This is a genomic window from Vogesella oryzae (assembly GCF_902829295.1).
GTDB lineage: Bacteria > Pseudomonadota > Gammaproteobacteria > Burkholderiales > Chromobacteriaceae > Vogesella > Vogesella oryzae.
The window spans coordinates 112214-166986 of record NZ_CADEPL010000055.1; the positions used below are offsets into that span (position 1 = coordinate 112214).

Annotated in this window: 56 protein-coding genes and 4 tRNA genes (1 of these 60 cut by a window edge); 33 read left to right on the forward strand and 27 right to left on the reverse strand. The window is 62.8% G+C overall.

Translation table 11 applies throughout. The annotated features are described in order from the left end of the window. The first annotated feature begins 31 nt into the window (after positions 1–31). The 3 genes from fur to HU218_RS15500 are packed head-to-tail and all read left to right on the forward strand — an operon-like array spanning position 32 to position 1891. The gene (fur, locus tag HU218_RS15490; RefSeq protein WP_174875840.1) at positions 32–469 is read left to right on the forward strand and encodes a ferric iron uptake transcriptional regulator; all 438 of its coding nucleotides are present in this window, start codon (positions 32–34) and stop codon (positions 467–469) included. After that, on the forward strand, positions 466–1167 hold the full coding sequence (aat, locus tag HU218_RS15495; RefSeq protein WP_174875841.1) for a leucyl/phenylalanyl-tRNA--protein transferase: 702 nt from the start codon (positions 466–468) through the stop codon (positions 1165–1167). The genes fur and aat overlap by 4 nt, the downstream gene beginning before the upstream one ends. Next, the gene (locus tag HU218_RS15500) at positions 1154–1891 is read left to right on the forward strand and encodes an arginyltransferase (RefSeq protein ID WP_174875842.1); all 738 of its coding nucleotides are present in this window, start codon (positions 1154–1156) and stop codon (positions 1889–1891) included. The genes aat and HU218_RS15500 overlap by 14 nt, the downstream gene beginning before the upstream one ends. Positions 1892–1952: 61 nt before the next feature. On the opposite strand, the gene HU218_RS15505 is transcribed toward HU218_RS15500, so the two are convergent. Genes HU218_RS15505 through HU218_RS15535 form a run of 7 tightly spaced genes read right to left on the reverse strand, consistent with a single transcriptional unit; the run spans position 1953 to position 7366 of the window. Then, the gene (locus HU218_RS15505) at positions 1953–2972 is read right to left on the reverse strand and encodes a quinone-dependent dihydroorotate dehydrogenase (RefSeq protein ID WP_174875843.1); all 1020 of its coding nucleotides are present in this window, start codon (positions 2970–2972) and stop codon (positions 1953–1955) included. A gap of 58 nt (positions 2973–3030) precedes the next feature. Continuing rightward, a complete protein-coding gene (locus HU218_RS15510; protein WP_174875844.1) occupies positions 3031–3624 on the reverse strand; it encodes a malonic semialdehyde reductase in 594 nt (197 codons plus the stop codon). 22 nt (positions 3625–3646) lie between these two features. Further along, positions 3647–4441: a flagellar motor protein MotD gene (motD, locus tag HU218_RS15515; RefSeq protein ID WP_174875845.1), complete on the reverse strand. Its 795-nt coding sequence runs from the start codon at positions 4439–4441 to the stop codon at positions 3647–3649. Between the two features lie 59 nt (positions 4442–4500). Beyond that, positions 4501–5430, reverse strand: coding sequence for a S49 family peptidase (locus HU218_RS15520; RefSeq protein WP_174875846.1), 930 nt, complete (start codon positions 5428–5430; stop codon positions 4501–4503). 13 nt (positions 5431–5443) lie between these two features. After that, positions 5444–5800, reverse strand: a complete 357-nt coding sequence (locus HU218_RS15525) for a Rieske (2Fe-2S) protein (protein ID WP_174875847.1) — start codon at positions 5798–5800, stop codon at positions 5444–5446. After that, positions 5779–6435, reverse strand: coding sequence for an HAD-IA family hydrolase (locus HU218_RS15530; protein ID WP_174875848.1), 657 nt, complete (start codon positions 6433–6435; stop codon positions 5779–5781). The genes HU218_RS15525 and HU218_RS15530 overlap by 22 nt, the downstream gene beginning before the upstream one ends. Beyond that, positions 6425–7366 (reverse strand): RluA family pseudouridine synthase, encoded by a 942-nt coding sequence (locus HU218_RS15535; RefSeq protein WP_174875849.1) that lies wholly within the window; start codon positions 7364–7366, stop codon positions 6425–6427. Before HU218_RS15535 ends, HU218_RS15530 begins: the two co-directional genes overlap by 11 nt. 516 nt (positions 7367–7882) lie before the next feature. Between HU218_RS15535 and HU218_RS15540 the strand changes: the two genes are divergently transcribed. The 6 genes from HU218_RS15540 to HU218_RS15565 all read left to right on the forward strand — a co-directional run bounded on the left by HU218_RS15540 (position 7883) and on the right by HU218_RS15565 (position 12262). Then, positions 7883–10762 carry an Rne/Rng family ribonuclease gene (locus HU218_RS15540; RefSeq protein WP_174875850.1) on the forward strand — a complete coding sequence of 960 codons (2880 nt, stop codon included), beginning with the start codon at positions 7883–7885 and terminating at the stop codon, positions 10760–10762. Positions 10763–10854: 92 nt separating this feature from the next. Next, a tRNA-Asn gene (locus HU218_RS15545) sits at positions 10855–10930 on the forward strand. A 26-nt stretch (positions 10931–10956) separates the two neighbouring features. Continuing rightward, positions 10957–11032, forward strand: a tRNA-Asn gene (locus HU218_RS15550). Between the two features lie 47 nt (positions 11033–11079). Next, positions 11080–11155, forward strand: a tRNA-Asn gene (locus HU218_RS15555). Between the two features lie 47 nt (positions 11156–11202). Next, positions 11203–11278, forward strand: a tRNA-Asn gene (locus tag HU218_RS15560). Positions 11279–11386: 108 nt separating this feature from the next. After that, entirely contained in the window at positions 11387–12262 is an 876-nt protein-coding gene (locus HU218_RS15565) for a substrate-binding periplasmic protein (protein ID WP_174875900.1), read from the forward strand. Positions 12263–12267: 5 nt separating this feature from the next. Here HU218_RS15565 and HU218_RS15570 read toward each other — a convergent pair whose 3' ends face one another. The 4 genes from HU218_RS15570 to recA form a co-directional block, all read right to left on the reverse strand. Next, on the reverse strand, positions 12268–13014 hold the full coding sequence (locus HU218_RS15570) for a substrate-binding periplasmic protein (protein ID WP_174875851.1): 747 nt from the start codon (positions 13012–13014) through the stop codon (positions 12268–12270). Positions 13015–13133: 119 nt separating this feature from the next. After that, positions 13134–15764, reverse strand: a complete 2631-nt coding sequence (gene alaS, locus HU218_RS15575; RefSeq protein WP_174875852.1) for an alanine--tRNA ligase — start codon at positions 15762–15764, stop codon at positions 13134–13136. A 148-nt stretch (positions 15765–15912) separates the two neighbouring features. Continuing rightward, the gene (gene recX / locus HU218_RS15580) at positions 15913–16368 is read right to left on the reverse strand and encodes a recombination regulator RecX (RefSeq protein ID WP_174875853.1); all 456 of its coding nucleotides are present in this window, start codon (positions 16366–16368) and stop codon (positions 15913–15915) included. Beyond that, on the reverse strand, positions 16368–17426 hold the full coding sequence (gene recA / locus HU218_RS15585; protein ID WP_174875854.1) for a recombinase RecA: 1059 nt from the start codon (positions 17424–17426) through the stop codon (positions 16368–16370). Before recA ends, recX begins: the two co-directional genes overlap by 1 nt. 246 nt (positions 17427–17672) lie before the next feature. Here recA and hrcA point away from each other — a divergent pair, with 246 nt between their 5' ends. The 5 genes from hrcA (at position 17673) to recR (ending at position 22931) form a co-directional block, all read left to right on the forward strand. Next, entirely contained in the window at positions 17673–18698 is a 1026-nt protein-coding gene (gene hrcA / locus HU218_RS15590; RefSeq protein ID WP_174875855.1) for a heat-inducible transcriptional repressor HrcA, read from the forward strand. Between the two features lie 37 nt (positions 18699–18735). After that, on the forward strand, positions 18736–19779 hold the full coding sequence (gene mltB / locus HU218_RS15595) for a lytic murein transglycosylase B (RefSeq protein WP_174875856.1): 1044 nt from the start codon (positions 18736–18738) through the stop codon (positions 19777–19779). 67 nt (positions 19780–19846) lie between these two features. Next, positions 19847–21817 (forward strand): DNA polymerase III subunit gamma/tau, encoded by a 1971-nt coding sequence (gene dnaX, locus HU218_RS15600; RefSeq protein ID WP_174875857.1) that lies wholly within the window; start codon positions 19847–19849, stop codon positions 21815–21817. Between the two features lie 6 nt (positions 21818–21823). Continuing rightward, positions 21824–22162: a YbaB/EbfC family nucleoid-associated protein gene (locus HU218_RS15605; RefSeq protein WP_174875858.1), complete on the forward strand. Its 339-nt coding sequence runs from the start codon at positions 21824–21826 to the stop codon at positions 22160–22162. 169 nt (positions 22163–22331) lie between these two features. Next, positions 22332–22931, forward strand: a complete 600-nt coding sequence (recR, locus tag HU218_RS15610; RefSeq protein ID WP_174875859.1) for a recombination mediator RecR — start codon at positions 22332–22334, stop codon at positions 22929–22931. A gap of 70 nt (positions 22932–23001) precedes the next feature. On the opposite strand, the gene dapE is transcribed toward recR, so the two are convergent. The 4 genes from dapE to HU218_RS15630 form a co-directional block, all read right to left on the reverse strand. Then, positions 23002–24129, reverse strand: a complete 1128-nt coding sequence (dapE, locus tag HU218_RS15615) for a succinyl-diaminopimelate desuccinylase (RefSeq protein WP_174875860.1) — start codon at positions 24127–24129, stop codon at positions 23002–23004. Continuing rightward, positions 24126–24476 (reverse strand): ArsC family reductase, encoded by a 351-nt coding sequence (locus tag HU218_RS15620; RefSeq protein ID WP_174875861.1) that lies wholly within the window; start codon positions 24474–24476, stop codon positions 24126–24128. Before HU218_RS15620 ends, dapE begins: the two co-directional genes overlap by 4 nt. A gap of 129 nt (positions 24477–24605) precedes the next feature. Continuing rightward, a complete protein-coding gene (locus tag HU218_RS15625) occupies positions 24606–25721 on the reverse strand; it encodes a PilT/PilU family type 4a pilus ATPase (RefSeq protein ID WP_174875862.1) in 1116 nt (371 codons plus the stop codon). A gap of 132 nt (positions 25722–25853) precedes the next feature. Next, positions 25854–26585 carry a peptidylprolyl isomerase gene (locus tag HU218_RS15630; protein WP_174875863.1) on the reverse strand — a complete coding sequence of 244 codons (732 nt, stop codon included), beginning with the start codon at positions 26583–26585 and terminating at the stop codon, positions 25854–25856. A 299-nt stretch (positions 26586–26884) separates the two neighbouring features. On the opposite strand from HU218_RS15630, the gene HU218_RS15635 reads away from it, so the two are divergent. The 3 genes from HU218_RS15635 to HU218_RS15645 all read left to right on the forward strand — a co-directional run bounded on the left by HU218_RS15635 (position 26885) and on the right by HU218_RS15645 (position 29599). After that, positions 26885–27385: a GNAT family N-acetyltransferase gene (locus HU218_RS15635; RefSeq protein WP_217450846.1), complete on the forward strand. Its 501-nt coding sequence runs from the start codon at positions 26885–26887 to the stop codon at positions 27383–27385. Between the two features lie 110 nt (positions 27386–27495). Next, entirely contained in the window at positions 27496–28749 is a 1254-nt protein-coding gene (locus tag HU218_RS15640) for a nitronate monooxygenase (RefSeq protein WP_174875864.1), read from the forward strand. Positions 28750–28912: 163 nt separating this feature from the next. After that, on the forward strand, positions 28913–29599 hold the full coding sequence (locus HU218_RS15645; RefSeq protein WP_246211286.1) for a MarC family protein: 687 nt from the start codon (positions 28913–28915) through the stop codon (positions 29597–29599). Positions 29600–29653: 54 nt separating this feature from the next. Here HU218_RS15645 and HU218_RS15650 read toward each other — a convergent pair whose 3' ends face one another. Then, complete coding sequence (locus HU218_RS15650) at positions 29654–29920, reverse strand: SemiSWEET transporter (protein ID WP_174875865.1); 267 nt, start codon at positions 29918–29920, stop codon at positions 29654–29656. A gap of 171 nt (positions 29921–30091) precedes the next feature. On the opposite strand from HU218_RS15650, the gene HU218_RS15655 reads away from it, so the two are divergent. Beyond that, on the forward strand, positions 30092–30850 hold the full coding sequence (locus HU218_RS15655; protein ID WP_174875866.1) for a sulfite exporter TauE/SafE family protein: 759 nt from the start codon (positions 30092–30094) through the stop codon (positions 30848–30850). 65 nt (positions 30851–30915) lie between these two features. Next, positions 30916–31605: a TerC family protein gene (locus HU218_RS15660; protein ID WP_281357202.1), complete on the forward strand. Its 690-nt coding sequence runs from the start codon at positions 30916–30918 to the stop codon at positions 31603–31605. A 52-nt stretch (positions 31606–31657) separates the two neighbouring features. Here the strand turns inward: HU218_RS15660 and HU218_RS15665 are convergent, their stop codons facing one another. Both HU218_RS15665 and HU218_RS15670 read right to left on the reverse strand, forming a co-directional pair. Continuing rightward, the gene (locus HU218_RS15665; RefSeq protein ID WP_174875868.1) at positions 31658–31993 is read right to left on the reverse strand and encodes a cysteine-rich CWC family protein; all 336 of its coding nucleotides are present in this window, start codon (positions 31991–31993) and stop codon (positions 31658–31660) included. Beyond that, the gene (locus tag HU218_RS15670) at positions 31990–32565 is read right to left on the reverse strand and encodes a HutD/Ves family protein (RefSeq protein WP_174875869.1); all 576 of its coding nucleotides are present in this window, start codon (positions 32563–32565) and stop codon (positions 31990–31992) included. Before HU218_RS15670 ends, HU218_RS15665 begins: the two co-directional genes overlap by 4 nt. Before the next feature lie 64 nt (positions 32566–32629). On the opposite strand from HU218_RS15670, the gene HU218_RS15675 reads away from it, so the two are divergent. Both HU218_RS15675 and HU218_RS15680 read left to right on the forward strand, forming a co-directional pair. Beyond that, entirely contained in the window at positions 32630–33172 is a 543-nt protein-coding gene (locus tag HU218_RS15675; RefSeq protein WP_174875870.1) for a GNAT family N-acetyltransferase, read from the forward strand. Between the two features lie 128 nt (positions 33173–33300). Then, the gene (locus tag HU218_RS15680) at positions 33301–34509 is read left to right on the forward strand and encodes an amino acid aminotransferase (RefSeq protein WP_174875871.1); all 1209 of its coding nucleotides are present in this window, start codon (positions 33301–33303) and stop codon (positions 34507–34509) included. A gap of 88 nt (positions 34510–34597) precedes the next feature. Here HU218_RS15680 and HU218_RS15685 read toward each other — a convergent pair whose 3' ends face one another. Beyond that, positions 34598–34981 carry a glycine zipper domain-containing protein gene (locus HU218_RS15685; protein WP_174875872.1) on the reverse strand — a complete coding sequence of 128 codons (384 nt, stop codon included), beginning with the start codon at positions 34979–34981 and terminating at the stop codon, positions 34598–34600. A 175-nt stretch (positions 34982–35156) separates the two neighbouring features. On the opposite strand from HU218_RS15685, the gene HU218_RS15690 reads away from it, so the two are divergent. Beyond that, the gene (locus HU218_RS15690; protein ID WP_174875873.1) at positions 35157–35495 is read left to right on the forward strand and encodes a YkgJ family cysteine cluster protein; all 339 of its coding nucleotides are present in this window, start codon (positions 35157–35159) and stop codon (positions 35493–35495) included. A 51-nt stretch (positions 35496–35546) separates the two neighbouring features. Here the strand turns inward: HU218_RS15690 and HU218_RS15695 are convergent, their stop codons facing one another. Further along, positions 35547–36650, reverse strand: coding sequence for a methyl-accepting chemotaxis protein (locus tag HU218_RS15695; protein WP_217450847.1), 1104 nt, complete (start codon positions 36648–36650; stop codon positions 35547–35549). Between the two features lie 490 nt (positions 36651–37140). On the opposite strand from HU218_RS15695, the gene HU218_RS15700 reads away from it, so the two are divergent. The 3 genes from HU218_RS15700 (at position 37141) to HU218_RS15710 (ending at position 41107) form a co-directional block, all read left to right on the forward strand. Continuing rightward, positions 37141–39021: a sensor histidine kinase gene (locus HU218_RS15700; protein WP_174875875.1), complete on the forward strand. Its 1881-nt coding sequence runs from the start codon at positions 37141–37143 to the stop codon at positions 39019–39021. Then, positions 39014–40342: a two-component response regulator AauR gene (aauR, locus tag HU218_RS15705; RefSeq protein ID WP_174875876.1), complete on the forward strand. Its 1329-nt coding sequence runs from the start codon at positions 39014–39016 to the stop codon at positions 40340–40342. The genes HU218_RS15700 and aauR overlap by 8 nt, the downstream gene beginning before the upstream one ends. 189 nt (positions 40343–40531) lie before the next feature. Beyond that, complete coding sequence (locus tag HU218_RS15710) at positions 40532–41107, forward strand: RBBP9/YdeN family alpha/beta hydrolase (RefSeq protein WP_174875877.1); 576 nt, start codon at positions 40532–40534, stop codon at positions 41105–41107. Between the two features lie 73 nt (positions 41108–41180). On the opposite strand, the gene HU218_RS17100 is transcribed toward HU218_RS15710, so the two are convergent. Beyond that, complete coding sequence (locus HU218_RS17100; RefSeq protein WP_174875878.1) at positions 41181–41699, reverse strand: methylated-DNA--[protein]-cysteine S-methyltransferase; 519 nt, start codon at positions 41697–41699, stop codon at positions 41181–41183. Positions 41700–41877: 178 nt separating this feature from the next. Here HU218_RS17100 and atpD point away from each other — a divergent pair, with 178 nt between their 5' ends. Genes atpD through HU218_RS15755 form a run of 8 tightly spaced genes read left to right on the forward strand, consistent with a single transcriptional unit; the run spans position 41878 to position 47968 of the window. Continuing rightward, the gene (atpD, locus tag HU218_RS15720) at positions 41878–43311 is read left to right on the forward strand and encodes a F0F1 ATP synthase subunit beta (protein ID WP_246211305.1); all 1434 of its coding nucleotides are present in this window, start codon (positions 41878–41880) and stop codon (positions 43309–43311) included. Then, the gene (locus HU218_RS15725) at positions 43308–43709 is read left to right on the forward strand and encodes a F0F1 ATP synthase subunit delta/epsilon (protein ID WP_174875879.1); all 402 of its coding nucleotides are present in this window, start codon (positions 43308–43310) and stop codon (positions 43707–43709) included. Before atpD ends, HU218_RS15725 begins: the two co-directional genes overlap by 4 nt. Next, a complete protein-coding gene (locus HU218_RS15730) occupies positions 43706–43978 on the forward strand; it encodes an AtpZ/AtpI family protein (protein ID WP_174875880.1) in 273 nt (90 codons plus the stop codon). Before HU218_RS15725 ends, HU218_RS15730 begins: the two co-directional genes overlap by 4 nt. Continuing rightward, a complete protein-coding gene (locus HU218_RS15735; RefSeq protein WP_174875881.1) occupies positions 43978–44688 on the forward strand; it encodes a F0F1 ATP synthase subunit A in 711 nt (236 codons plus the stop codon). Before HU218_RS15730 ends, HU218_RS15735 begins: the two co-directional genes overlap by 1 nt. Next, the gene (gene atpE / locus HU218_RS15740; protein WP_174875882.1) at positions 44685–44951 is read left to right on the forward strand and encodes an ATP synthase F0 subunit C; all 267 of its coding nucleotides are present in this window, start codon (positions 44685–44687) and stop codon (positions 44949–44951) included. The genes HU218_RS15735 and atpE overlap by 4 nt, the downstream gene beginning before the upstream one ends. A 9-nt stretch (positions 44952–44960) precedes the next feature. Beyond that, a complete protein-coding gene (locus HU218_RS15745) occupies positions 44961–45719 on the forward strand; it encodes a F0F1 ATP synthase subunit delta (protein ID WP_174875883.1) in 759 nt (252 codons plus the stop codon). Beyond that, complete coding sequence (locus HU218_RS15750) at positions 45697–47166, forward strand: F0F1 ATP synthase subunit alpha (RefSeq protein ID WP_217450848.1); 1470 nt, start codon at positions 45697–45699, stop codon at positions 47164–47166. Before HU218_RS15745 ends, HU218_RS15750 begins: the two co-directional genes overlap by 23 nt. Beyond that, entirely contained in the window at positions 47150–47968 is an 819-nt protein-coding gene (locus HU218_RS15755; RefSeq protein WP_174875885.1) for a F0F1 ATP synthase subunit gamma, read from the forward strand. The genes HU218_RS15750 and HU218_RS15755 overlap by 17 nt, the downstream gene beginning before the upstream one ends. Positions 47969–48087: 119 nt before the next feature. Here the strand turns inward: HU218_RS15755 and HU218_RS15760 are convergent, their stop codons facing one another. The 6 genes from HU218_RS15760 to HU218_RS15785 form a co-directional block, all read right to left on the reverse strand. Next, positions 48088–48372 (reverse strand): BON domain-containing protein, encoded by a 285-nt coding sequence (locus HU218_RS15760; RefSeq protein WP_174875886.1) that lies wholly within the window; start codon positions 48370–48372, stop codon positions 48088–48090. Positions 48373–48598: 226 nt separating this feature from the next. Beyond that, a complete protein-coding gene (locus HU218_RS15765) occupies positions 48599–48922 on the reverse strand; it encodes a YdbL family probable chaperone protein (RefSeq protein ID WP_174875887.1) in 324 nt (107 codons plus the stop codon). Positions 48923–48931: 9 nt separating this feature from the next. Next, complete coding sequence (locus HU218_RS15770) at positions 48932–49108, reverse strand: YnbE family lipoprotein (RefSeq protein ID WP_174875888.1); 177 nt, start codon at positions 49106–49108, stop codon at positions 48932–48934. After that, the gene (locus tag HU218_RS15775) at positions 49105–51783 is read right to left on the reverse strand and encodes an intermembrane phospholipid transport protein YdbH family protein (protein WP_174875889.1); all 2679 of its coding nucleotides are present in this window, start codon (positions 51781–51783) and stop codon (positions 49105–49107) included. Before HU218_RS15775 ends, HU218_RS15770 begins: the two co-directional genes overlap by 4 nt. A 3-nt stretch (positions 51784–51786) precedes the next feature. Then, on the reverse strand, positions 51787–54120 hold the full coding sequence (locus HU218_RS15780) for a putative bifunctional diguanylate cyclase/phosphodiesterase (RefSeq protein WP_174875890.1): 2334 nt from the start codon (positions 54118–54120) through the stop codon (positions 51787–51789). Positions 54121–54229: 109 nt separating this feature from the next. Continuing rightward, positions 54230–54773 carry part of the coding region annotated (locus HU218_RS15785; RefSeq protein WP_174875891.1) for a patatin-like phospholipase family protein on the reverse strand (this coding region is incomplete at its 5' end). Its footprint extends 1408 nt past the window's final position, so 544 of the 1952 annotated nt are shown.

A 54773-nucleotide genomic window follows, 5' to 3' on the forward strand; every position in this document is an offset into this window, starting at 1 on the left:
ACCGCCAACCACGATATACACCGCAAAACACATGAACAAAGCCAGCCACCTGAAGGGCATCGGCCTGAAAGCCACCGGTCCTCGCCTGCGTATTCTCGATCTGTTCGAAACCAGCAGCGACCGCCATATGTCGGCAGAAGATGTCTATAAAAAGCTGCTGGCCGAGGATGCCGACATCGGCTTGGCCACTATCTATCGTGTGCTGACACAGTTCGAACAGGCGGGCATTCTGGTGCGCCACCATTTCGAGTCCGGCAAGGCCGTGTACGAGCTGAACGAAGGTGGTCACCACGATCACATGGTGTGCTACCGCTGCGGCAAGGTGACCGAATTCTTCGATCCGCAGATCGAGGAATTGCAGAACCGGATTGCCGCCGAGCATGGCTTCACCATTCAGGAGCACTCGCTGTACCTGTATGGCGAATGTAGCGACTGCGCCAGCGCCGAGCCCAAAACCTACCGTCGATGATCCCCATCCTGGGGGAGGCTTATGCTTTCCCCCCGCTGACGCGCGCACTTGCCGAGCCTGACGGGTTGCTGGCTGCCGGTGGTGACCTTGCCTGCGGCCGCCTGCTGGCAGGCTACCGGCGCGGTATCTTTCCCTGGTTTTCTCCCGGCGACCCAATTCTGTGGTGGGCACCGTCGCAACGCATGGTGCTGGAGCCCGGCGGTGTGCGGGTAACCCGCTCGCTGGCCAAGGCGCTGCGCAACAAGCCGTATACCTTCCGTTTCGATACCGCGTTCGAGCAGGTGGTGCGTGAATGTGCCGCACCGCGCGACGGCCAGTCCGGTACCTGGATCACCGATGACATGATTGCCGCCTATTGCGCATTGCATGCCGCAGGTCACGCGCATTCCGCCGAAGTCTGGCAACAGGGCCGGCTGGTGGGCGGCCTGTACGGCGTGGCGGTTGGCCGCATGTTTTATGGCGAGTCGATGTTCCACCGGGTGAGCGATGCCTCCAAGATCGCGCTGGTGCGTACGGCCGAATGCCTGTTTGCCAACGGCTTCGGCATGATCGATTGCCAGATGTTTACGCCGCATCTGGAAAGCCTGGGCGCGCATCTTGTCCATCGCGACGAATTTGTTGCTAGACTCGAAACGTACATCTTGCAACCGGCTCCAGCGGCCATGTGGGACACCGAGTTTTGCAATGAGCCATCGTGACGACGCCGTAGCGATCATTCACTTTTATGCCCCCGCGCCCTATGCCTGCAGCTATCTGGATGCCCGGCAGGCGCGCTCGCAAGTGGCAATTCCCGCCGATGCGATAGATAGCAGCGTGTATTCCAAGCTGGTCGGACTGGGCTTCCGCCGTAGTGGCCACTTTACCTATCGGCCCTATTGCGACGATTGCCATGCCTGCATTCCGGTGCGCATTCCGGTCGCAAAATTTGTGCCGGATCGCAGCCAGCGGCGGGCATACCGCAGACATGGCAATCTTTCCTGTGCCATCTTGCCGTTGACGTTTGTCGAAGAGCACTACCAGTTGTACTGCCGCTACCAGAAGGCACGCCATGATGGTGGCGGCATGTCGGAAGATGATCCGGCGCAGTACGCCGAATTCATTTTGAAGAGCCGGGTGGAGAGCTGGCTGGTGGAGTTCCGCGAGAATGGCGTATTGCGGATGGTCAGCCTGATCGACCGGCTGGATGACGGTCTGTCGGCGGTGTATACCTTTTTCGACCCGGATGTGGTCGGGGCGGCATACGGGGTCTATGGCGTGCTGTGGCAGGTAGAGCTGGCCCGCAGCCTGGGCTTGCCGCATGTGTATCTGGGCTACTGGATCGGCGAGTCGCCCAAGATGGTATACAAGCAGCGCTATCAGCCACTGGAAAAGCTGGAGGATGGCCGCTGGGTCGCATTTCCGCCGCCGTCCTCGGTGTCATGAGCCTTTTCCGGATACAAAAAGCCCGCTTCGGCGGGCTTTTGCTTGGGCAGGTTGGCCGCACTCAGCGCGATTGCAGCGCCTTGGCACACTCGGCAATCAGACCCGGGCCTCGGTAGATCAGGCCGGAATACAACTGTACCAGCGTGGCGCCAGCGTCGATTTTTTCCTTGGCATCCTCGCCGCACAGAATGCCACCGACGCCGATGATGGGCAGGGCGCCATCCAGTGTACGGGCCAGCTTGCGGATCAGCGCGGTAGAGCGATCGCGTACCGGTGCACCGGACAGGCCGCCGGCCTCGTTTTCCAGTGGATGGCCGGCAATTTCGCTGCGCGATAGCGTGGTATTGGTGGCAATGACCGCATCAAACTGGTGTTGGGTCAGCAGGCGGCCAATAGCCTCGATCTGCTCGTCGTCGAGATCCGGCGCGATTTTGACTGCCAGCGGCACGTAACGGCCATACTGGTCGGCCAGTCGTGACTGGCGGTTTTTCAGCGCCAGCAGCAGGTCGGACAGCTCGTCTGCCTGTTGCAGCTGGCGCAGGTTTTTGGTGTTGGGCGACGAAATGTTCACCGTGACATAGCTGGCACACTCGTACACCTTGTCCAGACAGATCAGGTAATCGTCCTTGGCCTGTTCGATCGGGGTGCTGGCATTCTTGCCGATGTTGATGCCGAGGATGCCCTTGAAGCGGCTCTGGCGTACATTCTGCAGCAACGCATCCACACCCTTGTTGTTGAAGCCCATGCGGTTGATGATGCCCTGATGCTCGGGAACGCGGAACAGGCGCGGCTTGGGGTTGCCATCCTGCGGGCGCGGGGTGACGGTGCCGATTTCGATGAAGCCGAAGCCCAGTGCCGCCAGCGCATCGATATGGTCGCCATTCTTGTCCAGACCGGCCGCCAGGCCGATCGGGTTGGGGAAGGTGAGTCCCATCGCCTTTACCGGGTTGCGGCCAACCTTGCCGGCTACCAGACCCGACAGCTGCAGCTGGTGCGAGATATCCAGCATTTTCAGTGTCAATTCATGCGCTTTTTCCGCATCGGTCTTGAATAGCAAGGGGCGTATCAGAGGGTAAAGCATGGTGACTCCGGGTAATGAAAACGCCCGGTATTATAACCGGGCGTGATGTCTGGTGGGGTTAGGCGATCTGGCAGGCGTCTTCGAAGGCAAATCGCGGCGAGCGTTCGTGCAGTCTGCTGGCCTCGCCGTAGCCCAGGTTGATCAGGAAGTTGGCCTTGATATTGCCCTGCGGGAAGAAGGCGGCCTCTACCTTGGCAGCGTCAAAACCGGACATCGGGCCGCAATCCAGACCCAGTGCCCGGGCGGCCATGATCAGGTAGGCGCCTTGCAGCGAGCTGTTGCGGAAGGCGGTGCCCTGGATCACGGCGTCGTTGCCGGCGAACCAGCTGCGGGCATCCGGGCTGTGCGGGAACAGTTTGCCCAGTTGCTCGTAGAACTGCATGTCCATGCCGACGATGACGGTTACCGGTGCCTGCATGGTTTTATCGACGTTGCCTTCGGACAGGCAGGGCTTGAGCTTGGCCTTGGCTTCCGGCGATTGCACGAACACAAAGCGGGCCGGCGAGCAGTTGGCACTGGTCGGTCCCATCTTCAGCAGATCGAACAGTTCGCGCAGGGTGCTCTCGCTGACCTTGCGATCCTGCCAGTGGGTATGGGTGCGGGCGTCGGTAAACAGTTGTGCCAGCGCGGCCGGTGTGATGTGTGTGGTCATGGTGGTTTCCTTGGCTGGGCGTTTATGGAGTAGGGGTGCCGGCGCCTTCGGCCGGTAGCGAATCCGCTTGCGTCGCGGCATTGGAAATGATGGTGATGGCCACGCGGCGATTCTTGGCGCGGCCTTCAGGGGAGTCGTTGTTGGCCGCCGGTTTGGTTTCCGCGCGGCCAACGGCAACGAGGCGTTCCGGCGCAATGCCGTTCTCCATGAACAGGCGCACGATGCTGCCGGCGCGTGCGGCGGACAGCTCCCAGTTCGACGGGTACATCGCATTGCGGATCGGGGTATTGTCGGTAAAGCCTTCTACCCTGATCTGGTTGTCTACTGCGGCCAGCTGCTGTGCCACGCTGGCCAGCAGTTGCGGCGAGTTGCCAAGCGGTGTGGCCTGGCCGGCCGGGAACAGCGCCGTGTCGCGGATTTCAATGTGAATGCCCTCGTCGTCCTGGCGCATGGAAAGCTGGCCGCCCTGGATCAGTGGCGATAGCGTTTTGGCCAGGCCGCTGGTGAGGGTTTCCAGCTTGCGCCGTTCGCGCAGCCGGACTTCCCCCTTGACGGCGGTGGCAATCGGCTTGGTGTTGGGCAGCTCGATCATGGTGTTGGCACTGCCGGATGGCGGTGTGGCCTGAATCGCCAGACTGCCCTCGCGGAATGCATCGAACATGGCGCTGGACAGCACCCGATACTTGCCTTCATTGACTTGCGAGATCGAGTACATCACCACGAAGAAAGCAAACAGCAGGGTGATGAAGTCGGCGTAGGAAACCAGCCAGCGCTCGTGGTTTTCGTGTTCTTCTTCCTGCTTGCGGCGTCGCGCCATGTGCGGTCCCCTCGGGTAGAGAATACGGCCTGCGGCCAACCTTGATCCAGGGTGGCGGTTTATAGCCAGTGGCTGTCAAACAGCGTCTGGAGGCTGCCATGGAATACAACGCCAATCTGGCGCGCCATGCGGCTGGCAAAGTCGTCGTCCGGTGTGTAATCCACCACGGTGTCGGCCTTGATGATGTCACGGGCAACCGAGTTCACCGAACCCAGTCCGTCGGCCAGTCCCAGCGGGATGGCGCTGCTGCCCAGCCAGACGCGGCCGCTGAACAGCTCCGGATCATTTTTCAGACGTTGGCCGCGCCCCTGTTTGACGACGGCAATGAATTGCTGATGGATTTCATCCAGCAGCGACTGGCGGATGGCTTCCTGGCGCGGGTTCTGCGGCGAGAACGGGTCGCCCATGCCCTTGTTGCTGCCGGCGGTCGCCAGGCGGCGTTCGATGCCGATCTTGCCCATCGCCTTGTCAAAACCGAAGCCTTCGGAGATCACGCCGATGGAGCCGACCAGGCTGGCCTTGTCCACGTATATGCGGTCGGCGGCGGCGGCAATGTAATAGCAGCCGGAGGCGCAGACTTCTTCTACCACGACATAAAGCGGAATCGACGGGTGGCGCTTTTTCAGCAGCCGGATTTCGTCGTTGGCAATGCCGGACAGCGCCGGGCTGCCGCCGGGGCTGTTGGCGCGGATAATGATGCCGCGGGTATCCGGATCGGCGTACGCCTGCTTTAACCCTTCAAGCAGTTTGGCACCGGCTTGGCCCTGGCTATCGATTACCCCTTCGAGGGCCACCGTGGCAGTGTGTTTGCCGGCATGTTCGCGCTCGAAGCCGGAGCTGCTGAACAGCAGGAACAGCAGTGCAATGGCGACGCCTAGCCACATCAGGCGGAAGAAAGTTTTCCAGCGTCGCGTACGGCGTTGCTCGATCAGGCCGGCGCTGGCCAGCTTTTCGATCAGCTGGCGCTCCCAGTGCGGTTCGTGCTCCACGGTGCTCCTTATGTCAGATGTCGGTTTCGGGCAGATAGTATATCTGGCCGTCACATTCTGCTACGCGCAGCTTGAACAGGCCAAGACCATGACAGGGACCGGCAATGCAGAGGCCGTTGTCCGGCTGGTACAGGGCGCCGTGCAGGCTGCAGATCAGTAGTTGGCCGCTGCTGTCAAAGAAGCGGCCATCCTGCCAATCCAGTTCGGTGGGGACGTGACGGCAGCGGTTGAGATAGGCGTGCACGGTGCCATGGCTGCGAATGGCAAAGGCGGCGGCGGTCTCGCCGTGCCATTGCACTTCGAAGCGGACACCGCGGCCGCCATCCTGCAGCTCCTCGCTGCGGGCAATCAGTTGCCGCTGAGCAGCCATGCCTGCAATTCGGCAAAGCTGTGGAAGATGGCGCGCGGTTCGCAGTCTTCCAGGTCTTCCAGCGGGTGGGCGCCGTAGCTGACGCCGGCCGCCATGGTGCCGGCATTGCGGGCCATCAGCAGGTCGTGCGTGGTGTCGCCGACCATCAGCGTGCGTGCCGGCAGCATGCCCAGCTGATCGGTGATCTGCAGCAGCATCTCCGGATGCGGCTTGGACTGGCATTCGTCTACGGTGCGGGTGGTGAGGAAGTGCTTGCCGATGCCGGTGGCCGCCAGTACGCGGTCGAGACCGACGCGGCTTTTGCCGGTGGCAACCGCCAGCAGGTAGCCGGCATCTTCCAGTGCGGCCAACCCTTCCACGACACCTTCGAACAGTTCGATGGTCTCGTCGCCGGACAGGTAGTGATGGCGATAGGCCTGCACCATGTCCTGGTAACCACTTTCCGGCAGGCCGGGGCAGACATGGCGCATGGCATCCACCAGGCCAAGACCGATGACGTGGCTGGCGCGTTCGCGCGGTGGGGTTGGCAGGCCAAGGTCGCGGCAGGCTGCCTGGATGGAATGCACGATGTGGGCGGTGGAGTCCATCAGGGTACCGTCCCAGTCGAACACGATCAGATCAAGTTCATGCTTCATGTGTCAGCGTATCCAGAAAACGGGTCAGTTCCGCCGGTAGCGGTGCGACAAGGTTCAGCGGCTCACCAGTCAGCGGGTGGGGGAGTACCAGGTTGGCCGCATGCAGGAACATGCGCTTGAGGCCGCGTTTTTGCAATTCGCGGTTGGCGGCAAAGTCGCCGTATTTCTCGTCACCGGCGATCGGGCAGCCGCTTGCCTGCATGTGGACGCGTATCTGGTGTGTCCGTCCGGTGCGCAACAGCGCTTCTACCAGCGTAAGTCCCTGGAAGCGTTGCTGCACGGTAAAGATGGTGTGCGCGTAAATGCCCTGGTCGGCATCGACGCGTACCATGCGCTCGCCTGTGGGGGTGTGAAAACGGTGTAGTGGCAACTTGACGTGCTTGAGGTTGGTCGGCCAGCTGCCCAGCCCCAGCGCGAAGTAGCGTTTCTGGGGTACGTCGTTGCGAATCATCTCGTGCAGCTTTACCAGCGCCGAACGCTTCTTGGCGATCATCAGCAGGCCGGATGTCTCGCGATCGAGACGATGCACCAGTTCCAGATAGCGTGCTTCTGGCCGCGCGCGGCGCAACTGTTCGATCACGCCAAACGATACGCCGCTGCCACCATGCACGGCGACACCGGCGGGCTTGTTGATCACCAGCAGGGCGTCATCTTCGTACACGATGGGAAACTCGCAGCCGGGTACGCTTTCTTGCGACGGCCGCTCGGCAATGCGGATCGGCGGGATGCGCAGCTCATCACCGATTGCCAGCTTGGTTTCGGCCTTGGCACGGCCTTTGTTGACCCGGATTTCACCGGAACGGATGATGCGGTAGATGTGGCTCTTGGGAACGCCGCGCAACAGCCGGACCAGATAGTTGTCCAGTCGCTGTTCGGCGCCGTTTTCGTCCACACGGTGCAGGGTTACAGAATCTTTGCGAATGTCAGTCATAATGCTTATACTTCGTGGGCTTTTCGCCATGTTTTCGTGCGACAAGCTCACCGGAAAAGGGTCGCAGACAGGATGTTTGCGGCGCTGCTGCGCAACACCGACTGGCCGGCTGGCTTATTGCCAGACCTGACGCCGGTTTCCCGGGCGCAGCCAAGGTTGTCTCGCTCACCCCAAAGTAGCGATGTTAATGCATTTGTATGCATGACGCACTCACGCCAGTTTTCACTCTGAAACGCCAAGCCAGTTTCGGGGTTTGCAGCAAAGTTTGCCCCGGCGTGGCCTGCCGCACCCAATTCGTTCCCGCCAGTGTTTAAAGCTGTCTGGAGGGAACAATCCAGAAGCCGGAAGCCGTACATGGTTACCGGGGGCCACGTGATACTAGACAGGAAGTCGGCTTAGTACATCGTTGTATTGCGCTCTTTACTCTACGCTTCTTTCGGAATGCGCCCATCCCACACATTGGGCCGTCAAATACTTGCTGTAACCCTTGCGTGAGTGTGCGCATAGGGACTTTTAATGAAACGCATGCTTTTCAATGCGACGCAGGCAGAAGAACTGCGCGTCGCTATTGTTGATGGGCAAAAGCTCATCGACCTTGATATCGAAACCGTCGGCAAGGAGCAGCGCAAGGGCAACATCTACAAGGGGACGATCACCCGTATCGAACCTTCGCTGGAAGCCTGCTTTGTCGATTACGGCACCGAACGTCACGGTTTTCTGCCGTTCAAGGAAGTTGCCCGCTCTTATTTCCAGAACTACGACGGTGGTCGTCCGCGCATTCAGGACGTGCTGCGCGAGGGTATGGAAGTTGTCGTGCAGGTCGAAAAGGACGAGCGCGGCAATAAAGGCGCGGCACTGACCACCTATATCAGCCTTGCCGGCCGTTATGTCGTCCTGATGCCGAACAATCCACGAGGTGGTGGTGTTTCCCGCCGCATCGAGGGTGAAGAGCGTCAGGAGCTGAAGGATCTGCTGGCACAGCTTGAAGTGCCGGGCGGCATGAGCCTGATCGCCCGTACCGCAGGCATTGGCCGCAACCTGGAAGAACTGCAGTGGGATCTCAACTACCTGCTGCAACTGTGGCGTGCGGTTGATGGCGCGGCTGGCGCCCAGTCCGCGCCGTTCCTGATTCTGCAGGAAGGCAGCCTGGTTATCCGTGCCATTCGCGACTACTTCCAGCCGGATATCGGTGAGATCCTCATCGATACCGAGGAAATCTACGAGCAGGCCCGCCAGTTCATGAGTCACGTGATGCCCAACAACGTTGGCCGCGTGAAACTGTATAAAGACCCGGTGCCGTTGTTTTCCCGTTTCCAGATCGAACACCAGATCGAAACCGCCTTCTCGCGCAGCGTGACGCTGCCGTCCGGTGGTGCCATCGTGATCGACCACACCGAAGCACTGGTTTCCGTTGACGTGAACTCGGCGCGTGCCACCAAGGGCGCGGATATCGAGGACACCGCCTTCCGCACCAACCTGGAAGCGGCAGAAGAAATTGCCCGTCAACTCCGTCTGCGCGACCTGGGCGGGTTGATCGTTATCGATTTCATCGATATGGAAAACCCGAAGAACCAGCGCGACGTGGAAAACCGCCTGCGCGACGTACTCAAGCACGACCGTGCCCGCGTGCAGATGGGCAAACTGTCACGTTTCGGTCTGCTGGAACTGTCGCGTCAGCGCCTGCAGCCGTCGCTGGGTGAAACCAGCCACGTGCCGTGTCCGCGTTGCCACGGTATCGGTTTTATTCGCGGTATCGAATCCTCCGCCCTGCATATCCTTCGCATCATTCAGGAAGAGGCGATGAAGGAAAATACCGGTGCGGTGCATGCACAGGTGCCGGTGGATGTGGCGACATTCCTGCTGAACGAGAAACGTGCCGAGATCTACTCGATTGAGGCGCGTCTTGATGTGGCTGTGGTGCTGATCCCCAATCTGCATCTGGAAACGCCGCATTACCAGATTGTTCGTGTCCGTCATGATGACTTGGCAGAAGTTGGCGATGCGCCGAGCTACCGCCGTGTGGAAATGCCGGAGCAGACCGATGTGCTGCCATTTGGTCAGGAAAAGGCCAAGCCGGTACGTCTGGAAGCTGCAGTGAAGGGGATTACGCCTGCCCAGCCGGCGCCGGTAGCGGCAGAGCCGCAAGTGGTTGCGGCTCCTGCGGTTGCGGCTACTGGTGAAAGCTTGCTGGGCAAGATTGTCGGCTGGTTCAAGGGTTTGCTGGGAGAGGCTCCGACTCCGGTTGCCGCACCAAAGGCAGAAGTTAAGAAGCCCGCCGGTCGTGAACAGCGTGGTCCGCGTCAGCGCAACGAGCGTCGCGGCAATGGCAATGGTCAGCGCCGTGAGCGCGACGAGCAGCGTGGTAATCGTGATGCTGGTCGCGATGGTAATCGTGAAGAGCGCCAGCCACGTCAGGATGAGCGCCGCCGTGGTGGCGCGCAGGATGCCGTGGCACGTGATGAGCAGGCGCCGCGCCAGGAGCGTGCCCCGCGTCGCGAGCGCGAGCCGCGTGAAGTACGCGAACCGCGTGACAACAGCTCGCGTAACGATGCCGTAGAGGGTGAGGTGGTGCGCGAAGGTCGCGACCAGGGGCAGCGTAACGAGCGCCGCCGTGAGCGCAATCGCGATGCCAATAAAGAAACGCAAGTTGCGGCCAACGTCGAGGCTGGTCTGGTGGCTGCGGAGGCAGTTGCCGAGCAGGTGGCCGACGCGGTAACCAACGAGCAGGTGCCGGCAGTTGAAGCGGGCGAGCAACAGCGTGAGCCGCGTGAGCGTCGGCGCCGTCGTTCGCGTCGCGATCGTCGCGATGATGTTGCCAATACCGAAGTTGTGGCAGAAGCCAACGTGGTGTCTGACGCAGCGGAGGGGGCAGAAGTGCCGTTGGAAGTTGCCGCCATTCAGGAGCCGGAAACGGTTGCTGATGTAGCCGTGACAGTAGCTGACGAGCAAGTTGTTACTGTCGCTGCAGATGAAGCCGTCTCGGCGGTAGTCGAGTCCGTTGTGTCGCAACCGGAAGCTGTCGAGGACGTTGCCCCGGCGGCAGCTGTCGAGCCGGTTGTGGTTGCTGCAGAGGCCGTAGTCGAGATCGCCGAGGTTGTTGAGGCTGTGCATGTCGTTTCCGACGAGCAGCCGGCAGTGGTTGCTGAGCCGGAGGTTGCTGTTGCCGAAGTGAAGGTTGCAGAGCCTGTGGTGGCGATCAATGTCGCTCCGGTGGTGGCGCAGCCGGCGGACTTGGGCGGGTTGGTGATGGTGACAACCCGTGCCGCCAGCGAACAGCCGCAAGCTATTGAAGTGGCTGAAGAACCCAAGGGCAAGCGCCGCCGCGAGGTGGTGCGTGAGGTTGCCGAAGTTGCTTCGGTTGAACTGGTGCAGGTGCAGACCCGCAACGATGGCTAAGCGCTGAAAGTGCCGTCAGGCCTGAAAAGTTTCCGTTTTCAGGCTTGACGAAACACGAAGTGCTGCCTAAAATGCGCAGCTCTTGAAACGAATCCCTGATAGCTCAGTTGGTAGAGCGACGGACTGTTAATCCGCAGGTCGCTGGTTCGAGCCCAGCTCGGGGAGCCAGTTTCGAGTGAGCAGTAAATTTGTGTTCCCTGATAGCTCAGTTGGTAGAGCGACGGACTGTTAATCCGCAGGTCGCTGGTTCGAGCCCAGCTCGGGGAGCCAAACAATTTGGAAGCACCGGTTGTGCCGGTGGTTCATGCAAGATGTGTTCCCTGATAGCTCAGTTGGTAGAGCGACGGACTGTTAATCCGCAGGTCGCTGGTTCGAGCCCAGCTCGGGGAGCCAAACAATTTGGAAGCGCCGGTTTTGCCGGTGGTTCATGCAAGATGTGTTCCCTGATAGCTCAGTTGGTAGAGCGACGGACTGTTAATCCGCAGGTCGCTGGTTCGAGCCCAGCTCGGGGAGCCAAAATTGAAGCCCACGGTTTTTGCCGTGGGCTTTTTTCATTTCCGGGAGCTTGCCCCATGTCATCCGATAATTGGTTATGCTGTGAGTACGCAACCATTGGGATAAATGATGCAATTCACTGTTAAGCCTTGGCGGGTAGGGCGACTGTGCCATGTGTTGCTGCGGTTGATGCTGTTGCTGATGTCGACAGAGGCTATGGCCGTACAGGCGTTGCACTACTTTCCAGCCGGCCCCATTTATGAATACCGCTGGAAAGTGCTGGAGCTTGCCTTGGCACATGCCAGTCTGGCCGATACGCCAACATTGCTGCCGTTTGCCGAGGAGGCATCGCAGGATCGGGCTATGGCACTGCTGCAAGGTGGTGGCGGCATCGATGTGATTGCCTTGGGCGTCAATCGCGAGCGCGAGGCGCATATGTTGCCGGTAAAGATAGATATCAGCCAGGGCATGGTGGGTTATCGTGTGCTGATCATCCGTTCGGCGACGCAGGAACAGTTCCAGCGGGTAGGCTTGGCTGAACTGCGCATGCTGAAGTTCGGGCTTAACGAAGCTTGGGCGGACGTGCCGATCATGGAGGCTAACGGTTTGCACGTCGTGAAGGCATCCGGGTACGAAAACCTGTTCACCATGCTGGCTGCCGGCAGGTTTGACGCTTTCCCGCGTGGGCTCAACGAAGCTGCGCGCGAGCTGCGGCAGCGTCGGCTGCAATTTCCGCAGCTGGTGCTGGAGCCATCTCTGGCGCTGTATTTCCCGTATCCGATTTATTTCTGGGTACGCAAGGATAATCTGGCACTGGCGCAGACCATCGAGCGCGGACTGAAGTTGGCTCTGGCCGATGGTTCCATGCGACGTCTGTTCGAACGCTACTACGCGAAGGAGATTGCCGAGTTGCGTGCCCACCCGCGGCGCGTGTTCCAGCTGGGCAACCCGGTGTTGCCGGAAGGCGAGCCATTGCCTGATACCAGCTGGTGGTGGCGGCACTGATTCGTTCAGGGGTTAATACCGGCCTGTTGCAACGTGCTGGTGATGATTTTGTTGCTTTCACCATTGGCATTCATCTGCAGTAGGGTTTGCCGCAGGCTGTGTATTAGCTTTGGACGTGTGCCGCGGCTTGCTGCCAGATAGAGCGTGTAGCGCTTCAGCAAAGGGCCACGCTGCAGGCTGTCAGTTGCCATACCTTGTTGCTGAAGCAGGAACTGCAGCGAAGGCGAGGACTGAGCCAGGTAATCAATGCTGCCGTTGTGTACTAGCCGCAGGCAATCGGCGTAACTGCTGGCGATGATCAAGCGCGAAGTTTTGAAGCCGGTCTCGCGGATGCTTTCCTCACTGGCGTCTTGCTGAACAGTGCAGATGCTGCAGCAATCGCGAATCTGATCGATGGTCTGCTGGCTGCGCCCGGTTTTGTGCCATAGATAGACGCTGTCTTGTCCAAGCTGCGCGACCCAGATAAACCGTGACTCCCTGCTTGGCGTTCTGGCTAGTGCGAACACCAGTGTATCTGGCCGCAACGCGGTCTGAGCCAGGCTGCGAGACCACGGATAGACATGGATTTCACTTGGCAGATGGTTGCGCAGCAATGCGGTACGAATCACGCGCGCGTAGGCGCCGTTGGCGATCTGCGCGTCGCGCAGGGTGCTATAGGGCGGCCAGTTTTCGGTCACGGTAAGCAATGGGCTTGCTGCTGCCGCAGCGGCTAGCGGCAGCAGCAAGCCGAAAAGCATGAAATTCGCACGCATGGAGTACCTCGGCAGGGGGGGCGCAGGGTTTCTTTTAGTGTGGTCTACCGACGGCAACAGGCAAGAAAAACGGCTACCCGTGGGTAGCCGTCTAGCGATGAGGTAGGTTGGCCGCAGCCTTACTTGGTTGCTACCCAGTCGCGGGTGCTGGCCAGTGCCGTGGTCAGGTTTTCCGGCTGGGTGCCGCCGGCTTGGGCCATGTCCGGGCGGCCGCCGCCTTTGCCGCCGACTTGCTGCGCCACGTGGTTAACCAGTTCGCCGGCCTTGAAGCGGCCAGTCAGGTCTTTGGTAACGCCGGCAATCAGCGCCACCTTGCCATCGGCCTTGCTACCCAGCACGATCAGTGCCGAGCCCAGCTTGTCCTTCAGCTTGTCCAACGTGTCGCGCAGGGTGGCGTTATCGGCGCCTTCCAGTTCGGCAGCCAGCAGTTTCACGCCATTCACTTCTACCGCCTGCTCGGCCAGGCTGTCACCGGCCGATGCTGCCAGCTTGGCTTTCAGTGCTGCCAGTTCCTTCTCCAGCGCCTTCAGGTCGCCCTGCAGGTTGCCGATCTTGGCCAGCACTTCGTCGTTGCTCTGCGCCTTCAGGTTGGCCACAGCGGCTTTCAGCAGGCTGTCCTGCGCCTGGACATAGGCCACAGCGCCTTCGCCGGTAACGGCTTCGATACGACGCACACCTGCAGCTACACCACCTTCGGACACGATCTTGAAGAAGCCGATATCACCAGTGCGGTTCACGTGGGTGCCGCCGCACAGTTCAGCAGAGAAGTCGCCCATGGTCAGTACGCGCACTTCGTCGCCGTATTTCTCGCCGAACAGTGCCATGGCACCGGCACGCACGGCGTCATCGAAGGCCATCACGCGGGCGCTGACTTCGTAGTTGGCCGCAACCACGTGGTTTACCACGCGCTCGATTTCGGCAATTTCCTCGGCAGATACCGGCTGGCCGTGGGCAAAGTCGAAGCGGGTGCGCTCGGCATTCACCAGCGAGCCCTTCTGCGCCACGTGGCTGCCCAGCACCTTGCGCAGCGCCGCGTGCAGCAGGTGAGTGGCGGAGTGGTTGCGCGCGGTGGCCTGGCGCTTGTGCAGGTCGATGGTGGCCTGCACGGTGTCGCCCACGCTCAGGCTGCCGCGAGCCAGGCGGCCGGTGTGGCCGAATACCGCGGACTTGATCTTCTGGGTGTCGGCCACGTCGAACAGCGCGCCCACGCCGCCGGCGGTGGAAATCTCGCCCACGTCGCCAACCTGGCCGCCGCCCTCGGCGTAGAAGGCGGTGTTGTCCAGTACCACGATGCCGTCATCGCCGGCATTCAGGGTGCTCACCGGTTCGGTGCCCTTGTACAGCGCGATTACCTTGGCATCGACGCTGCTGCTGCCATAGCCGTGGAAGGTGGTGTCGGCACCGTCGTAGCTGACATTGCCTGCCACCTTGAAAGCGGAAGCGGCACGTGCACGGGTACGCTGCTCTTCCATGGCGCGTTCGAAGCCTTCCAGATCCACTTCGATATTGCGCTCGCGGCAGATGTCGGCGGTGAGGTCCACCGGGAAGCCGTAGGTGTCGTACAGCTTGAATACGGTATCGCCGTCCATGGCGGTCTTGCCGCCGGCCAGTGCGGCATCCACCAGCGCCATGCCGGTGTCCAGGGGTTCGGCGAACTTGATTTCTTCCTGGCGCCGTGCGTCCTCGATCACGGCCTGTTGCTGGCGCAGCTCGGGGTAGGCATCGCCCATCTCGGTAACCAGATCGGCCACGATCTTGTGGAAGAACAGGCCTTTCTGGCCCAGCTTGTAACCGTGGCGGATCGCACGGCGGGCAATGCGGCGCAGCACGTAGCCACGGCCGTCGCTGGACGGCAGGATGCCGTCGGCGATCATGAACGAGCAGGCGCGGATGTGGTCGGCGATCACTTTCAGCGACGGCACGTCCTGGCTGTACGGCACGCCGGTTTCGCGCGCAGCTGCGCGTACCAGGCAGGCCAGGCCGTCGGTTTCGTAGTTGGAATGCACGCCCTGCAGTACGGTGGACAGTCGCTCCAGGCCCATGCCGGTATCCACGGATGGTTTCGGCAGCGGATGCAGGGTGCCGGTTTCATCGCGGTTGAACTGCATGAACACGTTGTTCCAGATTTCCATGAAGCGGTCGCCGTCTTCATCCGGGCTGCCCGGAGGGCCGCCGGCAACGGAGGGGCCGTGGTCGTAGAAAATCTCGGTACACGGGCCGCAGGGGCCGGTGTCGCCCATGGTCCAGAAATTGTCGGAGGCGTACGGTGCGCCTTTGTTGTCGCCGATACGGATGATTTTTTCTGCAGGCAGGCCGACGGTCTTGTGCCAGATGTCGTATGCCTCGTCATCGCTGGCATAGACCGTTACCAGCAGCTTGTCCTTCGGCAGGTTCAGCCACTGCTCGCCGGTCAGGAACTCCCAGGCGTAGGTAATGGCATCGTGCTTGAAATAGTCGCCAAAGCTGAAGTTGCCCAGCATTTCGAAAAAAGTGTGATGGCGCGCTGTATAGCCAACGTTTTCCAGGTCATTGTGCTTGCCACCGGCGCGCAGGCATTTCTGACTGGTGGTAGCGCGGGTGTAATCGCGCTTTTCGAAGCCGAGGAATACGTCCTTGAACTGCACCATGCCGGCGACAGTGAACATCAAAGTCGGGTCGTTGCCCGGAATCAGACTGCTGGATGCCACCACCTGGTGGCCCTTGCCGGCAAAAAAGCCGAGAAACTTCTGGCGAATTTCTGAGTTTTTCATGGTTTATCTGTGGGTTCCGCTATCGTTGGCTTTGCGCGCCCTTGCTTGGCAGCGGTGGGCGGAAAGAATTCGGTTCGATTGTGGCAACCCTTGCCAGTGCTGGCAAGGGTTGTGACGGCGATGGTGCGGCCAACTTTGTTGCGACGCGTTATTCGCCGTCCGCAAAGTCGTCGCTGCCGGCGATGACCTGGCGGATGATGTCCATGCCGAAGCCGCGGCCGGCGAGAAAGCGCATCTGCTTGGCGCGCTCGGCGGCATCGGCCGGTGGTTGGCCGAATTTCTTGCGCCATTGCTCGCGGGCAGTGGCCAGTTCGTCCTGGCCGGACAGGGCGTCGCGGATGGTGTCGCGGTCGATGCCGCGCTCGCGCATTTCCATCTCGATGCGGCGGTTGCCGTATTTGCGGCTGCGGCTGCTGGCGAACTGCTCGGCAAAGCGGCTATCGGATTGCCAGCGGTTGGCGGCCAACTCGTCGAGCAGTGCTTCCAGCTCCTCGGCGCTGTCGGCAAACGGCGCGAGCCGCCGCTTCAGTTCCAGCCGCGAATACTCGCGACGGGACAGAAGATCGACGGCTCGTGCCTTGAGGCTTTTGCCTGTCTCTGCCATCAGGCGTCGAAGGTGTCGTCAATCAGCTCGTCCTCATCGTCGGGCTGACCTTCGGTGATTTCCACCTTCACACCCACAGCTTCACGGATCTTGCGCTCGATTTCCTGGGCGATAGCCGGATTGTCACGCAGCCACACGCGGGTATTGTCCTTGCCCTGGCCGATTTTCTGGCCGTTGTAGCTGTACCAGGCGCCGGACTTCTCGATGAAGCCGTGCTCTACGCCCAGCTCGACGATTTCGCCCTCGCGGCTGATGCCTTCGCCGTACAGGATGTCGAAAGAGGCTTGCTTGAACGGCGGCGATACCTTGTTCTTCACCACTTTGACGCGAGTCTCGTTGCCGATGATCTCTTCGCCTTTCTTGATGCCGCCGATACGGCGGATGTCCATGCGTACGGAGGAGTAGAACTTCAGGGCATTGCCGCCGGTGGTGGTTTCCGGGCTGCCGAACATCACGCCGATCTTCATGCGGATCTGGTTGATGAAGATCACCAGGGTGTTGGTACGCTTGATGTTGCCGGTGAGTTTGCGCAGTGCCTGGCTCATCAGGCGAGCGTGCAGGCCAACGTGGTTGTCGCCCATTTCGCCTTCGATTTCGGCTTTCGGTACCAGTGCGGCCACCGAGTCCACCACGATGACGTCGACGCCGCCGGAGCGCACCAGCATATCGGCGATTTCCAGTGCCTGTTCACCGGTGTCCGGTTGCGAGATCAGCAGCTGCTCTACCGATACGCCCAGTTTCTGCGCGTATTGCGGGTCCAGTGCGTTTTCCGCGTCGATGTAGGCGCAGGTACCGCCCAGTTTCTGCGCTTCGGCGACTACCTGCAGACACAGCGTGGTTTTACCGGAAGATTCCGGACCGTAAATCTCGACAACACGGCCACGGGGCAGACCGCCGACACCCAGTGCCAGGTCGAGGCCGAGCGAACCGGTGCTGATCACCTGCAGGTTTTCGGTGATCTGGTTGTCGCTCATGCGCATGATCGAGCCTTTACCGAACTGCTTCTCGATCTGTGCCAGGGCCGCGGCTAGGGCTTTGCTCTTGTCTTCGGCTGCCATGCTTGCTCCATTCAATTCTAACTGGGGGTGTATCAGGAAAGTTTTTTGATTATGTACGTTTTCATCTGGCGTGCCAAATAAAAATGCAAATCAACGATGTAAGTGCGCCACACATGCGGGCGGCAGGCGGTGAACCAATCGGCGGATTATCGCACAAAACAGCATGCGGCCAAGCCGGTGCCGCCGGTGACTGACCGTGCAGGCAGGGGCTTTTGGGGATGGGGTAGCTGTGCAAGAATGCCGATTATGCTGAACGAACGCACGCAACATCTGCTGAAGGTCCTGGTCGAGCGGTATATCGCCGACGGCCAACCGGTGGCATCCAAAACGCTGGCGGCAGTTTCCGGTCTGGAGCTGTCGTCGGCTTCCATCCGCAATATGCTCGCCGACCTGGAGGAGCTGGGGCTGATTGCCTCACCGCACACTTCGGCGGGGCGGATTCCCACGCCGCGCGGTTACCGGATGTTTGTCGACCGGCTGCTCACCGTGCAGCAGTTGGCCGCGCCGACGCTGGCGGAGCTGAAAAGCGGCATCCAGCCGGACAGCCCGCAACGGGTGGTGCTGGCGGCGTCACAGATGCTGTCGGAGCTGACCCAGTTTGCCGGCGTGGTGATGACGCCGCAGCGCACCGATGCCGCCTTCCGGCAGGTGGAGTTCCTGCGTTTGTCCGAGCGCCGCATCCTGCTGATCCTGGTGACGCTGGATGGCGATGTGCAGAATCACCTGTTCCATACCGGCCGCGATTACACGCCGAGCGAGCTGGTGGAGGCTGCCAACTTCCTTAACCTGCATTACGCCGGCCAGCAGCTGGACAACGTGGCCAGCCGGGTGGAAACCGAGCTGCGCCAGTTGCAGGGCAATATTTCCGAGCTGATGGCCGCGGCGATCCAGTTCGGCCGCCAGGCGTTGCCCGGCGGCGACGATATCGTGATCCGCGGCGAGGGCCGCCTGCTTTCCGTTAGCGACTTCTCCAGCGATCTGTCGCGTCTGCGCGAGCTGTTCGACACCTTCCAGCGCAAGACCGAGCTACTGCAATTGCTGGAGCAGAGCCGGCGCGCTACCGGCGTCAACCTGTTCATCGGCGAAGAGTCTGGTGTCGTACCGCTGGACGATTGCAGCGTGGTGATTGCCCCCTACAAGCTGAACGGGCAGGTGGTCGGCACCCTGGGGGTGGTTGGCCCGACGCGCATGGCTTACGAGCGGGTCATCCCCATTGTCGACATCACCGCGCGGCTGGTATCCAGCGCGCTCAATTTCAATGAACAGCCGTAAGCCCGTCCGGGTTGCGGCCAACCTTCAGGAGATCTCCATGCGAGCCTTGTGCCGTTTGGCCCTGGTGGCCATGCTGGCCTCCGTTACTGCCGCCCAGGCCGATGTCGGGCTGCTGATGCGCCCCGATGTGCAACGTTTCATTGACGAACAGGTGGCGCAGGGCGGCATCAGCCGTGCCGAAATGGAAACCGTATTCGCCAATGTCGAGCCCAAGCCGAACATCATTGCCATCATGGATCGCCCGTCAACGGCGCGACCGTGGTTCCAGTTCCGCCCCAATTTCTACAACGAGCGCCTGCTGCAGGAAGGCGTGGCGTTCTGGCAGCAGAACGACGCACTGCTACAACGCGCCGCCACGCAATACAAGGTGGAGCCGGAAATCATCGTCGCCATCATCGGCATCGAGACCCGCTATGGCCGCGTAACCGGTGGTTTCCGTCTTGCCGATGCGTTGAGTACGCTGGCGTTCGACTATCCGCGGCGTGCCGAATTTTTCCGTAGTGAATTGGCCGAATTTTTCCGGCTGGCACACAGCGAGAACATCAATGCGCTGAGCCTGAAGGGCAGCTATGCAGGCGCAATGGGCATGCCGCAATTCATGCCGTCCAGCTTCCGCAAGTGGGCGGTGGATTTCGACGGTGACGGCCATCGTGACATCTGGAACAACCCTGCCGATGCCATTGGCAGTGTGGCCAATTATTTCCAGTTGCATGGCTGGCTGGGGGGCGATGATGTAGTGGTGCCGGCCGAGGTGGTGCCGGGGCCGGCCATTGATGAGCTTGTCGCCGACAAGTTCAACCTGCACCTGACCGTCGCCGAACTCAAGGCCAAGGGCATCACGCCGCAGGCACCGGTGCGCGACGATGCGCTGGCGGTGCTGGTACCGCTGGAAGTGGCGCCGGGCGAGACCCGCTACTGGCTGGGGCTGAACAATTTCTACACCATCACCCGCTACAACAAGAGCACGCTGTACGCGATGGTGACGCACGAGCTGGCGGATGAAATCCGCAACCGCTACCTGGCGGCGCGCTACGCGCCAGCGGCAGCCGCGGCCAACCCCGAGGCCGCCGCCGGCAACTGATCCGTGCCCGGCACTGGTGCAGCAGCCGGTGTCGGCGCTGGGGTAAAAACTGCTAGAATCGCCCGCTATGACTTATCAAGTTCTCGCCCGCAAGTGGCGCCCCAAGCGCTTTGCCGATCTGGTCGGCCAGGAGCACGTGGTTCGTGCGCTGTCCAACGCCCTGCGCGAATCGCGGCTGCATCACGCCTACCTGCTGACCGGTACCCGCGGCGTGGGCAAGACCACCATCGCCCGCATTCTGGCCAAGAGCCTGAACTGCGAGACCGGCACCGGCGCCGAACCGTGTGGCGAATGCCAGGCCTGCCGCCAGATCGACAGCGGCCGCTATGTCGACCTGCTGGAGATCGATGCCGCCTCCAACACCGGCATCGACAATATCCGCGAAGTGCTGGAGAACGCACAGTACGCGCCGACCATGGGCCGCTTCAAGGTGTACATCATCGATGAAGTGCACATGCTGTCGAAGAGTGCCTTCAACGCCATGCTGAAGACGCTGGAAGAGCCGCCGGCGCACGTCAAGTTCATCCTGGCCACCACCGACCCGCAGAAAGTGCCGGTCACGGTATTGTCGCGCTGCCTGCAATTCAGCCTGCGCAACATGACGCCGCAACAGGTGGCCGGCCATCTCGCGCATGTGCTGGATGTCGAGGGTGTGGTGTACGAAGCGCCGGCGCTGGCACTGCTGGGCCGCGCTGCCGCCGGCTCGATGCGCGACGCACTGTCGCTGCTGGATCAGGCCATTGCCTACGGCGTAGGCGAAGTGCGCGAAGACGGTGTGCGCGCCATGCTGGGCGCGGTGGACAAGCGCTACCTGTTTACGCTGCTGGATGCGCTGGCCGACGCCGATGGTGCGCGACTGATGGCGGAAGTGGAAACGTTGGCCGCACGCGGCATCGGTTTCGACAATGCGCTGGCCGAGCTGTCCAGCGTGCTGCATCAGCTGGCGCTGGCGCAGAGCGTGCCGGAGGCCATCGCCGCCGACGAGCCGGAACGCGATGCGCTGTTTGCGCTGGCGCAGCGCATCGGCGCCGAAGACATCCAGCTGTACTACCAGATTGCCCTGCATGGCCGCCGCGACCTGGCGCTAGCACCGGACGAACACGCCGGCTTCAGCATGACCATGCTGCGCATGCTGGCGTTCCACCCGCTGCATGCCGGTGACAGCACGCCACGGCCATTGCCGAGCGCGCGCCCGCAAGGCGTGCCGCCGCCGGCTCAGGAAGGAATGGCGGTGCCTGCTGGTGGCGCATCGCCGGTGAAGGCGCTGTTGGCGCAGATGAGCGGCAAGAGCGAGCGCAGCGTGCCGTCAGCCGACAAGGCGGCGGCGATCGAACCCGAACCAGAGCCCGCGCGGACGGCACCTACGCCGGTTGCCCCAGCCGTCTCGGTGGTGGCGTCCGCGCCCGTAGCACCGCCGGAAGCACCGTTGCCATGGGAGGAACAAGCGGTTGCTCCCGCTTCCGCACCTGTAGCGCCGCCAGTCGTTGCGCCGGTAGTGGTGCCTACCGTCGTGGTGGCGGAAGCCGACGAAGAAGACGAGCGCGAGCCGGAGCCGGAAGAGCTGCCCAGCTATCTGATGGATGAGGAAGCCGAGCTGGCGACCTACGCGCAGGGTGACGTAACCGCGCCTTCGGGCTACGATACGCCGCCATTTGATGGCGATTGGTCGGCACTGATCACCATGCTCAGCGCCAAAATGGGTACGGCGCGCATGCTGGCGCAGAATGCCGCGCTCAAATCCTGGGATGGCCATGTGTTCGAGCTGGCCGTGCCGGAAGCTTTCCGCAACCTGGCTGGTCCCGATTACCAGAGCAAGTTGAAGGCGGTACTGGCTGCCCACTTCGGGAAGGAAGTGCAGCTGCGTGTCAGCGTCGAGACGCTGGACATGGAGACCCCTGCCATGCGCGATGCCCGTTCGCGCCGCGAGCAGTTGGCCGTCGCCCGCCAACATATGGAAAACGATCCCCTGGTTCAGCAGCTGGTGCGCGAGATGGGCGCCATGCTGCTGGCCGAAACCATACAACCCGTTCAGGAGTAGCACACGATGTTTGGCAAAGCCGGAATCGCGGGCCTGATGAAGCAGGCTCAGCAAATGCAGGAAAACATGAAGAAGGCCCAGGAAGAGCTGGCCAATGTCGACGTGGAAGGCCAGGCCGGTAACGGCCTGGTGAAAGTCACCATGAGCTGCGCGCACGTGATCCGTCGCGTCAACATCAGCGACAGCCTGCTGGAAGACGCCAAGGAAGACAAGGACATGCTGGAAGACCTGATTGCCGCCGCGTTCAACGACGCCGCGCGCAAGGTGGATGAAACCACCCAGCAGCGCATGTCCGGCTTCACTGCCGGCATGAACCTGCCGGCCGGCATGAAGCTGCCGTTCTAAGCAGCTGGTCGTACCCTGAGCACACGGCTGACGCGGATTGCACCGTTGTCGCCGTGTGTTTTGTTTTGTATGCCCGTCCTGCGCCACGAGGTGGTGTCACTCGCCAGCGAGCTTTGCCGTCTGGCGGTGCGGTGATGTGTGCAGCTTTTCTGTGGCGAACAAGATGTCGATGAAAAATCCCCCCTCGCTTGATCAGCTGATCGCGGCGCTCAAGGTGTTGCCGGGTGTCGGTCCCAAGTCGGCGCAGCGCATGGCTTTTCACCTGCTGCAGAAGGACCGTGGCGGGGCCGACAAGCTGGCGCGCGCACTGGACAAGGCGCTCTTGAATCTGCGCCATTGCGAGCGCTGCAATACCTTCAGCGAGGTGCCGCTATGTAATGTTTGCGCCGATGCCGAGCGCAAGCAGAACCTGCTGTGCGTGGTGGAGATGCCGGCCGATCTGCTGATGCTGGAGCAGTCGCGCAGCTACGATGGCCTGTATTTCGTGCTAATGGGACGGCTGTCGCCGATGGATGGCGTCGGGCCGCAGGATCTGGAGCTGGAAAAATTGATCGCCCGCGCCACCGACGGCCAGGTGGAGGAGGTGATCATCGCCACCAATTTCACTGCCGAAGGCGAGGTGACCGCGCACCTGATCGGCGAAATGCTCAAGGCGCAGGGGCTGCGGGTGACCCGCATCGCGCGTGGCATGCCGGTGGGCGGTGAACTGGAACATGTCGATCCGGGCACGCTGGCGCAGGCGATGTACGAGCGCCGTAATCTGGCGTGATGCGGCCAACGTTGGCCGCACGAAAAAGCCGCCCCAAGGGGGCGGCTTTTTGTTGTGCTGCCGGCGCCGGTTAGGCCAGCAACTTGAGCAGTGTCTTCTCGTAAATCCTGGACAGCGGCTCGATGTCGTCAACGCTCACGCACTCGTTGAGCTTGTGAATGCTGGCGTTGATCGGCCCGAACTCCACCAGCTCGCGGGCAATGCGCTTGATGAAGCGGCCATCGGAGGTGCCGCCGGTGGTGGACAGCACGGTCTCGACGCCGGTGACTTCGTGGATGGCACTGCCGATGGCATCAGTCAGCGCACCCGGCTGGGTGATGAACGGGTTGCCGGACAGCAGCCAGTGCAACTCGTAGGCCAGGCCGTGGCTGTCCAGAATCTGGTGCACGCGATCCTTCAGTGTTTCCGCGGTGTGCTCGGTAGAAAAGCGGAAGTTGAACTTGATGTCGCAATGGCCCGGAATCACGTTGGTGGCGCCGGTGCCGGAATGGATGTTGGATACCTGCCAGCTGGTGGGCGGGAAGTACTCGTTGCCGTCGTCCCACACTTCTGCGGCCAACTCGGCCAGTGCCGGTGCGGCCAGGTGAATCGGGTTTTTCGCCAGCTGCGGGTAGGCGATGTGGCCCTGGATGCCATGCACGATCAGGTGGCCGGACAGCGAGCCGCGGCGACCGTTCTTGATGGTATCGCCGAACACCTGGTCCGAGGTCGGCTCGCCGACGATGCAGTAGTCGATATGTTGGCCGCGCGCTTCCAGTGCCTCCACCACGCGCACGCTGCCATCGGTGGCCACGCCTTCCTCGTCGGAGGTGATCAGGAAGGCGATGGTGCCGGCATGGTTCGGCCTGGCGGCGACAAAGCGTTCGGTGGCGGTGATGAAAGCGGCCAGCGAGGCTTTCATGTCGGCGGCGCCGCGGCCGAACAGGTGGTCATTGCGGATGGTGGGGTGGAACGGGTGGCTCTGCCACTGGTCCACCGGGCCGGTGGGGACCACATCGGTATGGCCGGCAAAACACAGTACCGGGCCGCTATGGCCGCGGTGCGCCCAGAAGTTGCTGACATCGCCGAACGGCATGCGCTCGATGGTGAAACCCATGTCTTCCAGGCGGGCGATCATCAGCTCCTGGCAGCCTTCGTCGCGCGGGGTAATGGAGTCCAGCTGCATCAGTTGCTGGGTCAGTTCGAGAGTGCTGCTCATTTGCCGAATGCCTCCTGCCATTGCTCGGCCTTGAAGCCGACGCTGAGCTTGCCGGCGTTGTCTAGTACCGGGCGCTTGATGATGGACGGTTTGGCCTGCAGGAGTGCAATGGCGCCGTCAACGTTGGCCGCCTGCGCTTTTTCTGCATCGCTGAGTGCGCGCCAGGTGGTGCCGGCGCGGTTGATCAGCTTGTCCAGACCGATTTCGCCGATCCAGTGGCCCAGCAGGGCAGCATCGACGCCCTGTTTCTTGAAATCGTGAAAAGTGAAGTCCAGCTGTTGCGCGGTCAGCCACTGGCGGGCTTTCTTGACCGTATCGCAGTTGGGAATGCCGTACAGGGTAATCATGTGAGTGTCGCGCCTTTGACGGTGGCTGTGGTGGGCCGGGGGCGGACTACCCCCGGTGGGTCAATGCAAGGCCGTCATTGTCCCTGAATCTGCCGCCAGGCTGCAATCCGCGCCGGCGCCACGCGTGACTCAGTGCTCCAGCGTAAAGCCGGAGAAGCTGGCCTGCGGGTCGGCACTACCCTTGTTGCCGCTTTCATGGTTGATCAGCCAGTACAGGTTGGTCGGGGAGTCGGCATTCTGCAGTGCGGTGTCCAGACTGATATGGCCTTCCTTGTACAGGCGGAACAGCGACTGCTCGAAGGTCTGCGAGCCGTCGCTCATGCTGGCCTCGATGGCCTCCTTGATCTTGCCGATTTCGCCGTTGCGGATCAGCTCGGCAATGTGCGGCGAGTTGATCAGCAGCTCCAGCGCCGGCCGGCGCTTGCCGTCCACGGTCTGCACCAGTCGCTGCGACACCACGGCCTTGAGCGTCTCGGCCAGATCCATCAGCAGGGCGTTGCGGTTTTCCAGCGGGAAGAAGCTGATGATGCGGTTGAGTGTGTGGTAGCTGTTGTTGCCGTGCAGGGTAGAGATGCACAGGTGGCCGGATTGGGCGTAGTTGATGGCATAGGTCAGCGTTTCGGCATCGCGGATTTCGCCGATCAGCAGCACGTCCGGCGCCTCGCGCATGGCGTTTTTCAGTGCGTTGGCGTAGCTCAGGGTATCGATGCCGATTTCGCGCTGGTTGACGATGCTTTTCTTGTGCTCGAACACGAATTCGATCGGATCTTCCACCGTCAGGATGTGGCCGCTCTGGCTGCGGTTGCGCTGCTCCAGCAGCGCGGCCACGGTCGAGCTTTTGCCGGAGCCGGTGGCGCCAACCACGAATACCAGCCCGCGCTTGAGCTGTACCAGATCCTGCAAAGTTGGCGGCAGGTTGAGGTGCTCTAGGCTGGGGATGACCGGGGCAATGAAGCGGATTACCACGGCGACATCGCCACGCTGGCGGAACACGTTGACGCGGAAGTTGCCGAGTTCTTCCACCTGGCGGCCGAAGTTCATTTCCAGCCCGGTTTCGAACTCTTTGATCTCGGCCTCGTCCATCATGCTGTAGGCCAGCCGTTTGACGTGCTCGCCACTGAAGGCCTTGTCATTGACTGGCAGGATGGTGCCTTCGATCTTGATCTGTGGCGCCATGCCGGCGGTAAAGAACAGGTCGCTGGCCTTTTTGTCCGCCATCAGTTTGAAGAAAGGGTGCATCAGCATGGAGGTGGTTCCGGCTTTGAAGGAGTAGTGCTAAGTCTAGTCCGAACCGCTGACAGGTTGAAATGCTTTGTGAATGGCGCCAAAAAAGAAAACGGCCGGGCAAGCCCGGCCGTTCATGTCAGTTTGCCCGGTTTAGGCAGGCATGCTGTAGCCCTTGATGTCGGCGGCCTGAACCAGGGTGTTCAGGTAGTCGTGCATCGCCTGGCGGGCTGCCATTTCGTTCAGGTATTGCTGCAGACGCGGCTTCACGTCGTCCAGGCTGATCTGGCCGCCTTCGGCGCGCTCGGTGACCTGGATGATGTGGTAACCGAACTGGGTTTCCACCAGGTTTGGGGTGATGTTGCCGGCGTCGGTACCGAATACCGCCTGTTCGAATTCCGGCACCATCTGGCCACGGCCGAACTGGCCCAGCGCGCCACCCTGCTGGCCGGACGGGCAGGCAGAGTGCTCGCGTGCCAGGTCGGCAAAGCGCGACGGGTTGGCTTGCACTTCAGCCAGCACGCCTTCGGCTTTGGCGCGGGTCAGCGATTTGCCCAGTTCGTCGCCGCCTTCGGTCTTGAACAGGATGTGGTTGGCCGCAGCGCTGTCACCCTGGCGGAAGTACTCCGGGTGAGCGTTGTAGTAGGACTCGCAGGCAGCTTCATCTACCGGCGCGAATTGCAGTTCCTTGTCCAGCAGGGCACCGATGGCTTCGCCTTCGTTGGCATTGTCGTAGCCGGCAGCACGGGCCTTGGCCAGCAGCAGTTGATGCAGTACCAGTTGCTGGATGGCGGCATCGCGCGGGTTCGGGGTCTGCTCGTGGTTCGGCAGCTCGGCTTGCACCATGGCTTCGGTAATTTCGATGCCGTTGACGGTAATGGTCATGAAAGATTCCTGTCTAAAAAGGGTTGCATCTTGCGAACTGGTGCAAGCGGAAATGTCCTGAGCAGCAAATGGGGCTGCGGGGGCGGAAATCAAGCCTGCACGTACGTTTTATGGATTCGGCATGGAAGGTGCTTTTGCCGTAAGCGGCGGTTCCTGTTACCGTGCGCCAGCCGGCGCGCCTCAGGCGGGTGCGGCCAACCTTGCCATGTGGTGGCAAGATTGTCACGAACTTGCGCTAGTTTCTGTGATTGTCTGCCGCGGGCAGGCAAAAGAACATAGTGCCTGCTGCCGGAGTTGCCATGCTGCCTATCCGTACGCCGCGCCTGTTGTTGCGCGAATTCACGCTGGAAGATACCGCCGTGGTTCTGGGTGTGCTCAATGATGCGGATTTTATCCGCTTTGTTGCCGACCGTGGTGTTCGCAGTCACGCCCAGGCGCAGGACTATCTGCGCCATGGCCCGCTGGCCAGCTACCGGCAGCATGGTCTTGGCCTGTGGTGTGTGGCGCGGCTGGAGGATGGCCTGGCGCTGGGCATGTGCGGGCTGATCCGCCGTGACGGCATGCCGGATGTCGATCTGGGCTATGCCCTGCTGCCGCATGCCCGAGGCTGCGGTTATGCCCGCGAAGCGGCGCAAGCCTGTCTGGATTACGGCCGCAGCGCGCTGCAGTTGCCGCGTATCGTGGCGTATATCGATCCGGCCAACCGGGCATCGGCGACGGTACTTGAAGCCATCGGCATGCAGTACCAGGGGCTGGTGGCTTTCCCGGGCGTGGCCGGCGATACCGCGTTATATGAATAAGCTGTCTCTGCTGACGCAGGGATGGATATCACTGGGTTGCAAGAGAGTAAAAACTCTATATTTTGCGGTTTGCCGTATAATGCCGCCCAGTCTTACGGAGAGTGTTTTAGATGAAATGTGTTGATGATTTCCGCCTGCGCCTGGGCGAGCACGAACTGGTGCCGATCATGCAGGGCGGTATGGGTGTGGATATTTCCACTGCCTCGCTGGCGTTGGAAGTGGCCCGCCTGGGGGGTATCGGTCATATCTCGGATGCGATGGTGCCCACCGTGGCCGATCGCCGCTTCAATACCAAATACGTAAAGAACAAGCTCAAACAATACAAGTTCAACGTAGCAAACTCCGACAAGTCGGTGGTGAAGTTCGACCTGCAGGAGCTGGCCGACGCCACCCGCATGCATGTGCGCAGTGCGATGGACGCCAAGCAGGGTAATGGTCTGATTTTCATCAACTGCATGGAAAAGCTGACCATGAACGCGCCGAAGGAGACCCTGAAGGTGCGCATGGAAGCCGCTCTGGATGCCGGCATCGACGGTATTACCCTGGCCGCCGGCCTGCATTTGGGTTCGTTCGCGCTGATCGAGGATCACCCGCGCTTCCGCGAGGCCAAGCTTGGCATCATCGTGTCGTCGCTGCGTGCCTTGCAGCTGTTCCTGAAGAAAACCGCCCGCCTCAAGCGCCTGCCGGACTACGTGGTGATCGAAGGCCCGCTGGCCGGTGGCCACCTGGGCTTCGGCATGGACTGGGACCAGTACAACCTGGCCGATATCGTGGTGGAAATCCGCGATTGGCTGAAAGCCGAGAACCTGGAGATTCCGCTGATTGCCGCCGGTGGTGTGTTTACTGGCAGCGATGCGGTGCGTTTCCTGGAAATGGGCGCCAGCGGGGTACAGGTGGCGACCCGCTTTACCGTTACCCGCGAATGCGGTCTGCCGGACAAGGTAAAGCAGGAGTATTTCAAGGCCACCGAGGACGACATCGAGGTCAACCAGCTGTCGCCCACCGGTTACCCGATGCGCATGATCAAGCAGTGCCCGGCGATCGGCGACGGCATCCGCCCGAACTGTGAAGCCTACGGCTACCTGCTGGATGCCAGCGGCAACTGCCAGTACATCGAGGCATACAACCGTGAAGTGGCCGCCCACCCGGACGAGCGCCGCATCAAGGTGATGGACAAGCCCTGCCTGTGCACCCACATGCGCAATTTCGATTGCTGGACCTGCGGCCAGTTCACCTATCGCCTGAAGGACACCACCTGGCGCAAGGAAGACGGCAGCTACCAGCTGCTGACTGCCGAACAGGTGTTCCGCGATTACCAGTTCAGCAAGGACGATAAGGTTACGCTGCCGCCGCAAGAGCAGTAACGCCGGCAAGCTGCCACCGAGCGCCGCGCCTGTTACCGGGTGCGGCGTTTCTGTTTATGCCGCCGGCACTTGCGGCCAACGTTGGCCGCAATGCTAGAATCGCCGCGACTATCCATAACGAAAACAAGCCATGCCGCCTAGCTGCGGCTGGCCGGAGACCTGCATGAGCCCGATGTTGTCGCTGCTAGCCAGCAAGTTCCTGTTCGTCGCCGCGGCCTTGCTGCCCATCATCAACCCACCCGGGCTGGTGCCGTTCTTTATCTCGCTGACCGCACACAATACGCCGGCACAGCGCGCGTTCCTGGCGCGACGCATTGCCATTTACTGCTTCCTGCTGTTGCTTGGCAGCATGTATATCGGCGGTTTCGTGCTGAGTTTCTTCGGCGTGTCGCTGCCGGTGGTGCAGTTGTCCGGTGGCCTGCTGATCACGTTCGCTGCCTGGCGCATGCTCAATGACAACCCGGCGGAAAATACGCCGGACGTGAACCAGCTGGAAAACCGCGAGGCGCTCAAGCAGCGGGCGTTTTATCCGCTGACGTTTCCGATGACGGTGGGGCCCGGTTCCATTTCGGTGGCTATCACCGTAGGGGCGTCGCTGACCAGTACCGGCAAGGCGCTGGTCAAGTTCACCGTGGCACCGTTGGCCGCAGTCGCCGCGGTAGCGGTAACCTGCCTGCTGATCTGGTGGTGCCTGCTGCATGCCGACAAGTTCATGCGCTATCTGGGACAGACCGGTGCGGTGGTGTTCCTGCGCCTGACTGCATTCATCCTGCTGTGCCTGGGGGTGCAGATCATGTGGGAAGGGTTCAGCGGGCTGGTGGAGCCGCTGTTGCAGGGTATCGGAAAATAAGACGCCCAAAAGCACAAGGCCCCGCGCTGCGGGGCCTTGTCGTTGCTGCCGCCGTTAGTCGCGGTTTTGCCAAAGCTGGCGCAGTTTCATCACCAGGATGATGGACGCCAGCAGCATGGTAATCAGGTTGGCCGCCATCACCGGTACCGAGCCGATGTGCCAGCCATACAGCAGCCACAGCAGCGTGCCGGTCACGAACATCAGATACATCGCCAGCGAAATGCTGCGGGTGTCGCGACTTTTCAGGGTGTGCAGCACTTGGGGCAGAAAGCTGCCGGTAGTAAGCAGGGCGGCGATATAGCCCAGTTGTTCAGCATTCATGGTGGCTAAGGTTGTGGGGTGGGTGATGGGCTGATTGTGCCAGAGCCGCGCTGGTTACAAGCGGCTACTGCCGCTTTTCACGCTGCGCTGTCGCTTGGCTGTTGCGGCTAGGCCGCTGCCGGCTGCCATTAATGACGTTACAATGGCGCCTTTTTTGCCGAGAGGATTTCCATGCTGACATTGGGCTTTCTATGCCTGTTCGCCTTTCTGGCCGGGCTGATTGATGCGGCAGTTGGCGGCGGAGGCCTGATCCAGATTCCGGCGCTGTTCAATGCCTTGCCGCAGGTATCGGTGGCCACCCTGTTCGGCACCAACAAGATGTCGTCTGCCGTCGGAACGGTGTTTGCAGCCCGTTCCTACCTCAAACGGGTGCGCCTGCCGTGGAAGCTGGTGCTGCCGGCAGCGGCGGCGGCGTTTGTGATGTCCTTTGCCGGTGCGGCGGCGGTGAGCCTGATTCCGTCCAGCGTAATGCGCCCCCTGGTGCTGGTGTTGCTGATTGGCATGGCGATTTACACCCTGCACAAGAAAGATCTGGGCAAGCTGCACAAACCGGTTATTATCGGCCGCCGCGAAATGCTGGTAGGACTGGCGATCGGCGGCGGTATCGGCTTTTACGATGGCCTGTTCGGGCCGGGTACCGGCAGCTTTCTGATGTTCCTGTTCGTGCGCTTTTTCGCTTTCGATTTCCTGCACGCCTCGGCGGCAGCCAAGGTGGTCAACCTGGCCACCAACGTGGCGGCGCTGTGCTTTTTCATTCCCAGCGGGAATGTGCTATACGGTTTTGCGCTACCGATGGCCGCCTGTAATGTGGCTGGCGCACTGACCGGGTCGTGGCTGGCCATGCGCAAGGGCGCAGGCTTCGTGCGTGGTTTGTTCCTGGTACTGGTGACGGTGCTGATCTGCAAACTGGCGTGGGACATGCTGCACTGACAGTTTTCCGGCTGCCCGCGTGGCAGCCATCCGATTAGATAAGGGAGTAGTACACGATGTTGGCAATGCTTGGTGAAAGCGCATTCTGGCTCTCGGTCCTGCAGATCATCATGATCGACATTCTGCTGGGGGGCGACAATGCCGTGGTGATCGCCCTGGCTTGCCGCAGCCTGCCGGAAGAGCAGCGCAAAAAAGGGATTTTCTGGGGCGTGATCGGTGCCATCGGCCTGCGTGTGGTGCTGATTGCGTTTGCGCTGCAGATTCTCGACATCCCGTTCCTGAAGCTGGCCGGTGGCCTGCTGTTGCTGTGGATCGGCATGCAGTTGCTGGTCGGCGAGGACGATGACGGTCACGATGTGCAGGGCAGTACCCACCTGTGGGGGGCGGTGAAAACCATCATCGTCGCCGATGCGGTGATGAGCTTTGACAATGTGATCGCCGTGGCTGGTGCCTCGCATGGCAGCCTGGCGCTGGTGGTGTTCGGCATTGTCATCAGCATCCCGATCATCGTGTGGGGCAGCCAGCTGGTACTGAAACTGATGGATCGCTTCCCGATCGTGATTACCCTCGGCGGTGGTCTGCTGGGCTGGATCGGCGGCTCGATGCTGCTCACCGATAAGGGCTTGCTCGATTACACCGGCATGTTGCCGGGCTGGTCGCATCAGGTGGCCGGCGCCATCGGCGCGCTGCTGGTGGTGGCGACCGGTACAGTGCTGGCCCGGCGTAAGTCGCCAGCGACGGCGCGTTCTGAATAATCGCAGCAAAACTGCAAACCCCGGCCAGGTGCCGGGGTTTTGCTTTGCTGGTTTAGTGCTTGTCGGCCAGTGCCTGCAGACAGTCCGGGCACATGCAGTCGGCGCTTGCTCCCTCGGCCGGCAGCAGCGGTGGCAGGTCTGCACACCAGCAACCGCCGCGCTGGCCACCGGTGCCGCAGTGGAAAGGTTGGCCGCAGCGGCTGCATTCTAGTGCGCGCGGCGTACCCGGAATGGCGAGGGCAGCGATACGCGCCAGCACGGCTTGTTTACGGGTGTCATCGGCTTGCGACCAGCCGGCAATTTCGTCCAGGGTGCGCAGGCAGCCGGTGCAGTAGCGACCGCTGCTGTCCAGCTGGCACACGCCAATACAGGGTGAAGCAATGCTCATGTGAAGCTCGCCTCGACGACAATCAGCCGGCAGGGGGCCGTCGCCATCAACTGCAGCGTCGCCGGTGTGGGTAGCCACAGCGCATCGCGATAGCCCAGTTGCTGCGTGTCGTGACCATCGCTGGCCAGCAGGCTGCTGCCTTCTGCCAGCAGCAACAGCATCGGCCCGTTACTGTGCAGCGCGACAGGCTCTTTTACCTGCAGATAGCGGGTCTGGTGGCTGGCCCGGCCGCGGCGCGTCATCACATTGAAATCCTGCACCTTGCCATTCAACCGGGTGCTGCTGATGGCGCGACCGCCATCAAATGCCAGCAGTGGCCCGCCGGCGTGCAGGCTGGCGATTTCTTTTCCGTCTTCATGCAGGGCAAGACCATTGCCGGACAGCAGGCCCAGCGTACGATCGACGCCGCTGAAATCGGAAAACGGGCCGTCGCTGTCGACATCGGCAATGCTGATGCGCAGCGTGAAGGTGTCAAGGTTGGCCGCAGGCGGGTAAACCAGCAGCTGGCGGGTAATGCCGCCGCCGTTTTTCCACGGCGTGACTGGCAGGGAATCGAAGCGGATGAGTTGCATGCGTTTGTCTCGGGGGCGAAGAGGGGGATAGCATGATCCCGGAAAAATCTGCCCGGAGCCTATCATGTTTGATCCCGTTTTGACTGCTGCCACGCCTGCTGACGCCGCGCTGCTGGCCGGCCTGCATTGGCGCAGCTGGCTGGTGGCATATCGCGGCCTGTTGCCGGACCGTTATCTGGACGAGCAGGCCGGTAGCGAGATGGTGGCGAAATGGCAGCAACGTATGGGGACTGACGCCACGCAGTATCGGGTGTGCATTGCCCGCGTGGCAGGTGTCGCCGCTGGCTTTGTCTGTCTGCAGCCGGGTTTTGCGCCGCAGCAGGGGGTGTACCTGGACAATCTGCATGTGTTGCCGGTGTGGCAGGGGCACGGCCTTGGCAAGAAGCTGCTGGCCTGGGCCGCAGCAGAAGTCGCCACCCACTGGCCGGGGCAGGCGCTGCTACTGCATGTGCTGGATGGCAATCTGCCGGCGCGCGAGGTTTATCGCCGGCTGGGTGGAATTGAAACAAAGCTGCCGGATGAGACCATGGCTGGCGATGTCATCGTGCCGGTTAACCAGGTGACGTGGCAGGATGTGCCGGCATTGCTGGCTCGTCTGCAATCATAGCGCCAACGCGTCAAGACCCTTGTCGCAGCGCGGTGGCGGGCGGCGTGATAGACTTGCGCCATCCGGTTTTCATCACCTGCAGGTTGGCCGCGCGCCGCTTGCTACCCGTGCATTTAATGGAGCTCCGCATGTCTTCTTCGATTTTCGCCGCCGTCGAGATGGCCCCGCGCGACCCGATCCTGGGTCTGAACGAAGCCTTCAACGCCGATACCCGTAGCAATAAAGTGAACCTGGGTGTTGGCGTTTATTACGATGATAACGGCAAGATCCCGCTGCTGGCCGCGGTAAAGGCCGCCGAGAAAGCCCGTCTGGAAGCCATGCCGCCGCGCGGCTACCAGCCGATCGAAGGCCCGGTTGCCTACAACCAGGCAGTGCAGAATCTGCTGCTGGGCGCTGATAGCGAGCTGATCGCTGCTGGCCGTGTAGTCACTGCGCAGGCACTGGGTGGTACCGGTGCACTGAAAATCGGTGGCGACTTCCTCAAGCGCCTGAACCCGTCTGCCAAGGTGTACATCAGCGACCCGTCGTGGGAAAACCACCGCGCGCTGTTCGAAGCCGCCGGCTTCCAGGTAGAAAACTATCCGTACTACGATGCGGCAACCCGCGGCGTGAACTTTGCCGGCATGAAGTCCTTCCTGCTGGGCCTGGATGCCGGTTCCGTGATCATTCTGCATGCCTGCTGCCACAACCCGACCGGCGCCGATCTGTCCGACGCGCAGTGGGCCGAGGTGGTGGAAATCTGCCGCGAGCGCGGTCTGGTGCCGTTCCTCGACATGGCTTACCAGGGCTTTGCCGAAGGCATCGCGCCGGACGCGGTGGCGGTTAACCTGTTCGCCGCTTCCGGCCTGCAGTTCTTCGTGTCCAGCTCCTTCTCCAAGAGCTTCTCGCTGTACGGCGAGCGTGTTGGTGCTTTGTCCATCATCACTGCCAGCAAGGAAGAGCCCGGCCGCGTGCTGTCGCAGCTGAAGCGCGTGACCCGCCCCAACTACTCCACCCCGCCGATCCACGGTGGTGCGGTAGTGGCCGCGGTACTGGGTAGCAGCGAGCTGCGCCAGATGTGGGAAGACGAACTGGCCGGCATGCGCGACCGTATCCGCGCCATGCGCAGCGGTCTGGTCGACGCCATCAAGGCGCAGAATGTGGCACAGGACTTCAGCTTCGTGATCCAGCAGCGTGGCATGTTCTCCTACACCGGTCTGACGGCCGCCCAGGTAGAGCGCATGAAGGACGAGTTCGGCATCTACGCTGTCTCCACCGGCCGTATCTGCCTGGCCGCGTTGAACAGCAAGAACATCGGCTACGTGGCCGAAGCCATCGCCCAGGTGGTCAAGGGCTAAGGCAATCTGCCTCATGCTAGTCGTGGGGCGCAAAAAAAGCCGCTGCATCTGCAGCGGCTTTTTTCATGGCTTGACGTGGCAAAGATGCTTAGTCGTCTTCGCCCCAGCGACCGCGGTCACCCCAGCCGCCTCGGTTATCCCAGTGACCGTGCTTGCGGAAGTGTTTGAAATGTCTGTCCGGTTGCACCACGTAATATACCGGCCGCGGCTGTACCGGCACCGCGTAGACCACCGGCTGCGGGCGAGGTTGACGCACGATCACGCGTTCGCGCTGTTGCGTCAGGATCACGCCGGTAGCACCGCCGATGGCGCTGCCGATTATGGCACCGTCACGGCCGCCCACGCTCTGGCCGATGGCGGCTCCGGCTGCACCGCCGATGGCGCCACCAAGGACGCTGTCCAGATGATCGGCCATGGCATAAGAGGCCGACAGGGAAAGAAGGGCGGCAGTAACTAGGGTAGAGATTCGCATGGTGTTTCTCCTGTGCGCTAAGTTCATGACCCTAGTCTAGCCATGGCAGCAGCCTGCTCTGCAGCAGTCTTGTGGCGTGTTTTTGACAGTTTGTGACAGTTGCTTGACGCTGCTGTGGACTCTGTCAAAAAATTAACGAGTGTTCATAGGCTAGCCCGCTTGCCGCATTACCGGTATGTCGCACTCTTCTTCCATTTGCCAGACTTGTGGCGCCTGCTGCGCCAGTTTTCGCGTTTCTTTCTACTGGGCCGAAGCCGATGATGGCGGTGGCACCGTGCCGGTCTCGATTACCGAGCAGGTAAACAGTTTCCAGCGTTGCATGCGCGGCACCTGGGCTGCGCAGCCGCACTGTGTGGCGCTGGTCGGGGAGGTTGGCCGCAACGTCGGTTGCGCTATTTACCCGCTGCGCTCGTCAACCTGTCGCGCAGTAGCGGTGGGTTCTGCCCAGTGTTTGCGTGCCAGGGAGCGCTGGCGTTTGCCGGCCTTGCCGGCTTGCGCCCCCATTACCGGTTGACCAAAAAAATCGCCCCGCAGTAGCGGGGCGATGTTCGTGACGAAGTGTCTGTCAGCCGATCTTGTGCTGACAGGGATTCTGTTCCAGCTGGGTCAGCACATCGATGACGTCAGCCGAGGCGCGCTCCATATCCTGCAGCGCGCGGGTGGCGCGGCTGTAATCGGCATCGTGGAACGCCTGCAGAGCCACGCGGCCAAATTCATGCACTTTTTCGTGCGGTGCTTCCAGCTGGTTATACAGTGCGTTGCCGCGGCACTCGTTGTAGCCACGGCCTTCGTAGTACCACTTGCCCAGACGGCAATGGCGATGGTCGGATAGCTGCCCGGCTTGCAGGTCGTGGTAGCCAATAAAGGCTTTGTAGATGTCCAGCTTGAACACGATGTGATCCAGTTTCACCACTTCCATGAAGCTGGTGTTGGAGCCATTGGCAATCACATTGGCCATTGCCTCGCTGTCATCGACCAGTTTGCGGATGGCTTCGGCCACGGCCTGGCCGGTATGGCGATAACCCTCGGCTTGGGCGGCGGCTTCATCCACTTGCTGTTTGGTGGCGCTGGAAGCAGAGTCCACTTCGCTGACCAGCGTGGAAATTTCGCTGGTAGCCTGCGCGGTACGCTCGGCCAGTTTGCGCACTTCGTCGGCCACCACGGCAAAGCCGCGGCCCTGTTCGCCGGCGCGTGCGGCTTCGATAGCGGCATTCAGTGCCAGCAGGTTGGTCTGGTCGGCAACGTCCTTGATCAGCTGCACAAACTGCTGGATGCGGCCGGTCTTGTCGCTGAGGGCGGCAATCTGTTCGGCAGTCTGGGACTGGGCATCGGCAATGTGCTGGAAGCTGTTGGTCAGGGTATCAACTGCCTGGCGGGTCTGGTGCAGGCTGGTGACGGCTTCGCTGGCCAGCAGGAATTTGTCTTCCAGCATGGATGCCAATTCGGAGAACGAACCGCGCAGCTGGGCGGTACTGTCACAGAACTGGCCAAACGGCTCGCGGTAAACCTCGCGCTTGGTGTGTTGACGGTTTTCTTCTTCGCGGGCGCTGAGGCTGTCCTGCAGCTGGCGGCGAGTAGTGTCCAGTTCCTGCTGTACTTGCTGGCGTTCGCGTTCCAGTTCGTTCAGGCGGGCTTCCAGTGCGTCGATCTTTTTACGATTACCAAACATGAATTGCTCCAGGCTGTTGCCGCAGGCATTGAGAGAGGCTGTTCTTGTCCGCCCATGATACTTATTTGTCAGCACTGGCAATTTGCTTTTATGCATGTTTTTTGCAATTTTTTCTTGAGGCATGCGTGCCGGACGTAAAACGGCGTACGGATTTCCGAACGCGACCCGGGTGGCGATCCGGTAATCCGGCTGCTACAGCGCTGGAATTCTCGCTAAGTAATTGATTTTTATAGATTGCTCCGGGCGGGCAAAGCTGGCCCGCAAAATGCTATTAACAGTGGGAGTCGATACCCGTTCGACCAGTAGACAAAAAAACACCACGGGCAAGAGCAAACCCTTTCCGGCGCAGACCGGACGGCGCAGGCCGCCTCGCAATGCGGGGCGGCCTTCCCGCCTGACCTCCCGAATTCCCCCGACAATCTGGCCGCAGCCGGTAGGCTGTGATAGAACGCTCCATTCCTTATCGAACATGCTGCGCCTGCTTGTTGACATGATTACCTCCCGCATACGCAAGCCGCTGGTCTGGGGCGGCATTCTGGTATTGCTGGTGCTGTTGTGCAGCCTGGTGACCTACCGGGTGTCCTACCGTACCGGCGTCGAATCCCTGCGCGAGAACGGCAACCGCCAGCTGGAGCTGCACGCTCGCGGCGTGGAAAGCGAGATCGAGCGCTATATCTGGCTGCCGCGCGTGCTGGGACTACACGTGCCGACCCGTTCACTGCTGGAAGCGGAGAACCCCGCATTGCGGGGCAGCAGCGACCACCTTGCCCCGCTGCGGCGCGAGGTCAACGAATACCTGGAAGGCATGAATGCCCGCAGCGGCACGCTGGCGCTGTATGTGCTGGATATCAGCGGCCGCGTGCTGGCGGCCAGTAATTGGCGCCGCATGGACAGCTATGTCGGCGAGGACCTGTCCACCCGCCCGTATTTTGTCGAGGCGATGAACGGCGGTCAGGGCCAGTTTTACGGCCTGGACAGCCTGTCCGGCGAACCTGGCTACTATCTTTCCAGCCCGCTGCGGATCGGCGACCGCATCATCGGCGTGGCGGTGGTGAAGGTGAAGCTGTCGCAACTGGAGCATGGCTGGCGCAAGGCCAACTCCAACGCGCTGGTGACCGACGAGAACGGCGTCATCATCCTGGCGGCCAACCCGGCTTGGTATCTGCGTGCCATGCAGCCGATCAGTGCCGAGCGCCGCCAGCAGCTGGCGCTAAGCCTGCAATATCACTGGGCGTTGCTGCCGGAATTAAGCCTGGCCGAACGCATCGTGCTGTCGCCGGGACTGGAGCAGTGGGGGGTGGCCGACGACAAGAACCGGCTGCGCGTCTATCGCTACCTGGTGCAGTCGCGCACCCTCAACGACACCCGCTGGAAGCTCACCCTGCTCAGTCCGCTGGGCGAGGTGCGCGCTGCCGCGCTGACGCATGCCATGCTGGCCGCGGCGATCGCGGCGTTCGTCACCCTGCTGATCATCGCCATGAACGAGCGGCGCAAGGCGCTGGCCACCAAGTTGGCCGCACGCGAAGCGCTGGAAGCGGCCAACAGCGAGCTGGAACGTCGGATTACCGAACGCACTGCCGACCTCAAGGCCAGTAACGACCGGCTGCGGGCGGAAATCCGCGAACGCGAGCAGGCCGAGCAGAACCTGCGCCAGACCCAGAGCGAGCTGATCCAGGCCGGCAAGCTGGCGGTCATCGGCCAGATGTCCACCAGCATCGCCCACGAGCTGAACCAGCCGCTGGCCGCGCTGCGCACCCTGTCCGGCAACACGGTGAAGTTCCTGCAACGCGGCAAGCTGGATATCGCCAGCACCAATCTCAACACCATTGCCGAGCTGGTGGAACGCATGGGCAAGATTACCGCCTCGCTGCGTTCCTTCGCCCGCCGCTCCGAACATGCCGGTGGCCGCGCCAGGTTGGCCGCCGCGGTGGATGCCGCGCTGTTCCTGCTGCATTCGCGGCTGAGCCAGGAGCCGGTGCTGGTGGAGCGGCATTTTGCCGACGCCGAGCTGGCCATCGACCAGACCCGGCTGGAGCAGATTCTGGTCAACCTGCTGGCCAATGCCATGGATGCGCTGCAAGGCCGTGCCAATGCCCGCATCGTGCTGTCCGGCCAGCGGCTGGAAGACAGCTACCGGCTGGCGGTCAGCGATAACGGCTGCGGCCTGCCGGAGCATGTGATGAAGCATCTGTTCGAACCGTTTTTCACCACCAAGCCAGCCGAGCGCGGCCTGGGGCTGGGGCTGACGCTGTCCGCCAGCCTGGCCGCCGCCGCCGGTGGCGCGCTTACCGCCGGCCAGTCGGCGCTGGGCGGCGCCGAATTTGTCCTGATCCTGCCCCTGTGTCCCGAGGAGGACGCTGCCCATGTCTGAACAAGCCTTGCCGATCCTGTTTGTCGAAGATGACCCGCATGTGTTGCTGGGTTGCCAGCAGGCGCTGCTACTGGAAGACCTGCCGGTGATCGGCTGTGCCAGCGCCGAAGAAGCGCTGCAGAAAATCGCCCAGGGACTGCAGCCGGGCATCGTGATCACCGATGTCCGCCTGCCCGGCATGGATGGCCTGACCCTGCAGCAACAACTGCGCGAGCAGGACCGGCAGCTGCCGGTGGTGGTGGTCACCGGCCACGGCGACGTGGCGATGGCGGTGCAGGCAATGCGCGATGGTGCCTACGATTTCGTGGAAAAACCGTTCTCGCCGGAGCGGCTGGTGGACGTGGCGCGGCGTGCGCTGCAGCAGCGGCTGCTGACGCTGGAAGTCGACAGCCTGCGCCGGCAGCTGGATGGTCGCCAGACGCTGGAGCAGCGCATCATCGGCCGCTCCAGCCGCATGCGCGAACTGCGCGAACTGATCATGAACGTGGCCGATACCGGCGCCAACGTGCTGATTCACGGCGAAACCGGTACCGGCAAGGAGCTGGTGGCCAGCTGCCTGCACGACTACAGCCGCCGCCACCAGCACCATTACGTCGCCATCAACTGCGGCGGGTTGCCGGAAAACCTGTTCGAGAGCGAAATCTTCGGTCACGAGGCCAATGCCTTTACTGGCGCCGGCAAGCGCCGCATCGGCAAGATCGAGCATGCGCACAAGGGCACGCTGTTCCTCGACGAAGTGGAAACCATGCCGATCAACCTGCAGATCAAGCTGCTGCGCGTGTTGCAGGAACACAAGCTGGAGCGGCTGGGGTCCAACCAGGCGGTGGACGTGGATTGCCGGCTGATTGCCGCCACCAAGGAAGACCTGGATCAGCTGTCGCAACAGGGCAAGTTCCGCGCCGACTTCTACTACCGCCTCAACGTGGTCTCGCTGGAAATCCCGGCGCTGCGCGAACGACGCGAGGATATCCCGCTGCTGTTCGAATGCTTCCTGCAGCAGGCGGCGCTGCGCTTCGATCGCGAGCCGATCGAGATCGATCGCAAGACCCTCAGCCAGCTGATGGCGCACGACTGGCCGGGTAATGTGCGCGAACTGCGCAATGTGGCGGAGCGCTACGCGCTGGGCCTGCCGGTGTTCAAGGGCAGCGGCGGCGAGAGCCTGTCGCCGAGTCTGGCCGAAAGCGTCGAGGCATACGAGAAGAGCCTGATCGTGGAAGCCTTACGCCGCCACGGCGGCAATATGACCCAGGCCAGCCAGGCGCTGGGCACCCCGAAAACCACGCTGTTCGACAAGGTAAAGAAATACGGCCTGCAAAGCTGAGGCTGGCGCGCCATGCGCCACGCTGACAACCCGCAGACAGCCCGGCGCTGCTGCGGGTTTTTCATTGCCATCGCCGCGGTATTAGCGCATCAAAAATAACAATAAGAAATAACAAAACAAATTTTAAGTATTTTTGAGAATATGAAACACGGGGTACAGTGCCGGCAGAAGATTGCACTGGAGCAGGTTATGGATACCGATTTCGCCGCCTTTGACTTCATCATCCAGCCGGGCTGGCAGAACTCGCCGCCGGAGCACTGGCAAAGCCACTGGCAGCAGCTGCTGGGGGCGCAGCGGGTAGGCAACCGGGAATGGTTTGCCCCGCAATTGCACGACTGGCTGCAAGGGCTGGAGGCGGCGGTCGCGGCTGCCGGCAAGCCGGTGGTCGTGATTGCCCACAGCCTGGGCTGCGCCACGGTGGCGCACTATGCCGCCCGCCACGGCAAGCGTCTCGCCGGCGCGCTGCTGGTGGCGCCGGCCGATGTCGAGCGCGGCAATGCGCCGGCGCAACTGCAACCGTTTGCGCCGCTGCCGGAAAGCGCGCTGCCGTTTCCGTCGCTGGTGGTGGCCAGCGATAGCGACCCATTCAGCCTGCCGCTGCGCAGCGTACGCATGGCAACGCGCTGGCAAAGCCGGCTACGCTGGCTGCCGCAGGCCGGTCACATCAATGTGGCATCCGGCCACCGGCAGTGGGAGGAGGGGCTGGTTTACCTGCGCGAACTGATTGCCGATATCCGCAGCGGTAGCGTGCAGTCCGCGGCGTGAGCGCTGGCGCGCAGGCTGGTGGCGTTGTTGGCAAGGTGGCTGGTTGGCCGCAAGGCTTGCGGCCGACGTGTGGCTAGCGGAACAGCTCGGGCGGCGTGTTGCCGATCTCGAACTGCAGCAGCGCCGCCTTCAGCGGCAGGCCGCCGGCGTAGCCGGTGAGCTTGCCATCGCTGCCGATTACCCGGTGGCAGGGCACGATCAGTGCGATGGGGTTGGTGGCGTTGGCGCGGCCAACTGCGCGCGCCGCGCCGGGGTCGCCGACGCGCAGTGCCAGCTCGCCATAACTGATGGTGCAGCCGTAGGGAATGCGGCACAGCTCGGCCCAGACCTTGTGCTGGAAATCGCTGCCGGCGGCGGCCAACGGCAGGGTGAATTCGCGGCGGCTGCCGGCGTCGTACTCCGCCAGCTGGCGTGCCACCTCCGCCAGTGCCGCATCGTCGCGCGGGGTGCCAAGCAGGCTGGCGCGCTCCAGCTCGCGCTCGGCATTGAACTCCAGCCGCTGCAGCCCACCGTTGCTGTCCAGCCATGCCGCCACCGTGCCGAAGCGGGTGTCGATCAGCCCGTAGCAGGCGGCTACTGTGCGTGTTTTCATGCTTGTCTGTTTCGCGTGCCGTTGATGGCGGCACTATATCACTCGTACGGCCCCGTTCCCGTCGCCACCTTGCCCTAACTGGTGGCCGGGTGTGGGAAGCCGCCGCTCCCGATCGGCATTGCTGTCCTATGATGGGTACTGGACCCATGCCCGCCGGTATAACAAATCCGGCTATTCGATGATGGCCGAGCATCCAGTTGCTGTTCCTCCCGCAGTCACTCCCGGCGCCGATGGGCGGGACGGTGCTGAATTGCCGCTGGGGGTGATCGAAGAAATTCACGGCCCGGTAATCGACATCCTGTGTCGCCGTCTGCCGCCGCTGCATCAGGCGCTGTATGTCTGGCTGGATGGCGAGCGCCTGACGCTGGAAGTCCACCGCCACCTCGACGAATCCCGTGTCCGCGCCATTGCCTTGCATCGCACCGGCGGCCTGCGCCGCTTGCTGCCGATATTCGATAGCGGCGGGCCGCTGCAAGTGCCGGTGACGCCGGATTGCCTGGGGCGATTGCTGGATATTTTCGGCTTGCCGCTGGATGGCGGCCAACCGTTGGCCGCGGCCGGGCAGCGGCCGGTGGTGGCGTCGCCGGCACCGCTGGCCGAGGCTGCCGGCATGGATGAAATCCTGCCCACCGGCATCAAGGTCATCGACCTGCTGTGTCCCTTTGTGCGCGGCGGCAAGACCGGGCTGTTTGGCGGGGCGGGGGTCGGCAAGACCGTGCTGATCATGGAATTCATGAATGCCATCGTGCAATTGCACCAGGGGGTATCGGTTTTCGCCGGCGTTGGCGAGCGAATTCGCGAAGGACACGAACTGTGGCACGACATGCAGGACGCCGGCGTGATGCCGCGCACGCTGATGGTGTTCGGCCAGATGGACGAATCGCCGGGGGTGCGTTTCCGCATCGGCCTGTCGGCGCTGACCTATGCCGAATACCTGCGCGATCACGTGGCGAAGGAGGTGTTGTTCCTGATGGATAACGCCTTCCGTTTCGTGCAGGCCGGCAGCGAGCTGTCCGGGCTGCTGGGCCGGATGCCGGCGACGGTGGGTTACCAGCCGACGCTGCTATCCGAGGTCGCCGAACTGCAGGAGCGCATCTGCTCCACCCGCAACGGCAGCATCACCGCGGTGGAGGCGGTGTATGTGCCGGCCGACGACATGACCGATCCGGCGGTGGGCGCCATCCTTGCCCACCTCGATACCACGGTGATCCTGGCGCGCAACCAGGCGGCCAAAGGCATCTACCCGGCGGTGGACCCGCTGGCATCGGGCAGCCGCATGATGGACCGCGTCATTCTGGGCGAGCGCCACTACCGCGTCGCGCAGGCGGTACGCGAGCATCTGGCGCGCTACCGCGAGCTGGAGGACATCATCGCGATGCTGGGGCTGGAGGCGATTTCGGAGGCGGACAGGTTGACGGTGCAGCGGGCGCGGTTGCTGCAGCGCTACCTGACGCAGCCGTTTTTTGTGGTCAGCGAACACACCGGCATTGCCGGCGCCTCGGTGCCGCTGGACACCACGCTGCGGGATTGCGAGGACTTTATCGCCGGCAAGTACGACAACCTGTCGGAAGCGGATTGCTATATGCGCGGCAGCATGGAGGGCATGCGGTGAACAGCATCACCCTGTACCTGAATAGCGCCGTGCGCAGCGAGTGCATCGCCGGCGTGGCCAGCTTTGTCGGTACCGATGCCAGCGGCAGTTTCGGCATCCAGCCGGGGCGGGCGCGTTTCATGACCGTGCTGGATTACGGCCTGTCGCGCTTTCGCCGGCAGGACGGCAACTGGGTGTATCTGGCCTGTCCGGGAGCGGTGCTGCATTTCGCCGCTGACCGGCTGACGCTGAATACCCGCCGTTATCTCTACGACGCCGACTACCGGCAGATCAGCGCGCTGCTGGACGGGCAGTTGGCCGCAGAAGAAAGCAAGCTGGATAGCGTCAAGGCCAACCTGCAGCAGCTGGAACAGGCACTGTACCAGCGCTTGCGCCAGCTCGACCGGAGGCCGCGGTGAACGACAAACAGTGGCGGCAGGATGTCGAGGGGGACTGCGGGGGGCTGAAACCGGGGGAGCGCAACCGCCGCTCGCTGCTGGCGCAGACGGTGTTCCTTGGCAGCCTGTCGATTCTGTTTGTGGTGCCCTTGCTGGCCGGCGCCTATCTCGGCCACTGGCTGGACAGCCAGCATGCCGGCTACAGCGTGCGCTGGACCGTGAACCTGATCATTCTCGGGCTGGCGTTGGGCATTTTCAACGTCTACCTGTTTATCCGGAAATACTGGTAATGGACGCGGCAAGTGTTGTGTTCACCATCGGCGGCATGCAGATCACCAGCACGGTGGTGACCACCTGGGGGCTGATGCTGCTGTTTGCGCTCGGCTGCCGGCTGGCGACGCACCGGCTGTCGGTGGACCAGCCGGGGCTGCTGCAGACCGCGCTGGAAGGCAGCGTGCTGTCGATCAAGGCGGCCATCGACGGCGTGCTGCCGGGCCGCGACGACATGCTGCTGCCGTTCATCGGCACGTTGTGGCTGTTTGTGGCGGCGGCCAACCTTACCGGGCTGGTACCGGGGCTGCATTCGCCGACGGCCGACCTGTCCACCACCGCCGCGCTGGCCTTCATCGTGTTTCTCTCGGTGCACTGGTTCGGCATCCGCAGCGCGGGGCCGAAGGCCTACCTTGGCCACTACCTGACGCCCAGCCCGGTGCTGCTGCCGTTCCATCTACTGGGCGAACTGTCGCGCACGCTGGCGCTGGCGGTACGCCTGTTCGGCAACATCATGAGCCTGGAAATGGCGGCCCTGCTGGTGTTGCTGGTGGCGGGCCTGCTGGTGCCGGTACCGGTGCTGATGCTGCACATCATCGAGGCGCTGGTGCAGGCCTACATCTTCGGCACGCTGGCACTGATCTACATCGCCGGCGGCATGCAGTCCCGCGAAGCGGCAGATTCCCGGCAAACGCAGCCAACAAGCGACAAGAAAGGAAGCGCACCATGAGCGATATGCACTGGTTTGTCCTGATCTCCACGGTGGCGGCGGCGGCGGCCATCGCTATCGGCATCATTTTCCCGGCCATTGCCATGGGCAAGGCCATCACCCAGGCGCTGGAATCGCTGGCCCGCCAGCCGGAAGCGGAAAAAACCATCACCCGCACGCTGTTCATCGGGCTGGCGATGATCGAGTCGCTGGCCATCTACGTGCTGGTCATCGTGCTGATCATCCTGTTCCGCAACCCCTTGCTTGAATACCTGCTGCACTAGAGACGCATCATGGAGCTGAACTGGACTACCTTTGTGCTGGAAATCATCAACTTTCTGGCACTGCTGTGGCTGCTCAAGCGCTTCCTGTACCGGCCGGTGCTGCAGATACTGGCCGCGCGCCAGGCCGGCATCGAACAGCAGCTGGCAAGCGCACGGGATAGCGAGGCTCGGGCCACGGCAATGCAGCAGCAGTTTGCCTCGCGTCTGGCCGACTGGGAGCAGGAAAAGGCCGCCGAGCGACGCCGCTTCGATGCCGAACTGGCAACAGAAAAAGAACGCCAGCTGGCCAAGCTGGGCAAGGAGTTGGCCGCAGAGCGCGAGCGCAGTGCCGCGCAGGACGCCAACCGGCTGGCGACGCAGCGGCGCCAGCTGGCGGGCGAGGCCAGCGTGCAGGCACGGCAGTTCGCCAGCGCGCTGCTGGGCCGTCTGGCCGGGCCGGAGCTGGAGGGGCGGCTGGTGCAATTGTTCATCGCGGAGCTGGACGCCTTGCCGGAGGAGCAGCTGGCCGAGGTGCGTGCCGGCCTAGACGGCCAGGGGCAGGGGGTGGTCAGCACTGCGTTCGAGTTGCCGGCCGCACAGCGCCAGCAAGTGTCGGCGGCGGTCGCGTCGCGGCTGGCGCCGCAACTGGCGCTGGAATTCCGCGTCGACCCGGCGTTGTTGTCCGGCGCGCGGCTGAGCCTGGGGGCCTGGCGCCTGGATTTCAGTCTTGCCGGCGAGCTGGCGTTTTTTCCGGAGGCGGCAAGCCGTGGACAACGCCAGCAACCGTGACTGGCTGCAGGCCTACCGGCCGCAGCTGCGCATCAGCGAGGTCGGCAAGCTGGTGGCCATCGGCGATGGCATCGCCCGCATCGAGGGGCTGCCTTCGGCGGCAATGGACGAAGTGCTGTGCTTCGAGGATGGCAGCGAGGCGCTGGTGTTCGATCTGGGCCGCAAGCATATCGGCGCCATCCTGCTGCGGCAGTGCCACGGCTTGGCCGCCGGCGCCTCGGCGCAGCTTACTGGCCGCCGGCTGGATATCGCTGTCGGCGACGGTTTTCTCGGGCGGGTGATTGACCCGCTGGGGCAGCCGCTGGACGGCGGCCCGGCGGTGGAGGCTAGCCGCCGGCGCGCGCTGGAAGTGTTGTCGCCGCCGATCACCGCGCGCGACTTTGTCAATCGCCCGCTGCTCAGCGGCAACAAGATGGTCGACACCATGATCCCGATCGGCAAGGGACAGCGGCAGCTGATCATCGGCGATGCCGGCACCGGCAAGAGTTCGCTGGCGCTGGATACGCTGGTCGCGCAGAAAGGGCGCGATGTGCTGTGCATCTATGTGCTGATCAGCCAGAAGCGCTCGGCAGTGGTGGCCACCATCGAGACCCTGCGCCGCGCCGGGGTGCTGGACATCAGCTGCGTGGTGGTGGCCGAGGCGACCACCACGCCCGGACTCAAATTCCTGGCGCCGTTTGCCGGCTGTGCGCTGGCCGAAGAATGGATGCATGCCGGCCGCGACGTGCTGATCGTCTATGACGACCTGACCACCCATGCCCGCGCCTACCGCGAACTGTCGTTGCTGCTGCGCCGCCCGCCCGGTAGGGAGGCGTATCCGGGCGACATCTTCTACCTGCATTCCCGCCTGCTGGAGCGCTCGACCTGTCTGGCCGCAGCGCTGGGCGGCGGCAGCATGACCGCCTTGCCGATTGTGGAAACCGAGCAGGGCGAAATCTCCGCCTATATTCCGACCAACCTGATTTCCATTACCGACGGCCAGATCTATCTCGATCCGGCGCTGTATGCGCGCGGTTTTCTGCCGGCCATCGACATCACCCGCTCGGTGTCGCGGATCGGCGGCAAGGCGCAGCTGCCGGCGATCAAGCACGAGGCCGGGCGCATGAAGCTGGACTTCTTGCAGTTTCTCGAACTGGAGGTGTTTACCCGTTTCGGTTCGCGGCTGGAGGCCAGCGTGGAAAGCAAAATCCGCCGCGGCCAACTATTGCGCGAGCTGCTGAAGCAGGACCGGCTGTCGCCACTGTCGCCGGAGCAGCACATGGCCTGGCTGGTGGCGTTCAACGAGGGATTGTTCGATGCCGTGGACAGTGCCGCGGTGCCGCTCCGGCTCGCGCGGCTGCTGCAGCGGGCAGCAGCGGCAAGCCCGGCGCTGAGTGCCGGGGCGGATAGCTGGCGTCACCAGGTAACGGCCTGGCTGCAGGAGGCGGAACATGAGCCGGCGGCGTGAGATTGCCCAGCGGCTGGCGGCGCTGAACGACATCGCCGGCATCCTGTCGGCGATGAAGGGGCTGGCGCTGATGGAAGTGCGGCTGCTGACCGACTTCCTGGCCAGCCAGCACCGGATGGTGGCCGGCATCGAAGCGGCGGCCAGCGAATTTTTTGCAACGCATCCCGAGTTTTTCACGCTGGATGCGCCGGAGCAGGAGTTCTATCTTCTGGTCGGCGCCGAGCAGGGCTTTTGCGGCGATTTCAACGAAGCGCTGCTGGCGCAGCTGCCACAGGCACCGCTGCGCTGCATGGTGGTCGGGCAAAGGTTGGCCGCACGTCTGGGAGCGCGGGCAGCGGTAGAGCAGGTGCTGGCCGGGGCGACGGTGGCCGACGAGGTGCCGGCGGTGCTGCTACGGCTCACCGCGGTGCTGGGCAAGTTGCTGACGCCATCACTGCAGCGCGGCAGCGGGCTTTCGGTGCTGTATCACTGCGCCAACAGCGGCAGCATCCGCCTGCGCCGGCTGTTGCCGATCCGCGGTTTGCCGGCGCCGGCGGCAACGCTACCGTATGCTGCCGAGCTCAACCTGAGTCCGGGCGCGTTTCTGCACCGGCTGACCGGACACTACCTGCATGCAGTGCTTAACGAGGTGCTTTATAGCTCGCTGATGGCGGAGAACTACCAGCGGCAAATACACATGGATAGCGCGTTGCAGCACCTGAACGAAGACAGCGCCCGCCTCAAGCTCAGCTACAACCTGCAGCGGCAGGAGGAGATTACCGAAGAAATCGAGGTGATCCTGCTTTCGGCCAATATGCGCTGAGCCGCTTGCCGGCTTCCGCAAGTCTGGCGCACACAGAATGCAAAAAGAGACCGCACAGGTCTCTTTTTGCTTGTTCCGCAGCGCGGCCGGCTATTGGCCAGCCCGCTTCCCGCCAGGGATTACTGCTTCGGAACGATATTGTTGAACACGTATTTAACGCCTTCAACCTTTTCGGCGATCATGCCGGCTTCCGCCATCTGCAGGCCTTCGTTAACGCTGCCTTCGATGGTGACATCGTTGTTCTTGCTGGAAACCTTGAGGTTGAACGGCTTCAGGCTGCTGGATGCGTCGATGGCGGTTTTTACTTTCTCAGCCAGTGCCATGTCCTCCGCCTCGCCGGCGAAAGCCGCCATGCTGCTGGACAACAGGGCAACAACAACAGACAGACGAATCAGGTTTTTCATGTGAGATCTCTCGTGAGTAATGACCCGAAAGCCGGGCGGTGCACGGAGATACTAGGTTTCTCGTGTTACAAGAATATTTAACAAAACCGACAGCTCGCCGTCATAAAGTGTTGATCCGCTAGCCGCTTTTGCCGTCAGCGGCGGTAGCGGTGCTTGACCGTACCCCCAGTGGCCGAAAAGCAGACAGCCAGGCATCGGCCTGGCTGTCGTTATCGGGCAGAGGGGCTTATTTCTTTACCCACTGGCCGTTAGGCGCCTTGACGTAGCTACCGGACGCGGTCTTTTCGATCGCCTTCTGGCCGGCCAGCGCCGCCACCTGGTCCAGCGTGGTGCCATTCTTCTTGGCGATGGCGTCGTAGGCTTCGCGGCGCTTGGCATTGATGTCGGCGGCCAGTGCCACCGCTTCCGGTGTGGCTTTCACCACCCCCAGATAGCCATCCGGTTGTTCGCCTACCAGGCCCTGCGCCTTGGCGCCGCCAATATCCAGTGCCATTGCCAGGCCGCTGCAGAGCAGCAGGCCAATTGCCATCCATCGTGCTGCTGTTTTCATGTTGTGCTCCTAGAACAGACCGCTGTCAGTGGTGAGACTATCGACATCTTTTTCCACTTTCAGGCGGATCTCGTGATCGATCTTCACATTCAGATTGATGGTGATGGGCTCCTTGGGCACTTCCAGCGCTACCCGCGGCGTGCAGGCGGCCAGTGCCAGGAGCGGTATCAGCCAGACGGGTTTCATGGCGAGTTCTCCGGTGTGGGGTTGCGTGTGGCAGCCGGCTGTTTGCGGGCCAGCACACGGCGTGAAATTTCATCTCCGATACGCAGGCTGCGTAACAGCTCCAGCACATTTTCACTGTGGCTGTAGTTTAGGACTACCGGCTGGCGGTTTTGTTTGGGGTTGACCCCTTTCAGCGTCACCCGGGCGTCCAGCAAGCCGCTTTGCTGCATGGCCAGCCGCGCCTGGAAGTCGTTGACGTCCAGCTCGCTGAGCATGTCCAGCGCCAGTTGTACGGCACGGTTGGATTGTGCCATGGCATTGACGCTGGCGCTGGCCGGTACGCGCAGGGTCAGCTCGCCTTCGTTGCGCAGCAGGCCGTCCTGCAGGGCGATACCGGCCGGCAGCAGCTGCAGCGGCAGCGTGCCGCCGACGCGGCCGCTCAATTGTACGGTCGGTTGCGGGTCGTTCTGCAAGGCGGCCAGCGCGGCCAGATCCAGCTGCCGCACGTTGACGTTCTGGAAGGCGCTGGACGGCCAGTGCAGGCTATCGGCCTGCAGGCTGCCGCCCAGCAGTTTGGCGCGCACGTCGTCCAGCTGCCAGTCGTGCAGGTCGGAGCGCAGCGTGAGCGAAATATCCTGCAGCAGGGTGCCGACATCCAGCTGCGCCAGTTGCAGCGGACCGTCGCTTTGCAGTTGCAGCCGCTCCGGGCTTGCGGCCAACGTCAGCCGGCCGCTACCGCCGCTGGCGAGGATGCCGCCCCAGTCCAGCGCCACTCCGCGCAACTGCGCGTCGCCGTCCAGCCGCCACTGCCGCAGCCATTGCCACTGCAGCTTGGCGGCGAGGTTGCCCTGTTGCAGGGTAAAGCCCAGCCCACGGCTCATGGCGGCGGAAAGCGGCGTATCCAGCTGCACCTCGCCACGCGCTCCCTGGCCGGCGCGGCGGGCGTTCAGTTGCAGCGTACTGCGCCAGGTTGGCAGTTGCAGCCGGGCGGCGGCGCGCTCGCCGGACAACTGCAGCGTGCCGCTGGCAGCTGGCAGCGACCAGCGGCTGCTGACGGCGCCGCCAGCGGCGAGTGCCAGTTGGCCGCGGGCACCACGACCATCGGTTTGCAAGGCGCTGCTGGCCTGCAGGCTGAACGGCTTGAGCAGCAGTTTGCCGATCAGCCCTTCGGCCACGCTCAGTTTGCTGCCCGGCTCCAGTTGCCACTGGCCGGCAGTGCCCCGCCAGTTGGCCGCCAGCTGCAGCGTACCGCCCTTGTCGTAAAACGGCAGGCGGCTGCCGGCAGCGAGGCTGCCTTGCCAGCCTTCTCCCTGCCGCTGTGCGGCCACCGTGCCCTGCAATGGCCAGTGCTGGTAGTGGCCGTCAAAGCGCGCCGTGAGTTGCGGCCGCTGCGGGTCGATGGCGGCCAGCGGCAGGCTGATGGTCAATGCCAGCGGCGCCTTGTGTACCGCCAGCTGCAGCGGCTCGCCATGCGCGCCCTGTGGGTCGAGTTGGCCGCGCCAGTGGCCGGTCAGCCGGTAGCCGCTGTACTGGCCGGCCAGCGCCAGTCCGCCTTGCCATTGCCAGCGGCCATCGCCCCACTGCAGCGCGCTGTCGTCGCTGGCCAGGCGCAGTTGCTGGTAGTCGAGCCGGAACGGCAGGCGGCTTTGCCCGCTGGCGCTGAGCGGCAGTTGCCAGGCGCGCGGCCAACTCAGGCGTACGCCTTGCGGCAGTTGCAGCTCGCCGGCGGCCAGCGTCAGCTGTCTGTCCGCCCATTGCAGCGGGATGCGCCCCTGCAGCTCCTTGCCGCGCAGTAACAGCAGGCCGCTGCCGCGTTGCAGTTGCTGGTCTTGCGGCGAGAGCTGCAATTGCAGCGTGCCTTGCGGGCCACTGGCCTGCAGGTCGGCCTGCAGCTTGCGCACGCCATCCAGATCGCCACTGGCCTGCAGTACCCGTCCCGGCTGCAGCAGCCAGCCGGCGGCCAGCGGCAGGGTTTGCGGCAGCGAGGCATCCAGTTGCCACTGCCGGTTAGCAAGCGTTATCTGCAGATGGGCATCGCCGCGGCGGGGTTCGCCGTGGTAACCCAGCTGCTGGCCAGCCGCCTGGAGGCCGGCTTGCAACTGCCCCGGCAACCAGCGGCCGCTGGCCTTGAGCTGCCAGTTGCCCAGCAGTTGCGGTGCCAGACGGGCGGCGGCCAGGCTGCCATCAGCCTGCCACTGGCCGTTGTCGCGGCGGTAATCCACGTTCAGCCGGGCATCGCCTTGCGCCAGCTGTGCCAGCCAGTGCTCGTGTTGCTGATTTAGCGTGATACGCAATGGTGGCAGGGCAGGGAGCTGTAGCCGGGCGATGTGCAGGCTGAGCGGCGGCAGGCCCGCAGGCGGGGGCGCTGGCAGCTCGCGGCGCCCGGGTTGGCCGCAGCTGTGCAGCGTCAGTTGCTGCAGACTGAGGCGCAGCGGTTGCCAGCCGGCGATGCGCAGGTCGCTGCCTTGCGCGGCGAGGCAGCCCTGCTGCCGCCATTGCCACTGCGCCACGGTGGCGCCGCCATCGCGCCAGCCCAGCCCCTGCCACTGCAAGCCTTGCTGCCGCAGCCACCAGCTGCCGCCCGCCACGGCGGCGGCCAGCAGCGCCAGCAGCAGCAATAGCGCCAGCAGCAGCCGGCGGCGCCAGCGCGGACGAGCTGCCGCGGCTGCGGTGGCTGGATGGTCTGGTGGCTGCATGGCTTAACCGGCCACCGCCAGCCGGCGGCGCAGGCTGTCGAATTCGTCCTGCGGCAACGGCCGGCTGAACAGGAAGCCCTGGAAGGCCTGGCACTGGTGCTGCTGCAGAAAGTCTTGCTGGGCGGGGGTTTCCACCCCTTCGGCCAGCACCCGCAGCCCCAGGCCGGTGGCCATGGCGATGATGGTCTGCGCGATGATGGCGTCGTTGTGGCTTTGCGGCAGGTTGAGGATGAACGAGCGGTCGATCTTCAGTTCGTCCAGCGGCAGCCGCGACAGGTAGGACAGCGAGGAGTAGCCGGTGCCGAAATCATCCAGCGAGAAGGTGATGCCCAGCTGGCGCAACGCCTGCATCTTCTGCAGGGTGTCTTCCACGTCGTCCAGCACCATGCTTTCGGTCAGCTCTATCATCAGCTGGGCCGGATCGGCGCCGCTGCTGGCCAGCGCGGCTTCTACCTGCGCCACGAAGTCGGACTGGCGGAACTGGCGGGCGCTGATGTTGACCGACAGCTGCTGCAGCGGTTGCCCTTGTTGTTGCCATGCGGCCAACTGCCGGCAGGCATCCTGCAGCACCCACTGGCCGATGGGCAGAATCAGGCCGGATTGCTCGGCCAGCGGGATAAAGTGGCCGGGCGGCACCAGGCCGCGTTGCGGATGCTGCCAGCGCAGCAGCGCCTCGGCGCCGATCAATTGCTGCCGGCTGTTGAGTTGCGGCTGGAAGTACAGCTGCAGCTCGTTGCGCTGCAAGGCCAGATGCAGGTCGCTTTCCAGCTGGCTGCGTTCCTGCAGCGCCGCCTGCATGGAAGGATCGAAGAAGCGCAGCGCGTCGCGGCCATCGCTCTTGGCCTGGTACATCGCCACATCGGCGTATTTCAGCAGCGCTTCGGCCGACTCGCTATGGCCGAGGAACAGCGCGATACCCAGGCTGGCGGTGGCATGGAAGGTCAGCTCGCCCAGCTGGTAGGGCTGCGCCAGTACCTCGCGGATCTTTTCCGCCACCTGGCCGGCCTGGATGGCGGCCTGCTGCCCGTCGCTGCCCAGGTTTTCCAGCAGCAGCACGAACTCGTCGCCACCCAGCCGTGCCACGGTATCGCTTTCGCGCACATGCTGGTTCAGCCGCAGCGCGGTTTCCTCCAGCAGCTGGTCGCCGATGTCGTGGCCGCGGCTGTCGTTCAGGTGCTTGAAGCGGTCCAGATCGAGGAAGATCAGCGCGCCGTGGTGGCGGCTGCGCTGGCTGGCGGCCAGCGCCTGGCGGATGCGCTCCAGCAGCAGGCGGCGGTTGGGCAACTGGGTCAGCGGGTCGTAATGGGCCAGGCGGTGGATTTCGGCCTCGGCCTCGCGATGGCTGGTGATGTCGGAGAAGGCTGCGATGAAGTGGCTGATCTGTCCATCCTCGCCGCGCACCGCCGAGATGGTCAGCCAGGCAATGAACAGGCTGCCGTTCTTGCGCCGGTTCCATACCTCGCCCTGCCAGTAACCGTGGCCGGCAATCTGCTGCCACATGCCGGCGAAAAACGCCGCATCGTGGCGACCGGATTTGAGCATGGCCGGCGTGTTGCCCAGCGCCTCGGCGGCGCTGTATCCGGTCAGCATGCTGAAGGCGCGGTTGACGCGCACGATCACGCCATCGGCCTGGGTCAGCAGCATGCCTTCCTGGGATTCGAAGGCGATGGCGGCGATGCGCTGTTCTTCCTCCAGTGCCTTGCGCGCGGTGATGTCGCGCGAGATGCCGAACATGCCGCGCACCTGGCCGCTGCTGCCATGCAGTGGCCCCTTGGTGGCAAGGTAGACCACGCTGCCCTGGCAGGTGCTGAGGGTTTCTTCGTAGGTGTGGGTGCGGTTTTCCGTCATCACCTGGCGGTCGTTGGCCTGGATCTGTACCGCCTGCTCCGGCGGAAACAGAAAGCTGTCGTCGCGCTGCAGTACTTCCTCGGGCGCGCGGCCGGTGACGCGCGCTGCCTCGCGATTGAACAGCAGATAACGGCCGGCACTGTCCTTGGCAAAAATGGCATCGGAGGAGTTGTCACAGATTTCCGTCAGCAGCCGCTGCGCCGCGGCTTGTGCCTGCAGTGCCGCCTGCTCGCGCTGTGCCAGTTGGGCGGCCAGCGCCAGCTGGCGGCGGATCAGGCCGTACAGCAGCAAGGAGGTAACCGCCACGAACAGCCAGCCCTTGATGGTGCTGACCAGGGTAAGGGTGGCGGGGTCGCGAAACAGCACCGCAGCCAGCTGGTCGGAAAACAGTATCCACAGTGCGGCGAAGATGGCGTAGCCCATCACCGGGCGTAGTGGCGAGGGCGTAGCAGACTGCGGCGTTGTCGCGGGGGCTTGATCGTGCTTCATCACATTCCTTGTGCCGTCAGCTTGCAGGCGGCGTGCCCTGTACTGACTGTAGTGCAAGGTGACCGGCGGCGCGCGGTGGGGGCGGGGCGTTGCCGGCGGCGGAGGGCGCTCAATATTCCACTCCCAGATTCAGATAGCCGGTCAGCTGGCCGCCACGGCTGGTGCCGGCGCCGAGGAACAGCGGCCCCAGCAGAGTGTCGGCGCCGACAAACAGCGTGCCGCCGGGCAGCCAGCCGGTGTCGCGGCCGCTGGGTACCTGCGACCACATCTTGCCGGCTTCGGCCGAGGCGCCCAGATACAGCCCGGTGCCGATCGCCGACGGCAGGCTGGCCACACGCCAGGACATCATGCCGCGCGCAAACAGCATCTGCCGTCCCAGCAGCTGCCCCGGCTGGTAGCCGGACAGATAGCGGAAGCCGCCCAGCTCGAACACATTGTTGTTGTCGTTCTGGCTGCTATAGCCACCGCGCAGGCTGAAATGCCAGCTGATATCACGCTGGTCGGTGGTGACGGTGTCCAGCGACAGCGAGCCGCTGGCCGGCGGCCGCTCCTCGCTGTTGCTGCGCGACGACGGCGCGCGCGCTTCCAGCGTGGCGGCGTAACCGCTGCGCGGCCAACGCGGGTTGTCCAGCTGATCCAGCGCCAGCCGCACG

What these genes read in the sequence shown, in the direction of transcription:
- HU218_RS17100 (WP_174875878.1), bottom strand. Translation starts at nt 41,699, where the DNA reads ATGAAAACACGCACAGTAGCCGCCTGCTACGGGCTGATCGACACCCGC.
- dnaX (WP_174875857.1), top strand. Translation starts at nt 19,847, where the DNA reads ATGACTTATCAAGTTCTCGCCCGCAAGTGGCGCCCCAAGCGCTTTGCC.
- HU218_RS15675 (WP_174875870.1), top strand. Translation starts at nt 32,630, where the DNA reads ATGTTTGATCCCGTTTTGACTGCTGCCACGCCTGCTGACGCCGCGCTG.
- HU218_RS15770 (WP_174875888.1), bottom strand. Translation starts at nt 49,108, where the DNA reads ATGAAACCCGTCTGGCTGATACCGCTCCTGGCACTGGCCGCCTGCACG.
- recX (WP_174875853.1), bottom strand. Translation starts at nt 16,368, where the DNA reads ATGGCAGAGACAGGCAAAAGCCTCAAGGCACGAGCCGTCGATCTTCTG.
- HU218_RS15620 (WP_174875861.1), bottom strand. Translation starts at nt 24,476, where the DNA reads ATGATTACCCTGTACGGCATTCCCAACTGCGATACGGTCAAGAAAGCC.
- HU218_RS15735 (WP_174875881.1), top strand. Translation starts at nt 43,978, where the DNA reads ATGGACGCGGCAAGTGTTGTGTTCACCATCGGCGGCATGCAGATCACC.
- HU218_RS15755 (WP_174875885.1), top strand. Translation starts at nt 47,150, where the DNA reads ATGAGCCGGCGGCGTGAGATTGCCCAGCGGCTGGCGGCGCTGAACGAC.
- dapE (WP_174875860.1), bottom strand. Translation starts at nt 24,129, where the DNA reads ATGAGCAGCACTCTCGAACTGACCCAGCAACTGATGCAGCTGGACTCC.
- HU218_RS15605 (WP_174875858.1), top strand. Translation starts at nt 21,824, where the DNA reads ATGTTTGGCAAAGCCGGAATCGCGGGCCTGATGAAGCAGGCTCAGCAA.
- HU218_RS15765 (WP_174875887.1), bottom strand. Translation starts at nt 48,922, where the DNA reads ATGAAAACAGCAGCACGATGGATGGCAATTGGCCTGCTGCTCTGCAGC.
- HU218_RS15530 (WP_174875848.1), bottom strand. Translation starts at nt 6,435, where the DNA reads ATGAAGCATGAACTTGATCTGATCGTGTTCGACTGGGACGGTACCCTG.
- HU218_RS15645 (WP_246211286.1), top strand. Translation starts at nt 28,913, where the DNA reads ATGAGCCCGATGTTGTCGCTGCTAGCCAGCAAGTTCCTGTTCGTCGCC.
- HU218_RS15565 (WP_174875900.1), top strand. Translation starts at nt 11,387, where the DNA reads ATGCAATTCACTGTTAAGCCTTGGCGGGTAGGGCGACTGTGCCATGTG.
- alaS (WP_174875852.1), bottom strand. Translation starts at nt 15,764, where the DNA reads ATGAAAAACTCAGAAATTCGCCAGAAGTTTCTCGGCTTTTTTGCCGGC.
- HU218_RS15510 (WP_174875844.1), bottom strand. Translation starts at nt 3,624, where the DNA reads ATGACCACACACATCACACCGGCCGCGCTGGCACAACTGTTTACCGAC.
- HU218_RS15710 (WP_174875877.1), top strand. Translation starts at nt 40,532, where the DNA reads ATGGATACCGATTTCGCCGCCTTTGACTTCATCATCCAGCCGGGCTGG.
- recA (WP_174875854.1), bottom strand. Translation starts at nt 17,426, where the DNA reads ATGGCAGCCGAAGACAAGAGCAAAGCCCTAGCCGCGGCCCTGGCACAG.
- HU218_RS15525 (WP_174875847.1), bottom strand. Translation starts at nt 5,800, where the DNA reads ATGGCTGCTCAGCGGCAACTGATTGCCCGCAGCGAGGAGCTGCAGGAT.
- HU218_RS15655 (WP_174875866.1), top strand. Translation starts at nt 30,092, where the DNA reads ATGCTGACATTGGGCTTTCTATGCCTGTTCGCCTTTCTGGCCGGGCTG.
- HU218_RS15650 (WP_174875865.1), bottom strand. Translation starts at nt 29,920, where the DNA reads ATGAATGCTGAACAACTGGGCTATATCGCCGCCCTGCTTACTACCGGC.
- HU218_RS15660 (WP_281357202.1), top strand. Translation starts at nt 30,916, where the DNA reads ATGCTTGGTGAAAGCGCATTCTGGCTCTCGGTCCTGCAGATCATCATG.
- HU218_RS15500 (WP_174875842.1), top strand. Translation starts at nt 1,154, where the DNA reads ATGAGCCATCGTGACGACGCCGTAGCGATCATTCACTTTTATGCCCCC.
- atpE (WP_174875882.1), top strand. Translation starts at nt 44,685, where the DNA reads ATGAGCGATATGCACTGGTTTGTCCTGATCTCCACGGTGGCGGCGGCG.
- HU218_RS15700 (WP_174875875.1), top strand. Translation starts at nt 37,141, where the DNA reads ATGATTACCTCCCGCATACGCAAGCCGCTGGTCTGGGGCGGCATTCTG.
- aat (WP_174875841.1), top strand. Translation starts at nt 466, where the DNA reads ATGATCCCCATCCTGGGGGAGGCTTATGCTTTCCCCCCGCTGACGCGC.
- HU218_RS15630 (WP_174875863.1), bottom strand. Translation starts at nt 26,585, where the DNA reads ATGACCATTACCGTCAACGGCATCGAAATTACCGAAGCCATGGTGCAA.
- HU218_RS15505 (WP_174875843.1), bottom strand. Translation starts at nt 2,972, where the DNA reads ATGCTTTACCCTCTGATACGCCCCTTGCTATTCAAGACCGATGCGGAA.
- atpD (WP_246211305.1), top strand. Translation starts at nt 41,878, where the DNA reads ATGATGGCCGAGCATCCAGTTGCTGTTCCTCCCGCAGTCACTCCCGGC.
- HU218_RS15670 (WP_174875869.1), bottom strand. Translation starts at nt 32,565, where the DNA reads ATGCAACTCATCCGCTTCGATTCCCTGCCAGTCACGCCGTGGAAAAAC.
- recR (WP_174875859.1), top strand. Translation starts at nt 22,332, where the DNA reads ATGAAAAATCCCCCCTCGCTTGATCAGCTGATCGCGGCGCTCAAGGTG.
- HU218_RS15685 (WP_174875872.1), bottom strand. Translation starts at nt 34,981, where the DNA reads ATGCGAATCTCTACCCTAGTTACTGCCGCCCTTCTTTCCCTGTCGGCC.
- fur (WP_174875840.1), top strand. Translation starts at nt 32, where the DNA reads ATGAACAAAGCCAGCCACCTGAAGGGCATCGGCCTGAAAGCCACCGGT.
- aauR (WP_174875876.1), top strand. Translation starts at nt 39,014, where the DNA reads ATGTCTGAACAAGCCTTGCCGATCCTGTTTGTCGAAGATGACCCGCAT.
- motD (WP_174875845.1), bottom strand. Translation starts at nt 4,441, where the DNA reads ATGGCGCGACGCCGCAAGCAGGAAGAAGAACACGAAAACCACGAGCGC.
- hrcA (WP_174875855.1), top strand. Translation starts at nt 17,673, where the DNA reads ATGCTGAACGAACGCACGCAACATCTGCTGAAGGTCCTGGTCGAGCGG.
- HU218_RS15635 (WP_217450846.1), top strand. Translation starts at nt 26,885, where the DNA reads ATGCTGCCTATCCGTACGCCGCGCCTGTTGTTGCGCGAATTCACGCTG.
- HU218_RS15665 (WP_174875868.1), bottom strand. Translation starts at nt 31,993, where the DNA reads ATGAGCATTGCTTCACCCTGTATTGGCGTGTGCCAGCTGGACAGCAGC.
- HU218_RS15760 (WP_174875886.1), bottom strand. Translation starts at nt 48,372, where the DNA reads ATGAAAAACCTGATTCGTCTGTCTGTTGTTGTTGCCCTGTTGTCCAGC.
- HU218_RS15540 (WP_174875850.1), top strand. Translation starts at nt 7,883, where the DNA reads ATGAAACGCATGCTTTTCAATGCGACGCAGGCAGAAGAACTGCGCGTC.
- HU218_RS15570 (WP_174875851.1), bottom strand. Translation starts at nt 13,014, where the DNA reads ATGCGTGCGAATTTCATGCTTTTCGGCTTGCTGCTGCCGCTAGCCGCT.
- HU218_RS15745 (WP_174875883.1), top strand. Translation starts at nt 44,961, where the DNA reads ATGGAGCTGAACTGGACTACCTTTGTGCTGGAAATCATCAACTTTCTG.
- HU218_RS15690 (WP_174875873.1), top strand. Translation starts at nt 35,157, where the DNA reads ATGTCGCACTCTTCTTCCATTTGCCAGACTTGTGGCGCCTGCTGCGCC.
- HU218_RS15625 (WP_174875862.1), bottom strand. Translation starts at nt 25,721, where the DNA reads ATGCTGATGCACCCTTTCTTCAAACTGATGGCGGACAAAAAGGCCAGC.
- HU218_RS15640 (WP_174875864.1), top strand. Translation starts at nt 27,496, where the DNA reads ATGAAATGTGTTGATGATTTCCGCCTGCGCCTGGGCGAGCACGAACTG.
- HU218_RS15535 (WP_174875849.1), bottom strand. Translation starts at nt 7,366, where the DNA reads ATGACTGACATTCGCAAAGATTCTGTAACCCTGCACCGTGTGGACGAA.
- HU218_RS15695 (WP_217450847.1), bottom strand. Translation starts at nt 36,650, where the DNA reads ATGTTTGGTAATCGTAAAAAGATCGACGCACTGGAAGCCCGCCTGAAC.
- HU218_RS15775 (WP_174875889.1), bottom strand. Translation starts at nt 51,783, where the DNA reads ATGCAGCCACCAGACCATCCAGCCACCGCAGCCGCGGCAGCTCGTCCG.
- mltB (WP_174875856.1), top strand. Translation starts at nt 18,736, where the DNA reads ATGCGAGCCTTGTGCCGTTTGGCCCTGGTGGCCATGCTGGCCTCCGTT.
- HU218_RS15780 (WP_174875890.1), bottom strand. Translation starts at nt 54,120, where the DNA reads ATGAAGCACGATCAAGCCCCCGCGACAACGCCGCAGTCTGCTACGCCC.
- HU218_RS15680 (WP_174875871.1), top strand. Translation starts at nt 33,301, where the DNA reads ATGTCTTCTTCGATTTTCGCCGCCGTCGAGATGGCCCCGCGCGACCCG.